Origin of the sequence: Mixta theicola (genome assembly GCF_002895925.1) — a bacterium.
Taxonomy (GTDB): Bacteria; Pseudomonadota; Gammaproteobacteria; order Enterobacterales; family Enterobacteriaceae; genus Mixta; species Mixta theicola.
The window spans coordinates 230,686-278,310 of sequence record NZ_NWUO01000006.1 but is presented as its reverse complement, the minus strand read 5'-3'; the positions used below and the strand labels follow the sequence as shown (position 1 = coordinate 278,310).

Sequence of the window (47,625 nt, the reverse complement as noted above, 5' to 3'; positions counted from 1 at the left end):
GGGTCTGCGGCATCGGGCCGTCAGTCGCAGCAACAACCAGGATAGCGCCGTCCATCTGAGCAGCACCGGTAATCATGTTTTTCACGTAGTCGGCGTGGCCCGGGCAGTCAACGTGCGCGTAGTGACGAGTCGGGGTTTCATATTCAACGTGAGAGGTGTTGATGGTGATACCACGAGCCTTCTCTTCCGGCGCGTTATCGATCTGATCGAACGCACGAGCCTGGCCACCGTAAGTTTTAGACAGAACGGTGGTGATAGCTGCGGTCAGAGTGGTTTTACCGTGGTCAACGTGGCCGATAGTACCAACGTTAACGTGCGTTTTGTTACGCTGAAATTGCTCTTTCGCCATGGCGATATTCCTTACGTTATGCCCTCATCCTTGATGAGGGCATCTGTTCACTATTCTAAAACCGTAGCTTATTTGCTACGAGATTCAATAACGGCCTGAGCGACGTTGTTCGGCGCTTCCGCGTACTTCAGGAACTCCATGGAGTAAGAAGCACGGCCCTGGGTCTGAGAACGCAGGTCAGTAGCATAACCAAACATTTCAGACAGCGGTACCTGAGCGCGAACGGTTTTACCGGTTGCGGTGTCATCCATACCTTCGATGATGCCGCGACGACGGTTCAGGTCACCGATTACGTCACCCATGTTTTCTTCCGGCGTTTCAACTTCAACCTTCATGATAGGCTCAAGCAGAACCGGCTTCGCTTTCTTAAAGCCGTCTTTAAACGCCAGAGATGCAGCCAGTTTAAACGCCAGTTCAGAGGAGTCCACATCATGGTAAGAACCGAAGTGCAGACGAACGCCCAGATCAACTACCGGATAACCAGCCAGCGGACCAGATTTCAGCTGCTCCTGGACACCTTTGTCAACCGCAGGGATGTATTCACCAGGAATCACACCGCCTTTGATGTCATTGACAAATTCGTAGCCTTTGCCGCCCGGCTCCAGCGGGTACAGGTCGATCACAACGTGACCATACTGACCACGACCACCAGACTGTTTCGCGTGTTTACCTTCGACATCCTTGATGGTGTCGCGGATAGTTTCACGGTAAGCAACCTGCGGTTTACCTACGTTAGCTTCAACGTTGAACTCACGTTTCATACGGTCAACGATGATATCGAGGTGCAGTTCGCCCATACCAGCGATGATGGTCTGGTTAGATTCTTCGTCAGTCCATACGCGGAATGACGGATCTTCTTTCGCCAGACGGCCCAGAGCCAGACCCATTTTTTCCTGGTCAGCTTTGGTTTTCGGTTCAACCGCGATAGAGATAACCGGCTCCGGGAACTCCATACGTTCCAGGATGATCGGGTTGTTCGGATCACACAGGGTATCACCGGTGATCACGTCTTTCAGACCGATCGCCGCAGCGATATCGCCCGCGCGAACTTCTTTGATCTCTTCACGTTTGTTGGCGTGCATCTGTACGATACGACCAAAACGCTCACGCTGTGATTTCACAGAGTTCAGTACGGTATCACCTGAGTTAACCACGCCTGAATAAACGCGGAAGAAGGTCAGGTTACCCACGAACGGGTCGTTCGCGATTTTGAACGCCAGAGCAGAGAACGGCTCTTTATCGTCAGAGTGACGCTCTGCCGGAGTATCTTTACCGTCGTCCAGGATACCTTTGATAGCCGGTACGTCGGTCGGTGCTGGCAGGAATTCAACAACCGCATCCAGCATCGCCTGAACACCTTTGTTCTTAAATGCAGAACCACAGGTAACCAGGATAATTTCGTTGTTCAGCACGCGCAGACGCAGTGCTTTTTTGATCTCTTCTTCAGTCAGCTCTTCGCCGCCGAGGTATTTCTCCATCAGCTCTTCGGAAGCTTCAGCTGCAGATTCGATCAGGTTCTGGTGCCATTCTTCAGCCAGGTCAACCATGTCAGCCGGGATCTCTTCATAAGTGAAGGTCACGCCAGCATCATCTTCGCTCCAGTTGATGGCTTTCATTTTGATCAGGTCAACAACGCCGGTGAATTTCTCTTCTGCGCCGATAGCCAGCTGCAGAGGAACCGGGTTTGCACCCAGACGGGTTTTGATCTGACCAACAACTTTCAGGAAGTTAGCGCCCATGCGGTCCATTTTGTTAACGAACGCGATGCGCGGAACTTTATATTTGTTAGCCTGACGCCATACGGTTTCAGACTGCGGCTGAACACCACCAACCGCACAGTAAACCATTACTGCACCATCAAGAACACGCATGGAACGCTCAACTTCGATGGTGAAGTCAACGTGTCCCGGGGTGTCGATGATATTGATGCGGTGCGGCTCAAACTGCTTGGCCATACCTGACCAGAACGCGGTGGTCGCAGCAGAAGTAATGGTAATACCACGTTCCTGCTCCTGTGCCATCCAGTCCATGGTTGCAGCGCCATCATGTACTTCACCGATTTTGTGGTTAACGCCGGTGTAGAACAGGATACGCTCGGTGGTAGTGGTCTTACCGGCGTCGATGTGAGCACTGATACCGATGTTACGGTAACGTGAAATGGGTGTTGTACGAGCCATTTGATTCCTCTGATTCTCGGACGTTCAAAATAAGTCATCCCCAGCGGGTTGGCTAATTGAGCGCCCGCTGGGTTAACAATAACTACGTGGTTATTACCAGCGGTAGTGAGCGAACGCCTTGTTGGCTTCGGCCATACGGTGAACGTCTTCACGTTTCTTCACTGCAGTACCTTTGTTCTCAGCAGCATCAGAAAGTTCGTTCGCCAGGCGCAGAGCCATCGATTTATCACCGCGTTTACGAGCAGCTTCTACGATCCAACGCATTGCCAGAGCATTACGACGGACCGGACGGACTTCAACCGGCACCTGATAAGTAGAACCACCAACGCGACGTGACTTAACTTCTACAGTCGGACGTACGTTGTCGAGGGCTACTTCGAAAGCTTCCAGTTCGGATTTACCAGAACGCTGAGCCAGGGTCTCCAGCGCGGTATATACGATTGCTTCAGCGGTAGATTTTTTACCGTCTACCATCAGGATATTTACAAATTTGGCCAGCAGCTCAGATCCGAATTTAGGATCTGGCAGGATTTTACGTTGACCAATGACGCGACGACGTGGCATGGAAATACTCCGTTGTTAATTCAGGATTGTCCAAAACTCTACGAGTTTATTTTGACATTTAATTTAAAACGTTTGGCCTTACTTAACGGAGAACCATTAAGCCTTTGGCTTCTTCACGCCATACTTGGAGCGAGCCTGCTTACGGTCTTTAACACCAGAGCAGTCAAGCGCGCCACGAACGGTGTGGTAACGCACACCTGGCAGGTCTTTAACACGACCGCCACGGATCAGGATTACGGAGTGTTCCTGCAGGTTGTGGCCTTCGCCACCGATGTAGGAGGTCACTTCGAAACCGTTGGTTAAACGAACACGGCATACTTTACGCAGCGCGGAGTTCGGTTTTTTCGGGGTAGTGGTGTACACACGAGTACAAACACCACGTTTCTGCGGGCAAGCTTCCAGCGCCGGCACGTTGCTTTTAGCAACTTTGCGTACGCGCGGTTTGCGAACCAGCTGATTAACTGTTGCCATTAAATAGCTCCTGGATTTAGCTTTTGCTTCGTAAACACGTAATAAATCGCCTCGTATTATACGAGGACGCAGAATTTTAGGGCTGAGCAGAAAAGGTGTCAAGAAATAACCAGGCGTCTGTTGCTCACCAGGGCATTTGTTGCTGCTGTTTTACCGTCAGCATGACGAAATCATTATAATCGATCACGGTGATTTTGGATGAAATTTGCGCAGTTAATCCGCGCGCGACGACATCCTCCTCCAGCGCCCACAGCCGCGCTGGAGACTGCAACAGCTGCGGTAACAGGCGATTGTTTTGCAGGCCGGCCAGTACGCCGTCCTGCATTAACAACAGATCGTCATCAGGCTGTAGCATACGTAGCAATAAATAATAATCACACTGAAACGGTGAACTCATCAGCGTATGCAGCATCGGCGCTCCTTAAAAAGTCAGGATATGGTCAACTTGCGCCAGACGCGCACGCAGCGCAGCGCTGTCCAGCACCTCGGCTGACAGCACACGCGGGCTGTCTGGCGTTAGCCCGCGCTCAGCAAGCGAATCCGCGCAGATATAACATTCCTCAACGTCATACAGCGGCAGTACGCCAAAGGTGGCGATATAGTTACGCGCCAGCACTTTTTCCGGCTGTTGTTTGTCGCTTAACTGCAGCACGCCGTCGCCAATAAAAAATAGTGAGACCTGCTCGCATAGGGCGGCAGTGGCCAGCGCTGCATCCAGTCCTTCCCGCCCGCTGCTGCTGCCGTGAGGCGCGCGGGTAAAAACAAAGGCTATCGATTTCATCAGAACTGCACCACTCTGTCGCTGGTAAGCACCGCTTCAGCTAAAGCGCCAAGTCCCGCCAGCTTAAATCCCGGCTGAAGGTTCGCCGAAGCCAGTCCCAGGCTGGCGGCCTCCTGCTCATCGGTAACGCCGCGCCTTAACGCCGCCGCCACGCAAATGTTCAGTATCACTCCCTGCTGCTGTAACGCCTGCCAGGCGCGCACGATATCAAATTCATCGCCAGCCGGGGCCGTCAGCTGATTCCCGTTGAGCACGCCCTCTCGATAAAAAAAGATGCTGTCCAGCTGATGGCCGGCCGCCAGCAGAGCGCGGGCGAAAAGCAGCGCGCTGCTCGCCTGCTGTGTACCGTAAGCCGGGCCCGTCACCAAAAGCGAGTAACGCATTAGCGTTCCTGCCCCTGCGTATCGCCGCTTTTAAACTGACGGATATAGAGATAAACCGTATGTTTGGAAATATTAAGGCGATCGGCGACCTGGTTAATCGCATCTTTAATATCAAAAATGCCTTTCTCGTGCAGATTGAGCACAATCTGGCGATTTTTCATGTTGTTAGCCACGTTCCGATCGGCGCTGACTTCTTCAATGGTGAACTCCAGCGTCTGCGTCACCAGATCCTCTACTGACGAAGCGAAGTTAACCTGTGAAGAGACATCCGGCGTTTCCGGCGGCATAAACGTCGACATGATTTGTGAGAAAGGAACGTCCAGATTCATATTGATGCACAGCAGGCCAATCACGCGTTGTTGACGATTACGAATGGCAATCGTCACCGACTTCATCAGCACCCCGCTTTTAGCGCGGGTGAAATAGGCACGAGAGACATTGCTGTCGGCCCCGGTCATATCATGCAGCATACGCAGCGCCAGGTCGGTAATCGGCGAGCCAACTTTACGACCGGTATGTTCACCGTTGGCGATACGCACCGCGGAACAATTTAAATCCTCCAGCGAGTGCAGCACGATTTCGCAATGCGAGCCAATCAGCATCGCGAGGCCATCGACGACAGCTTCGTAAGATTTCAGAATATCGTAGTCAGTTTGTTCGAACGGACGTTGTTCCAGTAAATCGACATCGGTCAGATCGCCTGGATTGAATGGATTAGACATGAAGACATTACCCTAATTGGCTGGAGCCTGTCTCAGCGCGGCCAGGGCAGACTCATCATACAAATTTGCGCAGCGCTAGTCTGGCAAATGTCTGCAGGTTATGCCAGATTTTTGTCCAGCCGGGGATAGCGTGTCATAGAAATAAAACCGCCGCGTTAACGCGGCGGTAGCAGGATTACTGTGCTTTTTTATCGTCGGCGACCGGAGCCTGCGCTTTAGCGTCAGCTTTCGGCGCCGGTTTGATGTCCAGTAATTCGACATCAAACACCAGCGTGGAGTTAGCCGGAATTCCCGGAACGCCATTTTTACCGTAGGCCAGCTGCGGTGGGATAACCAGCTTGATTTTTCCGCCTTTCTTCACATGCTTCAGACCTTCAGTCCAGCCTGGGATCACGCCGTCAAGACGGAAAGAGAGCGGCTCGCCACGGGTATAGGAGTTATCGAACTCCGTACCGTCAATCAGCGTGCCTTTATAGTTAACCACCACGGTATCGCTATCTTTCGGCGCGTCGCCGCTGCCCTCTTTTTCTACCAGGTAGAGTAAGCCGCTATCGGTTTTCTTCACGCCCTTCTGTTTAGCGAATTTCGCGGTGTAGGCATCCCCTTTCTCCGCGTTTTCTTTCGCATCTTTTTCCATCTTCGCCTGAGCGGCACCCTTCACGCGGCCTTCGAAAGACTGCAGGGTTTGTTCAATTTCCTGGTCGGATAATTTGCTCTTACCGGCGAAGGCATCCTGAACGCCAGCAATCAGCTGTGATTTATCCAGCTGAATGCCCAGCTTTTCCTGTTCTTTCAGCGAATTTTCCATGTAGCGGCCCAGCGATGCGCCCAGTGCATAGGCAGACTGCTGGTCTTCATTTTTGAAAGCCGCGTTTTTAGGAGCCTGAGGCGCAGCTTGTTCAGCCGGTGCGGAGTCTGCTGCCAATGCCAGCGGTGCATTGAGCGTGGCGGCCATCGTGGCGGCTAACAGCGTAATTTTAAACAGTGATTTCATCCATTATCTCCAAAACCGAAGCCTCTCGCCTCGGCGATCGTTGCAAGCCATCAGGCCTGTACTATAACTGTGCGGAACAACTTATCATGCCCGCCCGGCAAACTTAAGTGTACATCCGACCCTTTTTTGTGTCGGGAAGTTCCAATTGATATGACGATAAGTCTGTGCTTTTTCAACCATCGCGGGCAAAATCGGACAACGTAAAGTGAAGGCATGCGGTTTTATCTTAAACGGATAGCCAGCCGACATGCCAGGCACGGGCAACAGGGGAACAGGGGAACAGCGATGCAGCAACACACCTTTGAACAACAGCTGGAACGGCTGGAAAGCAAACTCGCCTTTCAGGAGCAGACCATCGAAGATCTGAACCAAACCGTCGTACAGCATGAAATGGAAATGGCTAAAATGCGTGAGCAAATACGCCTGCTGATAGATAAATTAAAAGCTGCGGCGCCCTCAATGGTAGCGCATCCATCGGAAGAAACACCGCCGCCGCATTATTAATCGCCCCCGCAATAATTAACGCTGCGACACATTATTTAACGTGTCGCAGCGCAATCCGTTCACAATAATTATTTTACGACGCTTTGCTTCCCGTTCCGCCGGACATTCTTTCACTGCTCTTTAAGCATTGATTAATAGCAACATGCCGCAAATTCATCCCCTCTTGCGGCGATGACAAATATAATAAAATCGAAACGGTTGATAAATATTGATAAAACAATGATTAAACACAAAAAACTCAGGCTATGCCATCTGACCGCCCGTCTCTCAAGGTAACACTTCAGAAAAAATACTTAATAAATCACCCAGGCTTTTCGACGCCAGCCGGAATCATTAGTCAGAATTAATGGAATGCAAAATTATCTATGGAATATTATCATCGTTGGCTTTTATCTGTCGCGGTAATCTTGCTGGTCGGCTGTAATCCCCTGGAAGAAAATACGTTACATGGCTATATTGAAGCAGATTATATTTATATTTCTTCAGCCACTTCCGGCACGCTAAAAACGTTAGCAGTAAATAAAGGACAGCAGATCGAAAAGAACGCGTTATTATTTGCTGTCGATAATGAAAAAGAGCAGCAGGAATATAACCTGGCGCTGGCGCAGCTGGCGCGCGAACAGCTCATCTTAAAAGATCTCTCTTCTGGTAAGCGTAAAGAGGAACTGGCTATTTTGCAGGCGCAGCGCAGGCAAGCGAGTGAAGCGCTGGCGCTGGCGGAGTCCAAAATGGCCAGGGAGCAAAAAAAGTATCAGCAGCAGATGCTGTCCGAGTTCGACTTTGAGCAGGTAAAAAGTGAACGTCAACAAAAAGCGTCTGCCGTTGATGAAATCGATCGGCGTATTGCTGCGGAATCGCTACCGGCACGTACGGCCCAATATGCTGCCCAACAGCATCTCATCGAGGCAGCCCAGGCCACCCTGGCAAAAGCGGCCTGGGCTAACCAGCAAACTTCTCGCTACGCTCCCGTTTCGGCGCAAGTTTTTGATATTTTTTATTATCCCGGCGAATGGGTGCCTGCCGGTAAAGCCGTAATGTCGCTATTACCGCCTGAAAATATCAAAATTCGTTTTTTCGTTTCTGCGTTGCATATGAGTCAGCTACGCTACGCGCAAACCATCAGCATTACGCCGCTGACAGGTCAGCCGCTGCTGGCGAAAATCAACTATATCTCGCCGCAGGCCGAATATACGCCTCCCCTGGTTTACAGCAGCCAGCGCCGGGAACAGATGGTTTTCCTTATTGAGGCCGTTCCACTGGATCCCCTGGCGGTTAGCACCCAGCTGCATCCCGGCATGGCAGTGACGGTGACGCTATGAGTAATGCCATCGAAGTGAGAAAGCTCAACAAACATTTCGGTAACCGTCAAATTGTCAAAGACCTGTCGCTGACCATTGAACAGGGAAAAATCTGCGGTTTTCTTGGGCCAAACGGCAGCGGCAAAACCACCAGCATTCGGATGCTTTGCGGATTACTCAGGCCCGACTCCGGCACCGGGCACTGTCTGGGCCACGATCTTATTGATAACTATCCGGCGATAAAGAAACAAACTGGCTATATGACCCAGCATTTCTCCTTATGGAAAAAGCTTACCGTTCGCGCCAACCTCACGTTTCTTGCCCGCCTGCATATGTTATCCGCTGCGGAAAAGCGCATCGACGCCGTGCTGGAACAGATGGGGCTAACGCAACGGCAATATCAGCTGGCAGGCAACCTCTCTGGCGGCTGGAAACAGCGCTTAGCGCTGGCAGCCGCGCTTCTGCATCAGCCCAGGCTTTTATTACTGGATGAGCCTACCGCCGGGGTCGATCCTAATGCGCGGCGCGAGTTCTGGCATATTCTGCATCAGCTGGCCGAGCAGGGAATCACGATTTTAGTCAGCACTCATTATATGGACGAGGCCGAGCGCTGCCATCAGCTGGCCTATTTGTGCTGGGGCACGCTGCTGGCAACCGGCGATATTCCCTCTATTATTGCCCGGCAAAATTTACAGACCTGGCAAGTACGCGGCGAAAACATTCACCGGCTGGAGAATACGCTGCGTAGTAAGCCGGGTATTCAATATCTCACCCGGCTGGGTAATGTTTTGCACGTCACTGGAAACCAGGGGGACGTGACAGAACAGACGCTACGTGCATACAGCAACCACTATCAGCTCACCTCGGTTGAAACCGGACTGGAAGATATTTTCTCTCACCTGTTAAATAAATATGAGCAACAAGGGGGTTAAATAATGCGCTCTTTTTCATTGTTGCGCTGGTGGGGAGTGGTTATTAAAGAGCTGGAAGAGTTGAAAAAGGATCCGCTCAGTATTTGCCTGATCGTTTTTATTCCCCTTATGCAAGTTATCATATTCGGCTACGCGCTAAATCCCGATCCTAAACGCCTGCCGATGGCCGTGGTGGATTATGATAAAAGCAGCTACAGCCGTAACGTCATTAACGCCCTGGTGCATACACATTATTTCGAACTTATCGACGAGATGGATGAAAGCCAGGCCAGGGAAGCCTTACAAAAAGGGGACGTACAGTTTGTGGTCTCCATTCCGGCTGGCTTTGCCCGTCATATCATCCGCGAAGAACGAGCGGATCTGCTGATTCAGGCCGATGCGACTAACCCGGCAATCATTGCCAATGCGCTGGCCGCCACGCAACCATTGCCTGAGCAAATTTTGCGTCAGTCAATGCCACAAGCGGCGCTGTACGACGTCGGCAATAATAATCCCATCAATATTATTATTCAGCGCGTTTATAACCCTGAAAGCAATATGGAATATAACATCATCTCTGGGCTATTTAGTTTGGTTATTACCCTGACGCTGGTATTACTGGCTGGCCTCTCGCTGGTCAGAGAAAAGGAAAACGGTACGATAGAAACCTTGCTGGCAACGCCGGTAACGGCGGTTGAGGTGATTAGCGGTAAGTTAACACCCTATTTTATTATTACCTCAGTACAGTCGGTGGTAATTATGCTCATCAGTCTGCATATTTTCCACGTCCCGATGCACGGCGATTATATTTCACTGATCCTGTCGATTCTGCTGTTTATTTGCTCCAGCCTGATGGTCGGCATCGCGCTATCAATATTTGCCACGAATCAACTCCAGTCGATGCAGCTGACCTTTTTCTATCTGCTGCCAACCATTTTGATTAGCGGTTTTATGTTTCCCTTTCAGGGAATGCCGACGTGGGCAAAAATGATGGGATCGCTGCTGCCTAATACTTTTTTCCTGCGCTTAATCCGGGGAATTATGCTGAAGGGAAACACTATTATTACGCTGTGGCAAAATGCGCTGTATCTGGTAATTATTATCATTACCCTGTGCGTTGCGGTGCGCTTTTTCTATAAAAACCGGCTTGGCTGATACGTTAAAAAGCCGTAAAACCTTAACCGGACCGGCCATAAAACGCACAAATAATAAGGGCAGAGAGCTAACCGCTCCCTGCCCCAACGTATGTTATGCGCGCGATTAGTGACAGCCGCAGCCGCCGGTACCACAGCCGCCTTTACCATGCTCATGACCGTGGTCATGGTCGTGGTCATGCTCGTGGTGGTGATCGTGCTCGCCGTGTACGTGGCCATGAGCCAGTTCTTCCGGCGTCGCTTCACGGATAGCAACCACTTCTACATGGAAGTTCAGGTTCTGGCCAGCCAGCATATGGTTACCATCAACCACAACGTGATCGTCTTCCACTTCGGTGATTTCTACCGGTACTGGACCCTGATCGGTTTCAGCCAGGAAACGCATGCCAACCTGCAGTTCATCGACGCCCATAAAAACGTCTTTAGGTACGCGCTGAACCAGATTGTCGTCATACTGGCCGTAAGCGTCATTGGCGGCAATATGCACGTCAAAGTTGTCGCCGACTTCATGATCTTCCAGTGCCTTTTCCAGACCAGAAATCAGGGAACCATGACCGTGCAGATAGTCCAACGGCGCGCTCACCGGAGACTCGTCGACCAACACACCGTCTTCTGTACGTACCTGGTAAGCCAGGCTGACCACCAGGTCTTTTGCTACTTTCATGATATCTCCTAACCGTTGAGAGCTTTGATCCCGACTCATTGGTCTATTTTTGCGTACAATAACACCAACCAGAAAGATCCAGATGCTGACCCTTTGCGCGCCATACAGGCAATACGCTCAGGCAATGTTAACGATGCCGATTGTAACGGAATTCAGTGCCGCTGTAAGGGTAAGCTTAAAAAAAGCTGCGCTGTTCCGCTAATCCGGATGAAAAACTCCAATGACTTGCTCCTGGCTGCGGATCCGATCGCGTACCTGCTTATCTGCCTCACGCATCTGATGACCGCATTTCACACACTCCACCACATCGACATTATTTTCACGCCACATCGCCAGCGTATCTTTCTCCTGGCAGTGCGGACAGGTTGCATCAGCAATAAAACGTTTACGCATTTTCTTTCCTGCAGTTTTCGGTCAAAGCGCTCAACGGCGTAAATTATTCAAACTCATCCCAGCTATCCATCTGCCGCTTCTCCTGTTGCATCTCGCGCTGGAAAATATCTTCCAGCTCGCGCCGCGCCTCACGCGCACGGGAAATTTGCGCATTGTCCGTATGGCCGGGCATGAGCTCGCGCAGCATACGCATATCCAGCCGCCGAAAATGCTGCTGCGCGCGGTGCGCCTGATGCGGATGCATTCCCAGCGACATTAACGCTTTACGTCCCAGTTCCAGCGCGCTGGAGAATGTCTCACGGGAGAATTGTGTCACGCCCGCCTGCAGCAGCTCATGTGCCTCCACACGTCCACGCGCACGCGCCAAAATTTGCAGGTGGGGGAAATGCTGCTGACAGAGATGAACGATGTTCATGGTATCTTCTGGATCGTTGCAGGTAATCACAATCGACTGCGCGCTGGCAGCGCCGGCGGCCCGCAGCAATTCCAGTTCCGTCGCATCCCCATAGTATACCTTATAACCATATTTGCGCATCAAACTGACGGCGCTGATGTCCCGTTCAAGCACCGTAATACGCTTTTTATTCGCCATCAGCAGACGCCCGATGACCTGGCCGAAACGGCCGAATCCCACCACAATGACCTGCGGCTGGTCATCATCCACCCAGGGTTTTTCCGTCTGTTCATCCCCATCGTTAAAGCGGCGCACCAGAATGCGGTCAACGCCCTGCATCAGCAACGGCGTCGTCATCATAGACAGGGTAACGGTCACCAGCAGCAGCGGCAGCTGATCGTCGTGAAACAGCCGCACTGCCGAGGCGGCGGAAAACAGCACGAAAGCGAATTCACCGCCCTGGCTCAGCACGCCGGCGAACTGTAAACGCTCCGAGCTACGCAGGCCATAAATCCGCGCCAGCAGATAAAGCACCAGTGTTTTTACCGCCACCAGCACCAGCACGCCGAGCAGCACCGTCAGAATATGCGTATAGAGCACGCCCAAATTCAGCGCCATGCCAACGGAAATAAAGAACAGCCCAAGCAGCAGGCCTTTAAACGGCTCGATGGCGATTTCCAGTTCGTGACGATATTCGCTTTCCGCCAGCAGAATGCCGGAGATAAAAGTGCCCAGCGCCATCGACAGGCCCAGCGCATCCATAAACAGCGCCGAACTTAGCACCAGCAGTAGCGAAGCGGCGGTAAACACTTCCCGCACGCCGGAAGCGGCGATATAGCGGAAAATCGGTCGCAGCAGCAGCCTGCCGCCAGTCAGCATGCCGGCAAAAGCCAGCACCTTCATCCCCACCTTCATCCAGTCGGCATGGCCGCTATCGGTGCCGGCCAGCAGCGGCACCAGCGCCAGCGCCGGGATTACTGCCAAATCCTGAAACAGCAATACCGAAAAGCCCAGCTGCCCCGCCTCGCTGCGATTCATCCCTTTATCGCGCATCAGCTGTAGGGCCATCGCCGTTGAGGACATCGCCAGGCCGATCCCGCCCACGATTGCCGCCTGCCATGAAAAATCGGTTAACAGCAGCAGCCCTGCCAGTACCGCAGCGCTAAAAATAACCTGGGCGGCGCCGACGCCAAAAATTGAGCGCCGTAGCGCCCACAGCTTCGCAGGATTCAGCTCCAGGCCAATCAGGAACATCAGGAACACCACGCCGATTTCCGAAAAGTGCAGGATCTCGTCAACGTCGCTGATAAAACCCAGTCCCCAGGGGCCGATAGCAATACCCGCCAGCAAATAGCCCAGCACCGCGCCAATTCCCAGCCGGGCGGCGATCGGCACCGCGACCACGGCAGCGAACAGATACACCACGCCAGCCGTCAGTAAAGTTTGCCCTTCCATTTATAAAACCCCAGCAGGCAAAGGAGAAGAAAGCCAGCTGCCATAGGCCTCGGCATAATTTTTCATGGTTTCCGGCGGTTGACGGCGCGCCCAGTAAATAATCAGCGGCGGCAGCCAGTACATATGGCACATCTGCGCCGTCAGCTCAAAGGGACGCATAATATCCGTCATCGGATAGCGGTTAAGGCCATCCTGATGATAGGCCGTCTCAGGTTCGCCGGTAGTAATCACGCTGCGCCAGTATTTCCCTGCCAGCGCATTACCGCCGATGCCGCTGGCAAAACCGCGCGACAGCACGCGATCCAGCCACTCTTTCAGCAGCGCCGGACAGCTCCAGGTATAAAGAGGATGCTGGAAAACAATCACCTGATGCTCCCGCAGCAGCTGCTGTTCATAATGAATATCAATAAAAAAATCGGGATAGTGCGCGTACAGGTCGTGTACGGTAACGTGCGATAATTGCTGTGCCGGCTGCAGTAAGATCCGATTCGCTATCGAGTCTTGCGATTCCGGATGGGCATACAGCAGCAAAACCTTAGGCAGCTGCGGCATCTCACTCCTCCAAATCGTCGTCATGATGCAGGATTTCCGCTACCATGCTCAACATAACGGAATCTACGATTCCTGACCGATTATGATGACAATAAATTAACATATTCTGACAATACGGCGCTTATGATTGTATTCTCTTCGTTACAGATCCGACGCGGTACCCGCGTGCTGCTGGACAATGCCACCGCCACCATCAACCCTGGACAAAAAGTGGGTCTGGTGGGCAAAAACGGCTGTGGCAAATCGACGCTGCTGTCGCTGTTAAAAAATGAACTCAGCGCCGATGCGGGCAGCGTCACCTTTCCCGGCAACTGGTCACTGGCCTGGGTTAACCAGGAAACGCCAGCGCTGCCGGTTGCCGCCATTGAGTATGTTATTGACGGCGATCGTGAATATCGACAACTCGAATCCGAATTACAGCGCGCCAATGAAAAAAATGACGGCAATGCGATAGCGCTGCTGCATGGCAAGCTGGATGTCATTCAGGCATGGAGCATACAGGCGCGAGCCGCCAGCCTGCTTCACGGTTTGGGCTTTAGCCAGCAACAGCTGCAGCGTCCGGTCAGCGACTTCTCCGGTGGCTGGCGCATGCGTCTCAATCTGGCACAGGCGCTGATTTGCCGTTCCGATCTGCTGCTGCTGGATGAACCCACCAACCACCTCGATTTAGATGCCGTTATCTGGCTGGAGCGCTGGTTAAAAAGCTACGACGGCACGCTGATCCTGATTTCACACGATCGTGATTTTCTCGATCCGGTAGTGGATAAAATTCTGCATATTGAGCAGCAAAGCCTGTTTGAATACACCGGCAACTACAGCTCTTTTGAACAGCAGCGTGCAACCAAACTTTCCCAGCAGCAGTCCCAGTACGAACATCAGCAGCGTAAAGTGACGCACCTGCAAAGCTATATCGATCGTTTCCGCGCCAAAGCCAGTAAAGCGAAACAGGCGCAGAGCCGCATTAAAATGCTGGAGCGCATGGAGCTGCTTACTCCGGCGCACGTCGATAATCCCTTCAGCTTCAGCTTCCGCGCGCCGGAAAACCTGCCAAATCCGCTATTGAATATGGAAAAGGTAACCGCTGGCTATGATGACCGCGTGATACTGGACTCGATCAAACTTAATCTGGTGCCCGGATCGCGGATTGGCCTGCTCGGCCGCAACGGCGCAGGGAAATCAACGCTGATTAAGCTACTGGCGGGCGAACTGGCGCCGCAAAAAGGGGAAATCGGCCTGGCGAAAGGGGTACAGCTGGGCTATTTCGCGCAGCATCAGCTGGAGTTTCTGCGAGCCGAAGAATCTCCGCTGCAGCATCTGGCGCGTCAGGCGCCGAAACTGCCTGAACAGCAGCTGCGCGACTATCTTGGCGGATTCGGTTTCCAGGGCGATAAAGTCAGCGAGCCGACCGAACGCTTCTCCGGCGGCGAAAAAGCGCGTCTGGTGCTGGCGCTGATCGTCTGGCAGCGTCCTAACCTGCTGCTGCTGGATGAGCCGACTAACCATCTCGATCTTGATATGCGCCAGGCATTAACCGAAGCGCTGATTGATTTTGAAGGCGCGCTGGTCGTGGTCTCGCACGATCGGCATTTGCTGCGCTCCACGACTGACGATCTTTACCTGGTACATGATGGCAAAGTGGAAGTGTTCGCTGGCGATCTGGATGATTACCAACAGTGGTTAAGCGATTTGCAAAAACGGCAGACGCAGGAGAGCGAACCAAAACCGGAAAACGGCAACAGCGCTCAGGCGCGTAAAGATCAGAAGCGCCGCGAAGCCGAACTGCGCACGCAAACGCAGCCGCTGCGTAAACAGATCGAAAAGCTGGAAAAAGAGATGGAGAAGTTTAATGCACAGCTGTCCGATGCGGAGGCAAAGCTGGCCGACTCGGCTATTTACGATGCAAGTCGTAAAGCCGATCTGACCGCCGCGTTACAGCAGCAGGCCACGGCAAAGTCCGCGCTGGAAGAGTGCGAAATGGCCTGGCTGGACGCCCAGGAACAGCTGGAAACCATGCTGGCCTGTTAGATATATTTACGGCCTTATTTCGCTGACGTTTTATCCGCGCAAAATAAGGCCGTGCTCTGTTGCTGGCGGTCAGCGCCTTTTAACATCTCCCGGCGGCCGTACGCTTTTTAAATAAAAAGAAGCGGTTCGCCGGGCATCATCTGGCTATGCCAAACCTTCCTCGCATCATTTTTTTCATAAACTACCAATAGTTATCAAACTTTTTACTTTCTGTTTCCTTGTGCAGGAAGTTTAATATTTTTACTATTGCGCCCTGCATATATTTGCTTATTTTTTGGACTCAGGGTAAACCGTGTCAGTGCATTCTATAAATCTGTTGAAAAAAAACCTGACGGCTTTTGGGCTGCTGATTTTTTTCATGCCCTTTGCCCACTTTTTATCGCCTACCTACCTCGTCGCGGACCGTATCGTTTACCTTTGCTATCTGCCCTACGGGCTGGCGATCGCCACCATCTATATTTTTGGCCGATCCGCCGTGGTTCCGCTTTACCTGACTTTTTTTATTACTTTTCAGCTCTGCTTCTCGATATTTTCACTGGCGATCGCGCTCACCTTCGCCTTTTTAACGCCATTGTTCGTCTGCTGCTGGCTGACACGGCGATGGATTGGCCGCCGCTGGCGCTATAACCTCAGCAATCAAGGGCTTGGCATCAGGCTGCTTCTGCTTAATACGCTGGCGCCCACGCTAACTATGCTGCTGCTGGCGGGCTTTGGACGCCAACTGCCCGCCATAGCGGAAATGCCCGGCAGCTATTTTGCCGGCAGGCTGGATATGTTCAGCGTACTCAGCCTGCAAAACCTGATCCTGTCCGCGGTGCTGTTTACCGTTCTGTTTTATTTTCCACTGCGTATGCTGGCCCAGCCGCGCAGTGGCTTTACTTTTTATCGGCTATGCTGCGCCAGGCTGGCTCTGCACGAAGACCGCCTGCACGCGTTTTTGTGGGGCGGCCTGCTGGCCGCGCTGATGCTGCTGCTTTGCTTTCCGGTTCGCCATATGTTGATTTCCAGCTATCTGGTACCGCTGGTTTTCGTCATCTTCACTTACGGCATTATGCGTTTTACGTCACGCGGCGTGCTCTGGCTCTGGGCGCTATGTTGTCTGCTGCTGATGCGCTTTAATCTTGATGTGCTGCCGGTAAATTCTATTTTTTCCGCCACCTTTTTATCCTCGGCGTTTATCGCGTTTACTATCAGCCTGCTGCATATCGCGGCGGGATACTGGAAAAGCCGCCGCCTGCAACAAATCGCGCTGACTCTTGCCGTGACCGATCCTATGGTGCAGCGCCTTAACCTGCGGGCGCTCCAGAAAAAGCTTAAACAGCACGCATCAGGCACTCTTTGCTATCTCTATCTGCATCAGCTGAAATTTTTAGGCTGTCATTATGGCCTGATGATGCATACCTACAGTAAGCGCTGCATTATTGATGAGATCGGCACACAGCTACAGGCAAACGAAGGGGTTTATCAAATCACCGGCGACGGCGTAATGCTGCTGCTGCAGGGTGAAGGCATCAGCGAACGTCTGGCGCAGCTACGCGTACGGCTAAAGCAGCAGCAAATTTTCTGGTACAACCAGCCGATTGATATTGATTATGCTTTTGCCGCTGGCAAATTCACCGCAGAAAACAGCAATCTTTATTGTCTCGCGGGGCAGCTCAGTTATCTGGCGGAACAGGCGCTAATGGTGGGCGGCGTAACGCTGCTGGATGATGATAATTCGCGCCTGATTGGTCAGGTTTCCGCCCGGGTTTTACTGCTGCGAGAAATCAAGCAGGCGCTGGCTCAGCGGGATATTGTCCTGTTTGCCCAGCCTGTCGTCTCCTGCAAAGAGGAGCGCCATTATTACGAGGTGCTGGCGCGGCTGCGTTCATCAGACGAAATCATTATGCCGGATCGGTTTATGCCGCTGATTGCGGAGTTTCGCCTTAGCGCCCAGTTCGATCGTCTGGTCGTGGAAAAAACCGTCGAGTTTATTCATCAGCGCCAACGCGCCAACAATCCGCCGCCGCGCCTTGCCATCAATCTGTTGCCGATGACGCTGACCGATCCGGGGATCGTGAATGACATTATCGCTCTCTTTCAGCGCTTTTCCGTCTTATCCGAAGCGGTTATTTTCGAAGTCACCGAAGAGCAGGGGCTGATTAACAACCCGCAGGCCAATGGCGCGATCGTTGCGCTGCGTCAGGCCGGTTTCCGCATTGCGATTGATGATTTTGGCACCGGCTTCGCTAATTACGAACGGGTGAAACACCTTAGCGCCGATATTATTAAAATTGACGGTCTGTTCGTTAAAAACAGCCTTAATGACAATATCGATCGCATTATTATTAAATCTATCTGCGCAATCGCGCGGGAAAAACGCGTATCCGTAGTGGCGGAATATGTGGAAACCGAGGCGCAAAAACAGCTGTTAACCGAGCTGGGCGTTGACTATATACAGGGCTGGCTGACCGGCCAGCCAGCCCCGCTGGTTTCAATAGCCTGACGGGCTCAGGAGGGTCGATAAAAAGGCTTATCGCCCAGAATAGTTGCGCGGTGCATTATGCGTCTGGCGGGAAGATAGTCGGCGTTCGCATAGTGCTGCGTGACCCGATTATCCCAGATGGCTACATCGTTAGCCCGCCAGCGCCAGCGAACCTGGAACTCCGGCTTGTTAATATGCGCAAATAGGAAGCCCAGCAGCGCATCGCTCTCTTTCGGCGCCAGATCGACAATACGCGTGGTAAACCCTTCGTTCACAAATAGTGCCTGTATGCCGCTTACCGGATGGGTGCGCACCACCGGATGTAACAGCGGCGGATGGTTCGCGGCCGCCTGACGCCAGCGCGCATGCTCTTCCGGCGTCGCACGGTGCTTATATTCAGGAAAGGATTTCGTAAAATCATGCTCGGCCTGCAGGCCGCTCAGCAGCGTGCGTAGCGGCGGGGAAAGCGCGGCGAAAGCCGCAGTGCCGCTGGCCCACAGCGTATCGCCGCCGTGCTCCGGCACCTGTTTTGCCGCCAGGATCGCCCCGGCCGGCGGCGTATCGATAAAGGTGACGTCAGTGTGCCAGTTATCGTTATCGGGCGGATTACCGTTATGCGTATCCAGCACGATAATCTCTTCCACGCCCTCCGCATGTGGATAAACCGGATGAATATGTAAATCACCGAAGCGGGCGGCAAGGGCGCGCTGCTGCACCGGCGTTAGCGGCCGATCGCGCAGGAACAGCACCTGATGGCGGATTAGCGCATGCCACAGCTGTTCAAACTGACCATCGCTTAGCGGACGGGAAAGATCGAGGTTATCAATTCTGGCGCCGATATAAGGTCCCAGCGCGGTAATGACCAGACGTTCGTTCATTGGGATTCTCCATGCCAGGGCGTTAACCGACGCTGTAGCGTCCGCAGGCCCAGTTCTAAACCAAATGCGATTAACGCAATCACCAAAATACCGGCCAGCACCACGTCCGTTGCCAGGAACTCCCCGGCAGACTGCACCATAAAACCCAGCCCGCGTGTAGCGGCAATCAGCTCCGCCGCCACCAGCGTTGACCAGCCGACACCTAAACCGATCCGCAGGCCGGTAAGAATTTCCGGCAGCGCGCCGGGCAAGATAACCAGACGTAACAGCTGCCAGCGGCTGGCGCCCAGCGACTGCGCCGCCCGCAGCCGCACCTGCTGCGCATTTCTTACGCCCTGCAGCGTTGACAGCGCTACCGGCGCAAAAATAGCGAGATAAATCAGCAGAATCTTTGAGGTTTCGCCAATGCCAAACCAGATCACCATCAGCGGCAGATAGGCCAGCGGCGGTACCGGTCGGTAAAGCTCAATCAACGGATCGAGGATGCCGCGAGCCGTAGCGCTTAGCCCCATAACGATGCCGGTCGGCACGCCGATCAGCACCGCAGCCAACAGCGCCAACAGAATTCGCCCAAGGCTGGCGGCCAGATGCTGCCAGAGCGTGGCATCCATAAAGCCCTGCGCGCTGGCAATAACCAGCAGCTGATGCAATACCTGCTGCGGCGGCGGTAAAAACAGCGGCGCAATCAGCTGCAGCGCGGTAACCAGCCACCACAGCGCCAGCAATACCGTTAGCGTCGCCAGGCTCAGCGTCAGCTGACGAGAAACCGGCCAACGCCAGCGCCAGCGCCGCACGCTCTGTTTATCCAGCGTTTGTATACTCATGAGAACGCCTCCCGCTGTTGGAATACCCGGCTCAGCACATATTCGCGCTGGGCGATAAAGGCGGGATCGGATTTGATAGCGCGGCAGGAAACGCCAGCGGCAAAGCGGCGACCAAAATCCAGCGTCAGCCGCTCGCTGATACGTCCGGGGCCCGGCGTCATTAAAACCAGCTCGCTGGCGAGGAATACCGCCTCTTCAATATCGTGGGTAATAAGCAAAATGCCCTTACCGCTGTCGCGCCACAGGCGTAGCAGCAGTTCCTGCATCTGCTCGCGGGTAAACGCATCCAGCGCGCCAAAAGGTTCATCCAGTAATAACAGCTGCGGATCGGCGGCCAGCGCGCGCGCAATGCCGACGCGCTGGCGCATACCGCCGGAAAGCTGCCAGATAAACCGTTTTTCCGCGCCTTCCAGCCCAACCTTTTTTAATAGCCTGCCTGCTTGCTCTCGCCGCGTTTTAACATCAACGCCCGCCAGCTGCAGGCCAAACGCCACGTTATCCACCACGTTGCGCCAGGGTAGTAATCCTTCGTGTTGAAAAACGACTCCGCGATCGGCGCCCGGCCCGGTTATTGGCTCTCCCGCCAGCGTAATGCCGCCCTCTTCTGTCGGCAGAAAACCGGCGATAAGGTTCAGCAGCGTGGTTTTCCCGCAGCCGGACGGCCCCAGCACCACCACCAGCTCACCCGCATCCAGCGTTAAGTTAATGTCCTGCAAAGCGAGATGCCCGTGGTAACGCGCACTGACATGAGTAAGAGAAAGCATGGTGAATTCCTCACGGCTGGGCCAAAGGATGGATAAAGCGGTCGGTGACATAGTCGCGATAATCCGCATCGACCTGCGCGACTTTGCCCTGCTGTTTCAGGAACCGGGCCGTATCGCCAATCGCTTTGTTTACCGGCCCTCCCAGCTGGGCGAGCTGCTGCTGCACGTTAAGATAGGTGTTGCCCTGAACCAGACCGGCAATCTGATCCACCGACACGCCGCTCAGCCGGGAAAGTTTGTTAAGATTTTCAGGCTGCTGCAGCCACTGTTGCGGATGAGAAAGATAAGCCTGCTGCGCCGCCAGCGCGCTGCGGGCAAACGCGGTCACAACGTCCGGATGCTGAGCGGCAAAGTCTTTGCGCACCACCCAGACATCCAGCGTCGGCGAGCCCCACTGGCCTACCTGAGCCGAATCAGTCAATACCTTGCCGGTTTTAGCCAGCTCATTTACGGCCGGTGCCCAGACGTAAGCGCCGTCAATATCGCCTCGCTGCCAGGCGGCGATGATGGCTGGCGGCTGAAGATTTATAATCTGTAGCTGACCGGGCTTAATGCCCCAGTGCTTCAGCGCGGCCAGCAGGCTGTAATGGGTGGTGGAGATAAACGGCACCGCGATACGCTTGCCGATAAGATCCTGTGGTGAAGTAATTTTTTTATTCACCACCAGCGCTTCCGAGCTGCCAAGCTGAGACGCCAGCAGGAAAACTTCAATCGGCAGCTTCTGGCTGGCGGCGACCGCCAGCGGACTGGAGCCGATATTGCCGATTTGTACGTCACCGGATGCCAGCGCACGAACGACACTGGAGCCACTGTCGAATTTACGCCAGTTAACCTGAGCGCCGCTTTGCTGAGCAAACGTGTTATCCGCCTGCGCAACTTTCGCCGGCTCCGCTGAGGTCTGCCAGGCCACCGTTACCTCAACTGCGTGCGCCTGTGTCGCCAGCAGCGATAACGTCGCTGCCAATGCCAAAAACCGCGTGAGCTTCACCATCTTGTATTCCGCCTGTTGTTATCATTGTGATGGCTCAGTTGTAGCCGAGAGGCGGGCACAGCATGAAGTAATTAAAAATTATGTTTAATCACCAAATTAACTTAGAAAAGTTATCGCTAACGTTATCTGAAAATTAAAAAAGGTGATTTTCCTGATGAAAAATGGACCTGAATCAGCCACTGTATAACGATGCTTTACCGGCCGTTCATTGGTGAGTTGTCAGAGGGTGTTCTATGTCGATTGAGAAAGTTGCCCGTTTCGCTGGCGTATCAACCGCGACCGTTTCACGCGTGCTGAACGGCTATAAGGGCGTTCGGCCTGCAACCCGTGAGCGGGTTTTAGCCGCTATCGCCGCCTGTCAATACCAGCCTAATCTGCTGGCGCGTCAGCTACGTACGTCCCAAAGCCGTATGTTGCTGGTGCTAGTTTCCAATATTATTAATCCCTTCTGCTCGCGCGTGGTACGCGGCATTGAGGCCGAAGCGGAGGCGCACGGCTACCATATTCTGCTGTGCAACTCCGATTCGCAAACCCAGCGCGAGTCCGCTTATCTGACGCTGCTGAGCGGCAAAGTGGTCGATGGCGTGATTACTATGGATGCGGCAAGCAATCTGCCCGAACTGCGCAAAATGATTGGCGACTCCCCGTGGATACAATGTGCCGAAGGCAATCCTGATATGACAGGTTCATCGGTCACGATTGATAATCAACAGGCTGCGCGCAAGGCGGTTCAACACCTGGCGCAGCGTGGACGGCGACGTATTGCGATGATTAACGGCGATCCGCGCTATTTCTATGCACAACAGCGTGAGTCAGGCTACCGCTCAGCATTAGCAGAACTAGATTTGCCGTGGTCCGGCGTGGAATACGCCAACGAAGTGGAGTGCGAGGCGGGTTTTGCGGCCATGAAGCGACTGCTGGAAGCGGAAGAGCCGCCCGACGCCGTATTTACCGTATCCGATGTGCTGGCGGTTGGGGCGATGCACTGCGCGCGTCAGCATCAGCTAACTATCCCGCAGGATCTTGCCGTGCTGGGCTTTGACGGCCTGCCGTGGAGCGCAATGCTTTCACCGCCGCTCAGCACGCTGGAACAGCCGATGCATCAGCTGGGTACACGCAGCGTACAGCTGCTGTTGCAGCGCATCAAAAATCCGCTGGCCCCACAGGTTCATGAACGGCTGCCCTGCCAGCTGGTGGCGCGTGCCTCCAGCTAATCAGTGCCAAATCAACAGCACGCAGGCGGCTGTCAGTACGCCCATCGACAGATTGAAGATTTTCCATGCGCGACGGCTGCGCAGCAGGCGGCCAATCAACGTGCCGAAGCCAAGCCAGAGAAAGCCGGCGACCAGGTTAACCAGCGCCATGCCAATGCTGATAGCCACAATTGAACCGCGATAGGCTTCGCCCGTCAGGCTAAAGCTGGCTACGGCACCCAGCGCCATTAGCCACGCTTTAGGATTAACCAGTTGCAGCATACCTCCCTGCCAGAATGGTATTGGCCGGGATGGCGCATCGCCCATCTCGATTTTTTCATAGGCCGCCGTCGCGATTTTCCATGCCAGCCACAATAGATAAAGGCTGCCAACAATTTTCATCAACAGGTGCAGAGCGGGATAAACCAGAATCAAACCGCCCACGCCAAACGCCACCAGCAACAGCATCAGCTGCATACCAAGCATAATCCCCACCATCAAGGGGAGCGATCGCAGGAAACCAAAATTGGCGCCGGTAGTGGTTAATAGCGTATTATTTGGGCCGGGCGTAACCGCCGCTACCCAAAGAAAACCAAGCATCGATAAAAACAGACTGAGTTCCATAAAATGGGTGCTCCCCACCCGGTAAAATGTTAACCCGCTTAAACTAACAGTACCTCTGAATGCGTACAAGCGTGAGACGATGAGCTTTGATCACCGCCAGGAATCCTTTATCCCACTGAAAGGGCTGCATAACCCGCATCTACAAACGGTGCTGCCGCGCCTGTTCCGCCGCCGGGTTTATTTGCGGCCTCACTGGCAGCGCCTCGATCTGCCCGACGGGGATTTTATCGATCTGGCCTGGAGCGAAGATCCCATGCAGGCGCGCCATAAGCCGCGCGCGGTGTTGTTTCACGGGCTGGAGGGGAGCTTTCACAGCCCTTATGCGCACGGCCTGCTGCAGGTCTGGCAACGGCGCGGCTGGCTGGGTGTGGTCATGCACTTTCGCGGCTGTAGCGGCGTGCCTAACCGAATGGGCCGTATTTATCACTCCGGAGAAACCGGCGACGCCAGCTATTTTTTACGCTGGCTGCAAACCACCCTCGGCCATGCGCCAACGGTTGCCGTCGGCGTGTCGCTGGGCGGTAATATGCTGGCCTGCTTACTGGGCCAGCAGGGCGATGACTGTCCGCTGGATGCCGCCGTTACGGTTTCTGCGCCGCTAATGCTGGAGCCGTGCAGCGCTAAACTTGAGCAGGGATTTTCCCGCGTCTATCAGCGTTATCTGTTAGGCCAGCTCAAGCTCAATGCCCAACGCAAGCTACAGGCCTGGCCCGGCACGCTGCCGGTAGACCTGCCGCAGCTTAAGGCGTTAAAACGCCTGCGTGATTTTGATGATGCCATCACCGCCCGCGCCCACGGCTTCGCCGATGCCGGCGATTATTATCGGCGAGCCAGCGCGATGCCGTTGCTGCCCGGCGTACGTAAACCGCTGTTAATTATTCACGCGCAGGACGATCCCTTTATGACCGATGAGGTGATCCCTGATATGGCGCGGTTACCTGCTAACATTGAATATCAACTGACGGAATATGGCGGCCACGTCGGCTTTGTTGGCGGCACTCTGCGCCATCCGCAAATGTGGCTGGAGCATCGTATTCCCCAATGGCTATCACCTTATCTGGATAACTAAGCTGTGATTATTCCCTGGCAAGACCTGACCCCGGAAACCCTGGATAACCTGATTGAAGCTTTCGTACTGCGCGAGGGCACGGACTATGGCGAGCAGGAGCGCTCTCTGGCGGAAAAGGTGGAAGATGTCCGGCGCCAGCTAAAAAGCGGCGAAGCCGTACTGGTTTGGTCAGAACTGCATGAAACGGTAAACATTATGCCGCGCGGACAGTTGCGCGGCTGACGGCTCTGTGCGGCCTGTCACATTAACGTTGTCTGACGGGCGCGCACGATGATGACACTTCAGCCCTAAACGTGATAACAATGCTCATCGCCCGATTTTACCCAGAGAATATTTATGTCAGCCAGACATCCGATTATCGCGGTGACCGGCTCCAGCGGAGCGGGAACCACGACCACCAGCCTTGCCTTTCGTAAGATTTTCCAACAGCTTAACCTGCACGCCGCCGAACTGGAGGGCGATAGTTTTCATCGCTACACGCGCCCGGAAATGGATATGGCGATCCGCAAAGCACGCGATCTGGGACGTCATATCAGCTACTTCGGACCGGAAGCCAACGACTTTGGCCTGCTTGAGCAAACCTTTGTTGAATATGGCGAAAATGGCCGAGGTCAGTCGCGTAAATATCTGCATACCTATGACGAAGCGGTGCCGTGGAATCAGGTGCCCGGCACCTTCACGCCGTGGCAGCCGCTGCCGGAGCCAACGGACGTTTTGTTTTATGAAGGGCTGCACGGCGGCGTGGTGACGCAGCAGCATAACGTGGCGGAAAAAGTGGATTTGCTGGTTGGCGTGGTGCCGATCGTGAATCTGGAGTGGATCCAGAAGCTGGTACGCGATACCAGCGAACGCGGCCATTCACGCGAGGCGGTGATGGATTCGGTAGTGCGCTCGATGGAAGATTACATTAACTATATTACGCCGCAGTTCTCACGCACCCATCTCAATTTCCAGCGCGTTCCCACGGTGGATACCTCGAATCCCTTTGCCGCGCGCGCGATTCCCTCGCTGGATGAAAGCTTTGTAGTGATTCATTTCCGCGGCCTGGAGGATATTGATTTTCCCTATCTTCTCGCGATGCTGCAGGGTTCATTTATTTCCCATATTAATACGCTGGTGGTGCCGGGTGGCAAAATGGGACTGGCGATGGAGCTGATTATGCTGCCGCTGGTGAAACGCCTGATCGAAGGCAAAAAAATCGAATAGTCAGGCGCTCTCGATACATTGATAGCTGTGGGTAATTTTTACCTCTGTCCCCAGCATCAGCGCAACGGGGCAATATTTTTCGACGGAAAGCGCCACGGCGCGCGCGACGGCTTTATCGCTCAGCCCTTTGCCGCTGACAATAAAGTGCAGGTTGATATGGGTAAACACGCGCGGCGTCTCAGCGTGACGCTCAGAGGTAAGCTTTACTTCACAATCGCTGACCTCATTTCGCCCTTTTTGCAGAATAGAGACCACGTCAACCGCGCTGCAGCCGCCCGCCGCCATCAGCACCATCTCCATCGGGCTGGGCGCTTTATCGCCCGAATTGCCGTCCATCAGGACCTGGTGCCCTGACGCCGACTCGCCTAAAAAGGACAGCCCTTCTATCCATTTAACTCGCGCCTGCATATTCTCTGACCTCTGATAAGTGAGCTATTCGCCCGCCTGGGCTTTCAACAGCTAAACGGCAATTGTCCGATTCAGCACAAGCTGAAGCGAGACAACAGGAGACAGTAAGATAAAGCTGTGCTACAAACAAAGCTGTAATATTTTCGTTCTATGAAACGAAAACGGGACGACTGCACGCCCTGGTGCCTCGCAGTTGCCCGCATAAATTTCCAGCAGGAAACGCTTGAAGATTTCAACGCCTGACAGGGAAAACTGCCCCCTGTATTTAGGGCACGATTACAACAGAGGATAATAGCGAATGGTTCTCGGCAAACCGCAAACAGACCCTACACTCGAATGGTTCCTGTCACATTGCCATATTCACAAATATCCATCAAAAAGCACATTGATTCACCAGGGTGAAAAGGCCGAGACGCTCTATTACATCGTAAAAGGTGCGGTTGCGGTACTGATCAAGGATGAAGAAGGCAAAGAGATGATTCTTTCCTATCTCAACCAGGGTGATTTCATTGGCGAGCTTGGCCTGTTTGAAGAAGGTCAGGAACGCAGTGCATGGGTACGAGCGAAAACCGCCTGTGAAGTGGCTGAAATTTCGTATAAAAAATTCCGTCAGCTGATTCAGGTGAATCCTGACATTCTGATGCGCCTTTCCTCCCAGATGGCGCGCCGCCTGCAGGTAACGTCAGAGAAAGTAGGCAATTTAGCTTTCCTTGATGTCACCGGCCGCATTGCGCAAACGCTGCTCAACCTTGCTAAACAGCCGGATGCGATGACTCACCCGGACGGGATGCAAATCAAGATCACCCGTCAGGAGATCGGTCAGATCGTTGGCTGCTCTCGCGAGACGGTGGGTCGTATTCTGAAAATGCTGGAAGATCAAAACCTGATCTCCGCGCACGGTAAAACGATTGTCGTTTACGGCACCCGTTAAGCTACCCTGAAGTCACGGCGTGGTGCCTCGCATCACGCCGTGTCTATTTTGGCGATGTGGTGATGTGGCGGCGAATTATTTACCATCCCGAAGTGAACTATGCGCTGCGTCAGACGCTGGTGCTCTGTTTACCGGTGGCCTTTGGCTGGCTGCTGGGGGATTTACAAAAAGGGTTACTCTTCTCGCTGGTTCCCGCCTGCTGCAATATTGCCGGACTGGATACACCGCACCGACGTTTCTTTAAGCGGCTGATTGTAGGCGGTTCGCTGTTTGCGCTCAGCAGTTTTCTTCTGCAATGGCTATCGCTACAGCAGGTGCCGCTGCCCGTTACGCTGTTCACTATGGCGCTATTGCTGGGCGTGACCGGCGAAATTGGTCCGCTTCATGCACGTCTGCTGCCCGCCTCATTAATTGCCGCAATTTTTACGCTCGGCCTGGTTGGGCATATGCCGATCTGGGGTCCGCCGCTGCTCTATATCGGCGGCACATTCTGGTACGGGCTGTTTAACTGGTTATGGTTCCGGCTGTGGAAAGAGCAGCCGATGCGGGAAACGCTCAGCCTGCTTTACCGGGAACTGGCCGATTACTGCGAAGCAAAATATACCCTGCTGACGCAGCTTACCGATCCGGAAACAGCGCTGCCGCCGCTGCTGGCACGTCAGCAAAAGGCGGTCGATCTGATTAATACCTGCTATCAGCAAATGCATATGCTGGCCGCCAACCGCGATCACAGCCACCGCCGTCTGACGCGCGCTTTTCAGGTGGCGCTCGATTTGCAGGAGCATATCGCCGTCAGCCTGCATCAGCCGGAAGAAGTACAAAAGCTGGTAGAGCAAAGCCATGCGGAAGCGGTGATACGCTGGAATGCCCAGACCATCGCCGCACGGCTGCGCGAACTGGCGGACGATATGCTTTATCACCGGCTGCCGTCACGTTTTACTATGGAAAAACCGCTGCTGGGGCTGGAGAAAATTGCACGCCAGCATCCGGAGAATCCGGTCGGCCACTTCTGTTATTACCATTTCAGCCGCATCGCCCGCGCGCTGCGTACCCAGCGCCCGTTATATCGTCGCGATCTCATGGCTGACCGTCAGCGTCGGCTGCCGCTGTTTTCCGCACTGCGCAGCTATTTGTCGTTTAAATCCGCCGCCCTGCGCACCGCGGCGCGCTTTGCGGTGATGCTGGTATTCGGCAGCGTACTGGCGCTGGCCTTTAACGTGCCTAAACCCTGGTGGATTTTAATGACGATTATGTTTGTCAGCCAGAACGGCTACAGCGCGACGCGCGTGCGTATTCAGCACCGGGCGCTCGGCACGCTGGCCGGGCTGATTATCGCCGCTGCGGCCCTGCGCTTTGCGGTGCCGGAATCGTTGGTGCTGTTGATCATGCTGGTGATTACTCTGGTCAGCTACCTGTTTATCCGTAAGTATTACGGCTGGGCGACCATCGGCTTTACCGTTACCGCCGTTTATTCACTGCAACTGCTATCGCTGAACGGCGCGCATTTTCTGCTGCCGCGCCTGATGGATACGCTGATGGGCTGCTGCATCGCCTTTGGCGGGATGGTCTGGCTGTGGCCGCAGTGGCAAAGCGGGCTGCTGCGCCAGAATGCGCACGATGCGCTGGAGGCGTATCAGGACGCTTTACGGATGCTACTGGGAAATGAGGCGTCGCCGCAAAAACTTGCCTGGCAGCGGGTGCGCGTTAATCAGGCGCATAACGCTCTGTTTAACTCACTCAGCCAGGCGATGCAGGAGCCTGCCTTTAATACCCGCTATCTGAATGATATGAAACTTTGGGTGACGCACAGCCAGTTTATTGTTGAGCATATTAACGCGATGACCATTCTGGCGCGTGAACACACCATGCTGACGCCCGCGTTGGCGCAAAGCTATCTGCAGTCGTGTGAAATTGCGCTGCAGCGCTGCCAGCAGCGGCTGGCGTATGACGGGCCAGGCCAGCAGGCTAATATTCTGGAAGGGAAAACAGGCAATCAGGAAGGGCCGACGACCATTATGGAGCGCCATGTAAAGCGCATCCTTGAGCACCTTTCAGTGATGCATACCATTTCATCGCTGGCGTGGAGCCAGCGGCCCCACCACGGCAAATGGCTGGTACGCCGCCTGCGTAAAGGATAAGCGCGCCGTTATATCAGGCGCGCCCTGCATTAGGCCGGGTTCAATACTTTATCGGCGGCTCTGGCCAGACGCGCCATGCCATCGCCAATATCCGCCAGCGGAATCACCAGCGAAGGCGCAAACCGCAGAACATCGGTGCCCGCGGTTAAAATCATAACGCCTTCGGCCGCGGCGGCAGTAAGAATATCGCGCGCTTTGCCCTTATGCTGCGGCTGAAGCTCCACCCCGATCAGCAACCCTTTGCCACGGATCTCGCTGAACAGATCCAGTTTGGCATTGATCGCTTCCAGCGCCTCAATAAAGCGCTGACGCCGCTGCTCAATACCGTCCAGCACCCACGGCGTATTAATCACATCCAGCGCCGCTTCCGCTACGGCGCAGGCCAGCGGATTGCCGCCGTAGGTAGTGCCATGTACGCCCGGCGCCATCGCCGAGGCAATTTCGTTGGTGGTCAACATCGCGCTAATGGGAAAGCCGCCGCCCAACGCTTTCGCCGTCGTCAGAATATCCGGCTGTATGCCGTAATGTTGATAGGCAAACAGTTTACCGCTGCGTCCCATTCCGCTCTGGACTTCATCCAGCACCAGCAGCGCCTGATGCCGATCGCACAGCTGGCGCAGCCCCTGCATAAATTCCGGCGTTGCGGGCATTACGCCGCCTTCGCCCTGAATCGGCTCGACCACGATGGCGCAGGTGTGATCGTCAATCACCGCCTTCACCGCATCCAGATCGTTAAAAGGAACGTGCACAATATCGGCCGGCTTAGGCCCAAAGCCATCAGAGTATTTCGGCTGTCCACCGACCGAAACGGTAAACAGCGTGCGGCCATGAAAAGCGTTATGGAAGGCGATAATTTTCGTTTTATAAGGGCTGTGGCGAGTGGAAGCATAATAACGCGCCAGTTTAAAGGCGGCCTCGTTGGCTTCGGCACCGGAATTTGCAAAGAAAACGCGTTCGGCGAAGGTGGCGTTAATCAGCTTGCTGGCAAGGCGCAGAGCGGGTTCGTTAGTGAAAACATTGCTGGTATGCCACAGCATTTCGCCCTGGGTTTTTAGCGCCTCTACCAGCGCCGGATGGCAGTGACCCAGCGCGGTTACGGCGATCCCGGCGGTAAAATCGATATATTCTTTACCCTGCTGATCCCAAACCCGGCTGCCTTTGCCTTTAACCGGCACAAACTGCGCCGGTGCATAAACAGGCAATATAACCTTATCAAAAGTGTCCCGCGTAACCGCCATTTTTTCCGCTGCCATTCGCTACCTCGTTTAATTTTACATTGGTGAACAGTGAAAAAATAATCATTAAATATGCATAATAAGTCAAACTAAATCGTGGCGGGCTGTGTTAAAACGCCCGGCTGGCGGCGCAGGAAATTAGCCAATAGCTGATGCCCCTGCTGGCTCAGAATGCTTTCCGGATGAAACTGCACGCCTTCTACATCCAGCGTCTTATGACGTAATCCCATAATTTCATCCGTCTGGCCGTCACGCAGGCTCCACGCGGTCACTTCCAGACATTCCGGCAGCGTCTCTTTCTCCACAATCAACGAGTGGTAGCGCGTCACGGTCAGCGGCTGCGCCAGCCCGGCAAATACGCCACGTTGCTGGTGGGCAATCGCGGAGGTTTTACCGTGCATAACCTGCCGGGCACGGATAACGCGCGCGCCGAAAACCTGCGCCAGCGCCTGATGCCCCAGGCAAACGCCAAGCAGCGGCAGCCGTCCGGCAAAAGCGCGGATAGCGTCCAGAGAGATACCCGACTCATCAGGCGTGCAGGGGCCAGGAGAGATCACCAGGTGCGTCAGCGGCAGCATCTGCATTTCCGCCAGCGTAATTTCATCGTTGCGGCGCACCAGCACTTCCGCGCCCAGCTCGCAGAAATACTGGTACAGGTTCCAGGTAAACGAGTCGTAATTATCAATAAGCAGCAGCATTTTCATTCCGGTCTGACCAAAACGCCGCTATTCTACGCGCTTACTTCGGCTCGCTCACTACGTTAGTAAAAATATCGGTTAACCCCTGAAGATCGCCGCGTACGCTCTCTTCATTCGCCCGCAGCCAGGCTTCACGTTCTGTCTTACTCCAGTCAATGTCATAGCCCGCATGAATAATCAACTGTTCAAAAAACAGACGCTGCGCGCGGCCATTACCATCGCGGAACGGATGCAGCATATTGATTTCGCAATAATAATGCGCCAGCCGCGCCACAAACTGCTCAACAGGGAGATCGGCCAGACCGTTTTCTTCCTCAAGCGCTTCCATCAGCGCGTTGCCCTCTTTTTCAATATATTCAAAGTGGCAAAACGGCGTATCGCCAAGGTAAAGATCAATTTTGCGGATTTCTCCGGCCCAGTCATACAGATCCTGAAACAGGGTGCGGTGGATAGCGCACAGCGAAGGAAAGCCCAGACTGGGCGGCCCCAGTTCAATGGTTGCCGCCCGCAGCGAAGTAAACGCCACCTCCGCTTTTTGCAGCTGGGCGGTATCATGTAAATCGAGACGGTTACGCAGCACATCATCGTTCTGCCAGTAGTAGGGATCGCGCCCGTTCATTACGTTAGCCGCCATATTGCCTCCATAATGCCTCTAAGCGCTGCTTAGCCTGCTCAGCATCCAGCGTCACTTCCGCAAAAGATAAGCCTTCCAGTTTACTACTGGCCAGAAAATTAGCGTTGCGCCGCTGTTGCCATAACGTGGCTTTCTGCTTTTCGGTCAGCTTTGTTGGCATACTGCCTCCGGTCAAAGAATGAGTGACCTAAGTATAAGCAGCAAATTGCCGCTCTGCAGGGAGGCTGGCGTGCCGCCGCAGATGCGACGGCAGAGAGATTACGGCAGGACTTTCGCGGAGAGGATAACTACCGGCTTGCTGGGAACGTTTTGATAAGGCCCGATATTTTTAGTCGGCACCTGAGAAATTTTGTCGGCCACATCCATGCCCTTCACTACCTTACCAAAGACGGCATAGCCGAAATCACGCTGGCCGTGATCCAGGAAAGCGTTGTCGGCAACGTTAATAAAGAACTGGCTGGTGGCGCTGTCTTTTTCGGCGGTACGCGCCATCGAGATGGTGCCACGCGTATTACGCAGGCCGTTATCCGCTTCGTTTTTAATCGGCGCGTTGGTGGGCTTCTGCTGCATATCCGTCATAAAGCCGCCGCCCTGAATCATAAAGCCGGGGATCACACGATGAAAAGTCGTATTGTTATAAAAACCGTTATTAACGTAATCGACAAAGTTTTTAACAGAGACCGGCGCTTTCTGATTATTCAGTTCGAGTTCAATATTACCGGCTGAAGTGGTCAGGAGGACGTGCGTATCGCCCTGCGCAGCGAAATTGGGGGCAGAAAAAGTGGACAGCGCCAAAAGTGCCGCGACCGCTGTCAAAGTACGTTTCACCATGAATAATTCCTTACTGAGGCCACAAAATCTAAACGAAATTGATTGTAAAGAGCCTGTCAGGCAAGAGCCAGCGTTTTACTTTTATTTACGTAATCAATCTACACAGGCAAACGTTAACGTCATACCCATAAATGGTGATTTGAGTCACATTATTGATGAAATGAAGAAGACTGGTTACATCGTTAGTTTGATCGTGGCTGAAATTTCTTTACACTTTCCGTCGACAACCCCTGCGCTATTCCAGCCAGGCCCTTTGGCTCAAGGTTTCCCAAATATGACAAATCGTAACCGCATTGGACTGACGTGGATCAGTTTCTTTTCCTATGCGCTCACCGGCGCACTGGTAATTGTCACCGGGATGGTTTTAGGCGATATCGCTAACTATTTCCAGCTTCCGGTCTCTGAGATGAGCAATACCTTTACTTTCCTCAACACCGGTATTCTGGCAGCGGTATTTTTGAACGCCTGGCTGATGGAAATCGTGCCGCTGAAACGCCAGCTGATTTTTGGCTTTGTGCTGATGGTGCTGGCGGTACTGGGCCTGATGACCAGCCATAGCCTGAGCGTTTTCTCGCTATGCATGTTCGTACTGGGCGTGGTAAGCGGTATTACTATGTCGATCGGCACCTTCCTGATTACCCATCTTTATGAAGGGCGTCAGCGCGGATCGCGTCTGCTTTTTACCGACTCCTTTTTCAGCATGGCCGGTACTATTTTCCCGGTTATCGCCGGTATGCTGTTGGCGCGTCACCTGCCCTGGTATTGGGTTTATGTCTGCATCGGCATTATCTATCTGGCGATCTTTGTGCTGACGCTGACCGTTGAATTCCCGGTATTAGGCAAGAAACAGCATAACGCACAGCCGGTAACCAAAGAAAAATGGGGCGTTGGCGTGCTGCTGCTTTCCATCGCGGCTCTGTGCTATATCCTCGGCCAGCTGGGCTTTATTTCATGGGTGCCGGAATACGCCACTAAAACTATGGGCATGGACATTAGCGCCGCCGGACAGCTGGTAGGCAACTTCTGGACCTCCTATATGATCGGCATGTGGGTGTTTAGCTTTGTGCTGCGCTTCTTTGATTTGCAACGTATCCTGATGGTGCTGGCTGCACTGGCAACGCTGTTGATGTACTGGTTTGTCAGCAGCAGCGAACCGGGCATGCTGAAGTGGATTATTATCGCCCTGGGTTTCTCCTCCAGCGCCATCTACACCACCATCATCACCCTTGGCTCGCAGCAAACCCGGGTTTCCTCGCCGAAGCTGGTGAATTTCATTCTGACCTGTGGCACCGTTGGCACCATGCTGACCTTTGTGGTCACCGGCCCGATTGTGGCGAAAGGCGGCGCGCATGCGGCGCTGTTTACCGCTAACGGCCTGTACGCCGTGGTGTTTGTCATGTGTCTGCTGCTGGGCTTTGTGACTAAGCATCGTCAGTACGGTCACGCCGACCATTAATCCTTACGGGCGGAGCTGGCGTTCCGCTCTTTAACTGTAAGGTGCCTGCACGGGAAGTGCAGGCCGATCGTAAAGACGCAAACAGCGTCATCCCTGACAGCTCGGCCCGCGCCTTCCCAGGCTGCGGGACGCTTTACTCTTCTGCGTGAGCGCCGGTTCGGTGGCGACAATCCCCTTTCCCTGGCGCAGGCCGTACCGGATTAAAACGGACGGCACCCACAACAACGCGCTAAGTAACAGATATTACACAGCTTCCTAAAAATTCTCATAATTCAGCTAAATACCTCCAAAGAGGTATATTAAGCCTCAATTGATGCACATCAATAAGCTTGCTAATAATCGCGCTATTGTGGCGCCAATTAGATCAATTTTGAGGCAAAAATGAGCATCGTCAAACTCGCCATCATTGGTAATGGCATGGTTGGCCACCGCTTCATTGAAGAACTGATCGATAAAGCCGAACCCGGCCAGTTCGAAATTACCGTCTTCTGTGAAGAACCCCGTGTGGCTTACGACCGCGTCCATCTCTCCGCATACTTTTCCCATCACACTGCTGAAGAACTCTCGCTGGTACGGGAAGGCTACTATGAAAAACATGGTGTCCGCGTGCTGCTCGGCGAACGTGCGATCACCCTAAACCGTCAGGAAAAGGTGATTCACTCCAGCAGCGGCCGCGCCGTTCAGTATGACAAACTGATTCTGGCGACCGGTTCTTATCCGTGGATCCCGCCGATTCAGGGATCCGATGGTCCTGACTGCTTCGTCTATCGCACCATTGAAGATCTGAACGCCATTGAAGAATGCGCGCGCCGCAGTAAAAGCGGTGCGGTCATCGGCGGCGGTCTGCTGGGCCTGGAAGCGGCCGGCGCGCTGAAAAATCTTGGCGTTGAGACGCACGTTATCGAATTTGCCCCGGTGCTGATGGCTGAGCAGCTTGATGCCCAGGGCGGCGGCCAGCTGCGCCAAAAAATAGAACATATGGGCGTGCGGGTTCACACCAGCAAAAATACCAAAAATATTGCCCACCATGCGCCAGGTAAAACGCTGGAATTTGCCGACGGCACCAGCCTGGACGTCGATTTTATCGTGTTCTCTACCGGTATCCGCGCCCAGGACAAACTGGCCCGCCAGAGCGATCTGCCGGTTGGCCCGCGCGGCGGCATCCAGATTAACGATTTTTGCCAGAGCGCCGATCCGGATATTTACGCCATTGGTGAATGTGCGGCCTGGAACGAGAAAATTTTTGGTCTGGTTGCGCCGGGCTACAAAATGGCGCAGGTCGTCAGCGATCATTTGCTGGGCCGTGAGAACCACTTCAGCGGCGCGGATATGAGCGCCAAACTGAAGCTGCTGGGCGTTGACGTTGGCGGCATCGGCGATGCGCATGGCCGCACGCCGGGCGCGCGCAGCTACGTTTATCTGAATGAGCGAAGCGGCGTCTATAAACGCCTGGTCGTCAGCCCGGATAATCAATACCTGCTGGGTGCGGTGCTGGTAGGCGATACCAGCGATTATGGCCAGCTGCAGCAGCTGGTGCTTAACCAGATCATACTGCCAGAACATCCCGACAGCCTGATCCTGCCTTCGCACGCCGGCGGTGAAAAACCGGCGCTGGGCGTGGAATCGCTACCGGACAGCGCGCAGATCTGCTCCTGCTTCGACGTCTCGAAAGGCGATATTATCCAGGCCGTGGCTAAAGGCTGCCATACCGTTGCTGCCATCAAAGCGGAAACGCGTGCCGGCACCGGCTGCGGCGGCTGTATCCCACTGGTTACCCAGGTGCTGAACGCAGAGCTGAGCCGTCAGGGCATTGAAGTTAACCATCACCTGTGCGAGCACTTCGCCTGGTCGCGTCAGGAGCTGTACCACTTGATTCGCGTGGAAGGCATTAAGAGCTTCGATGAACTGCTGAAAAAATATGGTAAAGGCTACGGCTGTGAAATCTGTAAGCCAACCGTCGGCTCTCTGCTCGCCTCCTGCTGGAACGACTATGTGCTGCAACCCCAGCATGCGCCGCTGCAGGACAGCAACGATAACTTCCTGGGCAATATCCAGAAAGATGGCACCTATTCGGTGATCCCACGCTCGCCAGGCGGCGAGATCAGCCCTGAAGGGCTGGTAGTAATTGGACAGGTTGCGCGGCAGTATAATCTTTACACTAAAATCACCGGTTCACAGCGTATCGGCCTGTTCGGCGCGCAGAAAGATGATTTACCGGCTATCTGGCGCCAGCTGATTGATGCCGGCTTCGAAACCGGCCACGCCTACGCGAAAGCGCTGCGCATGGCAAAAACCTGTATCGGCAGCACATGGTGCCGCTATGGCGTTGGCGACAGTCTTGGCTTCGGCATTGAGCTGGAAAACCGCTATAAAGGCATCCGTACCCCGCACAAAATGAAATTCGGCGTCTCCGGCTGTACGCGTGAATGCGCCGAAGCGCAGGGCAAAGATGTCGGCATTATCGCTACCGATAAAGGCTGGAACCTTTACGTGTGCGGTAACGGCGGGATGAAACCGCGACACGCCGATCTGCTGGCGGCCGATCTCGATAAAGAAACGCTGTTACGCTATCTCGACCGCTTTATGATGCTCTACATCCGCACCGCTGATAAGCTGCAGCGCACCTCAACCTGGCTGGAAAGCCTGGAAGGCGGCATCAATTACGTGCGCAGCATCGTTATTGACGACAAGTTAGGCCTGAACGCGCAGCTGGAAAGTGATATGGCCCAGCTACGCAGCCGCGTAATCTGCGAATGGCAAGCCACTCTCGATCGGCCTGAGGCGCAGAACCGCTTCGCCCACTTTATCAATAGTACCCAGCGCGATCCGCTGGTGCAGATGGTTGAAGAGCGCGGACAGCATCGCCCGGCGCGTCCCCACGAGCGTATCGCGATCAAACTGATTGAAGAGGAGGAACAGGCATGAGCCGCTGGCAAACCGTCTGTAATTTAGAAGCGATCCTGCCCGCTACCGGCGTCTGCGCTCTGGTCGCGGGTGAGCAGGTCGCAATTTTCCGCCCGCGTGCGGACGAAGAGCTGTACGCCATCAGCAATATCGATCCTTTTGCCGAGGCCAGCGTGCTGTCGCGTGGGCTCATTGCTGAGCATCAACAGGATTTGTGGGTCGCCAGCCCGCTGAAAAAACAGCGCTTCCGCCTGCGCGACGGTCTCTGCATGGAAGACGCCAGTCGTTCCGTACGCAGCTGGCCGGTGCGGGTGCGTGAAGGCCAGATCGAAGTCGCCTGTGGCTAAGGTTGATATTCACCGCAAACTCAGTTAACAATCGGTTTATTCCTGCCTGCGGCGCAGCCTGTGCGCCGCATCACCTGCGAATCATTACGATAAAAACCGGCAAACCGGGAGAACACCATGGATTACCTACCGCTATTTTGTCAGCTGCGTGGCAGAACCTGTCTGCTGGTTGGCGCGGGCGACGTCGCTGCCCGTAAAGCCCGGCTGTTACTGGATGCCGGAGCGCGGCTACGGGTTTGCGCGCTGGACTTCAGCACGCCGTTTTATGAGTGGCAGCAGGCTGGCGAAGTCGCCCTGCTGCATCAGCCTTTTTCCGCCGAGCTGCTTGATGAATGCTGGCTGGTCATCGCCGCGACCAGCGATGAACAGGTTAATCAGCAGGTTAGCGCAGCAGCGGAAGCGCGTCGTCTGTTTTGTAACGTTGTGGATGCGCCCGCGCAGGCCAGCGTGATTATGCCTTCCATTATCGATCGCTCTCCGCTGATGATTGCCGTTTCCTCCGGCGGACGCGCGCCGGTGCTGGCACGCCTGCTGCGTGAAAAACTGGAGGCGCTGCTGCCGCAGCATTTGGGCCAGCTGGCCGCGCTGGCTGGCACGCTGCGTCAGCGGGTAAAACAGCAGTACGCAACCGGCGCTGAGCGCCGCCGCTTCTGGGAAAAACTGTTTGTCAGCGATCGACTGGCGCAGTCGCTGGCGAATAATGATACGCCGCGGGCGTCAGCGTTAACCGATGAGCTGTTTAGCCAGCCGCTGGATAAACGTGGCGAACTGGTGCTGGTGGGGGCTGGTCCGGGCGATGCCGGGCTGTTAACGCTGAAGGGATTACAGCAAATCCAGCAGGCGGATATTGTCGTCTACGATCGGCTGGTTTCCGATGATGTGCTGCAGCTGGCGCGTCGCGATGCGGAAAAGATTTTTGTCGGCAAGCGCGCCGGTCACCACTGCGTACCGCAGGAAGAAATTAATCAGATTCTGCTGGAGCAAGCACAACGGGGTAAACGCGTGGTGCGGCTGAAAGGCGGCGATCCCTTTATCTTTGGACGCGGCGGCGAAGAACTGGAGGCGCTACAGGGCAGCAATATTCCCTTTTCCGTGGTGCCCGGCATTACCGCCGCCTCTGGCTGCTCCGCCTACAGCGGCATCCCATTAACTCATCGCGATTATGCCCACAGCGTGCGCTTTGTTACCGGCCACCGCAAACAGGATTATGAACTGGACTGGGCCAACCTGGCGGCGGAACAGCAAACGCTGGTGTTTTATATGGGTCTGGCGCAGGCGAGTGAAATCCAGCGTCAGCTGCAGGCGCATGGCATGGCGCCGACTATGCCGGTCGCGCTGGTCGAGAACGGCACCAGTACGCGTCAACGCGTGGTCAGCGGTGAACTGGCCCAGCTGGAAACGCTGGCGACCCAGGTTGTCAGCCCCAGCCTGATTATCGTTGGACAGGTCGTCGCGCTACGTGAAAAGCTGAACTGGTTCTCTTCTTAATAAAAAAGGGTTAGCCGGAAAGGCGCAAACTTAAAATGCCCCGGTTAACCCCTGTTTTTTAGCTACTTCTCTTCATATTAATGCCTGTCCGCTGGTATTGAGAAAAAAATCAAAACACCAGGATCGCCGTTATAAAATAACAGCAAACCTCTCCAACAAACGACTCATTAAGACATTTCCTTATCACTTAAGTAAGTAAAAAATCACATTTAATATTCACTATACGAAACAAATATGCGGTTTTATCATTCTATAGATATTTTGATAAACATCGTGACTTCCGTTAAATTGTTGTACCATTCCAGTTTAAATATCAGCGAAAATTATTTAATCGATAGAGCGCATGTAACCGTCATCATATAGTGCTCCCAATGCACCCGTTCATGCGGATGGAAATAAAGATTAATCAACCCCGTTAATTAATAACAGGATGATTGCTATCTCCATTGTGTTGAGCATTCTATATTGCGCACTAACACGCCTGCGTTTTTATCGATTACTCATCACCGTGCCGATTGAATGTAACAGTGAAAGCATGTAATCAAGGAAGATAAAATGAAATTACGGAACAAGAAAAAATTAATAGCGCTCCATATAGCGCTGGCGTTAGCGTCTGGCCCCGCGCTGGCGATCACGGTTACCATTAAAGATGGCGAAGTGCGCGATAAACTGGACGTCAGCATGGGACAGACGGCAATCGTTCAGGGGGCGATTACGGTTGATGATAAAGGCGAACATAATAATGGCTACGGTACCATATTTGTTAGCGGTAGTGATGCATCGATCGATCTGGGCAACGGCTCACGGGTGACCTCATCCAAAATAGTACCAGAAACGCAAAAAAGCAGCGTTATCGGCATTAAAACCCAGGGCCGTTTCACCGCCACCAACCTGACGGTCAACGGTGTTAACAACCAAAACGGCATTGATGCTAATAGCGGTAGCTCAATTAATCTGAAAGGTTTAACCAGCATTAATCTACAGGCGGGAAAAAATCTTAATGCCGGTCTGTTGTCCAATAATGCCTCTACGCTAAAAGCGGAAAACGTCAATATCATTGTCAACGCCGGAAAAGATGAGACTACAGGACACCGCTATTTAGCCAGTGGCATCACCAATGCAGCAGGCTCTGTAATGAATATTACCGGCAATAGTGATATAACGGTGACCTCTTCAGCCTCAAGAAAATATTTTACGGCTGGCATTGTTAATACCGACAGTCTGGAGAGCTCAACTATTGCTGAAGGCGCTGAGTTGACTATGAATAATGTCAATATCAGGGTTCAGGATAAAAACGCGCCAGGCGTCATAGGCATACTGAATGAACGGGGCTCGACATTTAAATCTAACGAAACCGCTATCTTCGTAGAGGCTACACATGAGTTTGGTTACGGCATCAGCCAGATGAATAATGCGGTCGGCGAAACGGGAGACACCATTATTCAAATTAAAGTCGCCGATGGGATAACAGGGCGCGGGATTTCTAATGCCAGCGGAAGCATCCTGAAAGTTAATGGCAGCCTTGATATTCAGTTTACCGACGATTCCTATAACTCCAGCCCGCTTTATTTTATCGATACCGGGGAGAATGCCAAAACCGAGCTTAATGGCAACACAACGCTGGGTTCGCTTCAAGCCAACTTGCCTGCAAATGTTTTCGCTATCCACTCTTCCGGCGAAACAACGCTGAATAACCACCGGCTTATTGCCTGGGGGAATATTTACGCAGCTGATAAAGGAAAAATTAACCTGACGCTAGCGGATAGCTCATATCTGTTGGGAGCCATTAATAAAACCGGCACGGGTGAAGTAGAGCTTGCCCTGAATGGCAATAACAGTCAGTGGCGGATTAACGGTGATAGCCACCTGAATAAACTGACGCTCAGTTCATCTTCAATAGAATTTCTGTCTGACGCATTTAAAACCTTGACCATTGATGGTGACTATCATGGGGACAATGGCAAGATTGTGATGAACGCACAGCTTGCTGGAGACGGTTCCGCATCAGACCGTATCATCGTGAAGGGAAATACTTCAGGCGATACGCTGTTAACCATTAAGAAAGTTGCCGGAAACGGCGCAGAGACCGATAACGGCATTCTGCTGGTCGAAGTTAATGGCACATCCAACGGTGTCTTTACGCAACAGGGAAGAACGACGGCGGGTCTGTATGATTATTTCTTAAGACAGCGAGATAAAAACTGGTATCTGGTTTCTTATCTGGAAGAAGAACCCACCCCGCCCGAAAACGAAAACGACGATAACGGTAACGGCGGCAACGACGATAACGGCGGCAATGACGATAACGGCAATGGCGGCAACGACGATAACGGCAATGGCGGCAACGACGGAGATAATGGCAACGGCAACAACGGCAGCAACGGCAGCAACGGCAGCAACGGCAGCAACGGCAGCAATACTGACAATTCGCGAGTCCGTGCCTACCGACCGGAAAGCGCCAGCTATATCGCTAACCTGGCCGCCGCAAATAAATTGTTTATCACCAGCATGCACGATCGTCAGTCAGGGCAACGAACTGCATCAGATAAAGCGCATACGTCATCTTTCTGGATGCGTCAGGGTGGAAGCCATAATCACTTTACCGATGCCAGCGGGCAGCTAAAAACAAAAAGTAACAGCTATATTTTGCAGATGGGCGGTAATATCGCGCAGTGGGAAAACAGCCAGGGCAGCGCGAATTTAGGCATGATGGCGGGCTATGGCAACAATCATAACAAAACACGTTCCACGCTCACAGGTTACCGCTCAAAAGCTCAGATTAACGGGCACAGCATGGGAATTTATGGTACCTGGTTTAACGACCAAAACCGTCAACAGGGCGCATGGCTGGATAGTTGGGTACAGTATAACTGGTTCGATGGTTATGTAACTGGTGAAGGCTTGCCCAGCGAGAAGTATCGGTTAAAAGGCTTTAGCGCGGCGCTGGAGGCGGGTTATATTCAGTCGGCAGGCCAGTATCAGGGCTTCAGTTTCTGGCTGGAGCCGCATGCCCAGGCTGTTTTTATGGATGTAAAAGACAAGGCCATGAATGAAATTTACGGCACCAGGGTCAAGGGCACGGGCAACGGTAATATTCTTACGCGTATTGGCATGCGCAGCTGGATGTCCAATACAACAGCAGCGGCGCAGGCGACGGCTTTCCGCCCCTGGCTGGAAGCGAACTGGCTTCATAACAGCCGCGCTTTCGGGGTAAAAATGAATAACGGCAGCAATCAGCAATCCGGAGCTAAAAACAATATAGAAATCAAAGTGGGAGTAACAGGACAACCCGTCCCGAATCTGCAGCTTAGCGGTGAAGTAAGCCAGCAGAGGGGTTCCGCCGGTTATCTTGAGACGTTTGGCACTCTACAGCTCAATTACGCTTTCTGATACGGAAATAAACTCACCACGGTCTTGCAAGGTACGCTTTGCAAGACCGTATTTTAGCGCCCTGCCCGCCAGTCAGACGCGGCAGGCAGCGCGTTTACTTACGGCTGCGCCACGAAACCTACCGCTTCATAGACTTTTTTCAGCGTTTCCTGCGCGCGCGCGCGTGCTTTTGCCGCGCCATCACGCATTACCTGCTCAAGAAAAGCTTCATCTTCACGATAGCGCTGATAGCGCACCTGCAGCTCGCTCAGCATACCGGAAACCGCTTCCGCTACCTCGCCCTTCAGATGACCATACATCTTGCCTGCAAATTCCTGCTCAAGCTGGCTGATGCTTTTGCCTGAAATGGCGGACAGAATATCCAGCAGGTTAGATACGCCCGCTTTGTTCTGCACGTCATAACGCACCACCGGCGGCTCGTCGGAGTCGGTTACCGCACGCTTGATCTTTTTCACTACCGCTTTCGGATCTTCCAGCAGGCCGATAACGTTATTGCGGTTATCGTCCGATTTGGACATCTTTTTCGTCGGCTCAAGCAGCGACATCACGCGTGCGCCAGATTTCGGAATAAACGGCTCCGGCACCTTAAACACGTCGCCATACAGCGCGTTGAAACGCTGGGCAATATCACGGCTCAGCTCCAGATGCTGTTTTTGATCTTCGCCAACCGGAACCTGATTGGTCTGATACAACAGAATATCCGCCGCCATCAGTACCGGATAATCAAACAGGCCAGCGTTGATGTTTTCCGCATAGCGGGCGGATTTATCTTTGAACTGGGTCATACGGCTCAGCTCACCGAAATAGGTATAACAGTTCAGCACCCAGCTTAGCTGAGTATGTTCCGGCACGTGTGACTGGACGAAAATGGTGCTTTTTTCGGGATCGATACCACAGGCGAGATAAAGCGCCAGCGTATCCAGCGTCGCTTTACGCAGCGCGGCCGGGTCCTGACGTACGGTGATGGCGTGCAAATCGACAATACAGTAAATGCAGTGATAATCGTCCTGCATCTGTACCCACTGACGCATCGCACCCATGTAGTTACCAATGGTCAGTTCGCCGGAGGGCTGTGCGCCGCTAAATACGATGGGTTTGCTCATGCTTTTAAATCCTGATAATTACCGCCCCAAAGCGGGCAAAAGGTCGTTGAAATCGTCCAGAACAAGGTTTGGTTCACTGGTCGCGATCGGCTCGCCATAGTTGTAGCCGTACGACATGCCCACGCAGGGACAACCCGCCGCCTGTGCCGCCTGAATATCATTGCGTGAATCGCCAACAAACAGCAGCTCCTGCGGCAGCAGACCAAACTTGCCTAACACTAAAAACAGCGGCGCCGGATGCGGCTTTTTCGCCGCCACGTCGTCACCGCCGATAACCAGCGAAAAATAGCGTTCGATGCCGAGCGCGCGCAGCAGCGGCGCAATAAAAGGCGTCGGCTTATTGGTCACCAGCGCCAGCGGCACTCCTGCGGCGCTCAGCTTTTCCAGCGTTTGCGCGACGTGCGGAAATAAGGTCGTACCCGGCTCCGCCGTTTCGGCATAAAAACGATCGAACAGCGCTCTGCCATCGCGCAGCTCATCCGCTTCAGGCTGACGCTGCAGCGCCCAGTTCAGCGCTCGCGCCACCATAATGTCGGCGCCGTTTCCTATCCAGGTGGTTACGCGCGGCACGCCTGCAGCAGACAGATTTAAGGCCACAAGCGCCCGATCCACTGCTTCGGCCAGCCCCGGCACGCTGTCAACCAGCGTGCCGTCAAGATCGAATGCCAATGCGCGAATATTAGTGAAAGGCGCCATGGCGGCTTTTCTCCAGTTCATTGCGCATATCGTTAATCACTTTTTTATAGTCCGACTGACCAAATATGGCCGACCCGGCGACAAACATATCCGCGCCCGCAGCGGCGATTTCGGCAATATTGTCCACCTTCACGCCGCCATCGACTTCAAGTCGAATATCGTAACCGCTTTCGTCAATACGCTTACGCGCCTCACGCAGCTTATCCAGCGTACCGGGAATAAAAGACTGACCGCCAAAGCCAGGATTGACCGACATTAGCAGAATAATATCCAGCTTATCCATCACGTAATCGAGATAGCTCAGCGGCGTGGCGGGATTAAAGACTAAACCTGCTTTGCAGCCATACTCTTTGATGAGCTGCAGGCTGCGGTCGATATGTTCGCTGGCTTCAGGGTGGAAGGTAATAAAGCTGGCGCCCGCTTCGGCAAACTGAGGGATCAGGCTATCGACCGGCTTTACCATCAGATGAACGTCAATCGGCGCGGTAATACCGTAATCGCGCAGCGCTTTTAACACCATCGGCCCCATAGTCAGGTTGGGAACATAATGGTTATCCATAACGTCGAAATGCACCACGTCTCCTCCCGCCGCCAGGGCTTTCGCCGTATCTTCGCCCAGGCGGGCAAAGTCTGCAGAGAGGATTGAAGGGGCCAGCAAAAATTGTTTCATCCGTATCTCCCACTGTATGCGCCAGTAAAAATACTGACAGATTGCGCTGGTTGCGGACGAAACCGGCTAGCGAAAAAGGGCCAGTAGCTCGTCCACTTTGGTACGACCGCTAATGCTTCTGCTGATAGAACGGCGCGCTTTAACCACATGCAGCACCGCATCCTGATACCACAGCCGGGTCAGCTCGGTATCATGGTTAGAAATCAGCACTGGAATTGCGCTTTCCTGCGCCAGCTTTACCGCCAGCTCAGCCAGATGCTGCTGCTCGCGCAGGCTAAAGCTGTTGGTATGATAGGCGGTAAAATTCGCCGTTGTCGAAAGCGGCGCGTAAGGCGGATCGCAGTAAACGACCGATCCCGCCTGCGCCTTACTCAGGGTAACATCGTACGATTCACAAACAAAAACGGCTTTTTGCGCGCGTTCGGCAAAACCGTATAGCTCCTCTTCCGGAAAATAGGGCTTACGGTAACGACCAAAAGGCACGTTAAATTCACCGCGCAGGTTGTAGCGGCACAGGCCGTTGTAACCGTGACGATTCAGATAAAGAAACAGCAGCGCCCGGCGATAAGTATCCTCGCTGGCATTAAATTCGCTGCGGTACGCGTAGTAAGCATCCGCCTCGTTGCTGCGCGGCGTAAAGAGCTGACGCGCATCGCTGACAAACTCGACGGTGCGTCCTTTTACAATGTTATACAGGCCGATCAGATCGTTATTAATATCGGCCAGCACATAGCGCGGATAATCGGTGTTAAGGAACACGGAGCCGGCGCCGACAAAAGGCTCGACTAAGCAGTCGCCTTGCGGCAAATGGCGGCGTATATCCTCCAGAAGAGGATATTTACCGCCGGCCCATTTCAGGAAAGCGCGATTTTTTTTCATGCCGTCGTTTTGGTTACTTCTGTTCATCTGGCTGTGGCTATAGCGACAGCATATCTGCGCTTACGAAACTGATTTACGACAAAAATGGCAACAGAGTTGCCATTTTTAACGCCGTTGCAACGGCTGAGATAATCCGCTGCCAGAGCGCACTATCACAGTAATACAGCGGAGATCGGCTTAGCGTTCCGCCTCTTTTTTCACCTGGCTAACCGGCTTAACCCAGGGATTTTTCGCCTGGACTTCCGCTGGCAGCGAGGCTACGGCACGTTTAGCTTCAGCTGGCGTGGCATAAGAACCGCTCACCAGAACATACCATGGCTGTCCGTTGCGTGTGGTCTGATAGACATGATAGTGGTTCAGGTTCTGTTTCTTCGCCCAGGCATTCAGCGTATCTGAACGCGAGGCGCTGCTCAGCTGTAGCGTATAGCTGCCGCCCGGCGCGCTTTGTTGCGCGACAGGTGCGGCATGGCTGGCACTGGCGGCAGGCTTACCACTCTGCTTTGCCACCGGCTGATGATTCTGTCTGGCTGGCGGCTGACTGGCGGCTGGTCGGTGTGTTGGCGCAGGCTTGCTGCTGCTCTGTCCAGACGGCGCAACGTGAGCGCTGCTGGTATCGGCGCCGCTCACCGTTGCTGGCGCGGTCGGCAGCGAACTGCCGCTCACTGCATTCTGCGCCGCAGAATCAACCTGCCCCTGTTGATTGGCCAGCGCGTTGTTAAGATCGCCCGGCAGCTCTACGCGCTGCTGGTTCTGCGGCGTCTCAATCGGAGCGGCCTGAGTCGGCGTTGAGGAAACCGGCGGAACGGAGATCGACTGCGGCGCCTCGTTTGCTGCGCCGTTGGTCGCTGCGGCTTCATTACCAGCCGCGCTACCGTTACCAGCCGCGCTACCGTTCTGCCCGCTCATGGTTGATGAGCCGGAAAGATCGATATTTTTTTCATTGCCGCCGGAGGTGGCTGCGCCGTTATCCGCCTGAGCGGATGGCTTTTTAGAATCAGACCCGTTTAATGCCGAACCAATGCCAATAACCAACAGCAAAAGTACCAGCACACCGATGCCCATCATCATACGCTGGCGTGATACCGGCGTTTTAGGCGCAGAAGACGTTTTGCGAGACCGCGTCGGACGGCGATCGCTGGTATCAGGTTTTAACTCGTCTTCCGGTTTAAACTCATCCATTCAACCTCCCCGTCTTACGGCAAGCGCCGCCAACATCCCGTTCGCGGCAGACATCACTATCAGGTCTTACGACAATCATTAATTGCGGCAAGCACAATATCATGCGCCACGCCGCTACGCACCTCGGCTTTGCCGATCGCCAGCGGCAGCACCAGACGCAGCTCTCCCGCCAGCACTTTTTTATCCCGCATCATATGCGGTAAATAGTCCTGCGCGGTCATTTCCTGCGGCCCCGTTACGGGCAGCCCGGCGCGGTCGAGCAAAGCGATAATACGATCGGTATCGGCAGAGCTGAACTGACCCAGCCTTTCAGCGGTACGCGCCGCCATAACCATCCCGGCAGCCACGGCCTCGCCGTGTAGCCAGTTACCGTATCCCATCTGCGCTTCAATAGCATGGCCATAGGTATGACCCAGATTCAGCAGCGCCCGCAGACCGGTTTCCCGCTCGTCGGCGGCGACCACGTCCGCTTTCAGCTCACAGCAGCGACGAATGCAAAAAGCCAGCGCGTCCCCATCCAGCGCCATTAGCGCATCCAGGTTCTGCTCCAGCCAGTTGAAAAAATTGCCGTCGAGGATAATGCCGTATTTGATCACTTCAGCCATGCCGGAAGCCAGCTCGCGTGGCGGCAGACTACGCAGACAGTCGAGATCGATAACCACTGAAGCAGGCTGATAGAACGCGCCTATCATATTTTTGCCCAGCGGATGATTGACGGCGGTTTTACCGCCAACGGAAGAGTCCACCTGCGATAACAGCGTGGTCGGCACCTGAATAAAGCGCACGCCGCGCTGATAGCTGGCGGCGGCGAAGCCGGTCAGGTCGCCAATAACG

The 47,625-nt window shown here is 54.0% G+C and carries 47 protein-coding genes (1 of these 47 only partly in view); 17 read left to right on the top strand and 30 right to left on the bottom strand.

The features are described 5' to 3' along the window. The 9 genes from COO59_RS10670 to fkpA all read right to left on the bottom strand — a co-directional run. The coding region (locus tag COO59_RS10670) for a GTP-binding protein (protein ID WP_205960863.1) at positions 1 to 349 on the bottom strand (349 nt) is incomplete at its 3' end. Positions 350 to 417: 68 nt separating this feature from the next. Beyond that, positions 418 to 2,526 (bottom strand): elongation factor G, encoded by a 2,109-nt coding sequence (gene fusA / locus COO59_RS10665; RefSeq protein WP_103059770.1) that lies wholly within the window; start codon positions 2,524 to 2,526, stop codon positions 418 to 420. 93 nt (positions 2,527 to 2,619) lie between these two features. Continuing rightward, positions 2,620 to 3,090 carry a 30S ribosomal protein S7 gene (gene rpsG / locus COO59_RS10660; RefSeq protein ID WP_103059769.1) on the bottom strand — a complete coding sequence of 157 codons (471 nt, stop codon included), beginning with the start codon at positions 3,088 to 3,090 and terminating at the stop codon, positions 2,620 to 2,622. Positions 3,091 to 3,186: 96 nt separating this feature from the next. After that, positions 3,187 to 3,561, bottom strand: a complete 375-nt coding sequence (gene rpsL, locus COO59_RS10655) for a 30S ribosomal protein S12 (RefSeq protein WP_003852912.1) — start codon at positions 3,559 to 3,561, stop codon at positions 3,187 to 3,189. A gap of 124 nt (positions 3,562 to 3,685) precedes the next feature. After that, positions 3,686 to 3,973 carry a sulfurtransferase complex subunit TusB gene (gene tusB / locus COO59_RS10650; RefSeq protein WP_103059768.1) on the bottom strand — a complete coding sequence of 96 codons (288 nt, stop codon included), beginning with the start codon at positions 3,971 to 3,973 and terminating at the stop codon, positions 3,686 to 3,688. 9 nt (positions 3,974 to 3,982) lie between these two features. Continuing rightward, positions 3,983 to 4,342 carry a sulfurtransferase complex subunit TusC gene (gene tusC, locus COO59_RS10645; protein WP_103059767.1) on the bottom strand — a complete coding sequence of 120 codons (360 nt, stop codon included), beginning with the start codon at positions 4,340 to 4,342 and terminating at the stop codon, positions 3,983 to 3,985. Then, complete coding sequence (gene tusD, locus COO59_RS10640; RefSeq protein WP_103059766.1) at positions 4,342 to 4,725, bottom strand: sulfurtransferase complex subunit TusD; 384 nt, start codon at positions 4,723 to 4,725, stop codon at positions 4,342 to 4,344. Before tusD ends, tusC begins: the two co-directional genes overlap by 1 nt. Continuing rightward, positions 4,725 to 5,447, bottom strand: a complete 723-nt coding sequence (locus COO59_RS10635) for a helix-turn-helix transcriptional regulator (RefSeq protein WP_103059765.1) — start codon at positions 5,445 to 5,447, stop codon at positions 4,725 to 4,727. Before COO59_RS10635 ends, tusD begins: the two co-directional genes overlap by 1 nt. 175 nt (positions 5,448 to 5,622) lie before the next feature. After that, positions 5,623 to 6,441: an FKBP-type peptidyl-prolyl cis-trans isomerase gene (gene fkpA / locus COO59_RS10630; protein WP_103059764.1), complete on the bottom strand. Its 819-nt coding sequence runs from the start codon at positions 6,439 to 6,441 to the stop codon at positions 5,623 to 5,625. Between the two features lie 285 nt (positions 6,442 to 6,726). On the opposite strand from fkpA, the gene COO59_RS10625 reads away from it, so the two are divergent. From COO59_RS10625 to COO59_RS10610, 4 genes are all read left to right on the top strand, one after another. Then, on the top strand, positions 6,727 to 6,945 hold the full coding sequence (locus tag COO59_RS10625) for a SlyX family protein (RefSeq protein WP_103059763.1): 219 nt from the start codon (positions 6,727 to 6,729) through the stop codon (positions 6,943 to 6,945). Between the two features lie 365 nt (positions 6,946 to 7,310). Then, entirely contained in the window at positions 7,311 to 8,264 is a 954-nt protein-coding gene (locus COO59_RS10620; RefSeq protein WP_103059762.1) for an HlyD family secretion protein, read from the top strand. Continuing rightward, the gene (locus COO59_RS10615; protein WP_103059761.1) at positions 8,261 to 9,175 is read left to right on the top strand and encodes an ABC transporter ATP-binding protein; all 915 of its coding nucleotides are present in this window, start codon (positions 8,261 to 8,263) and stop codon (positions 9,173 to 9,175) included. The genes COO59_RS10620 and COO59_RS10615 overlap by 4 nt, the downstream gene beginning before the upstream one ends. A gap of 3 nt (positions 9,176 to 9,178) precedes the next feature. Further along, a complete protein-coding gene (locus tag COO59_RS10610) occupies positions 9,179 to 10,309 on the top strand; it encodes an ABC transporter permease (protein ID WP_103059760.1) in 1,131 nt (376 codons plus the stop codon). 105 nt (positions 10,310 to 10,414) lie between these two features. On the opposite strand, the gene slyD is transcribed toward COO59_RS10610, so the two are convergent. The 4 genes from slyD to kefG all read right to left on the bottom strand — a co-directional run bounded on the left by slyD (position 10,415) and on the right by kefG (position 13,766). Then, entirely contained in the window at positions 10,415 to 10,972 is a 558-nt protein-coding gene (gene slyD / locus COO59_RS10605; protein ID WP_103059759.1) for a peptidylprolyl isomerase, read from the bottom strand. A 198-nt stretch (positions 10,973 to 11,170) separates the two neighbouring features. After that, entirely contained in the window at positions 11,171 to 11,365 is a 195-nt protein-coding gene (locus COO59_RS10600; RefSeq protein ID WP_103059758.1) for a YheV family putative zinc ribbon protein, read from the bottom strand. Between the two features lie 43 nt (positions 11,366 to 11,408). Further along, positions 11,409 to 13,214: a glutathione-regulated potassium-efflux system protein KefB gene (gene kefB / locus COO59_RS10595; RefSeq protein WP_103059757.1), complete on the bottom strand. Its 1,806-nt coding sequence runs from the start codon at positions 13,212 to 13,214 to the stop codon at positions 11,409 to 11,411. After that, positions 13,215 to 13,766 (bottom strand): glutathione-regulated potassium-efflux system ancillary protein KefG, encoded by a 552-nt coding sequence (gene kefG, locus COO59_RS10590; protein WP_103059756.1) that lies wholly within the window; start codon positions 13,764 to 13,766, stop codon positions 13,215 to 13,217. Between the two features lie 123 nt (positions 13,767 to 13,889). Here kefG and COO59_RS10585 point away from each other — a divergent pair, with 123 nt between their 5' ends. Next, positions 13,890 to 15,791, top strand: coding sequence for an ABC transporter ATP-binding protein (locus COO59_RS10585; RefSeq protein ID WP_103059755.1), 1,902 nt, complete (start codon positions 13,890 to 13,892; stop codon positions 15,789 to 15,791). A 292-nt stretch (positions 15,792 to 16,083) separates the two neighbouring features. Next, a complete protein-coding gene (locus COO59_RS10580) occupies positions 16,084 to 18,276 on the top strand; it encodes a sensor domain-containing phosphodiesterase (RefSeq protein WP_103059754.1) in 2,193 nt (730 codons plus the stop codon). 5 nt (positions 18,277 to 18,281) lie between these two features. Here COO59_RS10580 and tauD read toward each other — a convergent pair whose 3' ends face one another. From tauD to tauA, 4 genes are read right to left on the bottom strand one after another with little or no spacing between them, the layout of a single operon-like run. Then, complete coding sequence (tauD, locus tag COO59_RS10575) at positions 18,282 to 19,133, bottom strand: taurine dioxygenase (RefSeq protein ID WP_103059753.1); 852 nt, start codon at positions 19,131 to 19,133, stop codon at positions 18,282 to 18,284. Continuing rightward, positions 19,130 to 19,957 carry a taurine ABC transporter permease TauC gene (gene tauC, locus COO59_RS10570; RefSeq protein ID WP_103059752.1) on the bottom strand — a complete coding sequence of 276 codons (828 nt, stop codon included), beginning with the start codon at positions 19,955 to 19,957 and terminating at the stop codon, positions 19,130 to 19,132. Before tauC ends, tauD begins: the two co-directional genes overlap by 4 nt. Further along, positions 19,954 to 20,721, bottom strand: coding sequence for a taurine ABC transporter ATP-binding subunit (tauB, locus tag COO59_RS10565; RefSeq protein ID WP_103059751.1), 768 nt, complete (start codon positions 20,719 to 20,721; stop codon positions 19,954 to 19,956). The genes tauC and tauB overlap by 4 nt, the downstream gene beginning before the upstream one ends. Before the next feature lie 10 nt (positions 20,722 to 20,731). Further along, entirely contained in the window at positions 20,732 to 21,712 is a 981-nt protein-coding gene (gene tauA / locus COO59_RS10560; protein WP_103059750.1) for a taurine ABC transporter substrate-binding protein, read from the bottom strand. A gap of 233 nt (positions 21,713 to 21,945) precedes the next feature. Here tauA and COO59_RS10555 point away from each other — a divergent pair, with 233 nt between their 5' ends. Beyond that, complete coding sequence (locus COO59_RS10555) at positions 21,946 to 22,926, top strand: LacI family DNA-binding transcriptional regulator (RefSeq protein WP_103059749.1); 981 nt, start codon at positions 21,946 to 21,948, stop codon at positions 22,924 to 22,926. On the opposite strand, the gene COO59_RS10550 is transcribed toward COO59_RS10555, so the two are convergent. Next, positions 22,927 to 23,529 (bottom strand): LysE family translocator, encoded by a 603-nt coding sequence (locus tag COO59_RS10550; protein ID WP_103059748.1) that lies wholly within the window; start codon positions 23,527 to 23,529, stop codon positions 22,927 to 22,929. It lies immediately after the preceding gene. A gap of 79 nt (positions 23,530 to 23,608) precedes the next feature. Here COO59_RS10550 and COO59_RS10545 point away from each other — a divergent pair, with 79 nt between their 5' ends. From COO59_RS10545 to COO59_RS10535, 3 genes are all read left to right on the top strand, one after another. Beyond that, a complete protein-coding gene (locus COO59_RS10545) occupies positions 23,609 to 24,598 on the top strand; it encodes a hydrolase (RefSeq protein WP_103059747.1) in 990 nt (329 codons plus the stop codon). Positions 24,599 to 24,601: 3 nt separating this feature from the next. Then, a complete protein-coding gene (locus COO59_RS10540; protein WP_103059746.1) occupies positions 24,602 to 24,820 on the top strand; it encodes a YheU family protein in 219 nt (72 codons plus the stop codon). A gap of 114 nt (positions 24,821 to 24,934) precedes the next feature. Beyond that, on the top strand, positions 24,935 to 25,804 hold the full coding sequence (locus COO59_RS10535; protein WP_103059745.1) for a phosphoribulokinase: 870 nt from the start codon (positions 24,935 to 24,937) through the stop codon (positions 25,802 to 25,804). Here the strand turns inward: COO59_RS10535 and COO59_RS10530 are convergent, their stop codons facing one another. Then, a complete protein-coding gene (locus tag COO59_RS10530) occupies positions 25,805 to 26,212 on the bottom strand; it encodes an OsmC family protein (RefSeq protein WP_103059744.1) in 408 nt (135 codons plus the stop codon). Positions 26,213 to 26,510: 298 nt separating this feature from the next. Between COO59_RS10530 and crp the strand changes: the two genes are divergently transcribed. Both crp and COO59_RS10520 read left to right on the top strand, forming a co-directional pair. Continuing rightward, positions 26,511 to 27,143, top strand: coding sequence for a cAMP-activated global transcriptional regulator CRP (crp, locus tag COO59_RS10525; protein ID WP_017803012.1), 633 nt, complete (start codon positions 26,511 to 26,513; stop codon positions 27,141 to 27,143). A gap of 62 nt (positions 27,144 to 27,205) precedes the next feature. Beyond that, positions 27,206 to 29,281 (top strand): YccS/YhfK family putative transporter, encoded by a 2,076-nt coding sequence (locus tag COO59_RS10520; protein WP_103059743.1) that lies wholly within the window; start codon positions 27,206 to 27,208, stop codon positions 29,279 to 29,281. A 29-nt stretch (positions 29,282 to 29,310) separates the two neighbouring features. Here the strand turns inward: COO59_RS10520 and argD are convergent, their stop codons facing one another. The 5 genes from argD to ppiA all read right to left on the bottom strand — a co-directional run bounded on the left by argD (position 29,311) and on the right by ppiA (position 32,679). Continuing rightward, positions 29,311 to 30,534 (bottom strand): bifunctional acetylornithine/succinyldiaminopimelate transaminase, encoded by a 1,224-nt coding sequence (gene argD, locus COO59_RS10515; RefSeq protein WP_103059742.1) that lies wholly within the window; start codon positions 30,532 to 30,534, stop codon positions 29,311 to 29,313. 71 nt (positions 30,535 to 30,605) lie between these two features. Beyond that, a complete protein-coding gene (locus COO59_RS10510) occupies positions 30,606 to 31,214 on the bottom strand; it encodes an aminodeoxychorismate synthase component II (RefSeq protein WP_103059741.1) in 609 nt (202 codons plus the stop codon). Between the two features lie 40 nt (positions 31,215 to 31,254). Next, positions 31,255 to 31,848, bottom strand: a complete 594-nt coding sequence (locus tag COO59_RS10505; RefSeq protein ID WP_103059740.1) for a putative adenosine monophosphate-protein transferase Fic — start codon at positions 31,846 to 31,848, stop codon at positions 31,255 to 31,257. Next, positions 31,838 to 32,008: a YhfG family protein gene (locus tag COO59_RS10500; RefSeq protein ID WP_103059739.1), complete on the bottom strand. Its 171-nt coding sequence runs from the start codon at positions 32,006 to 32,008 to the stop codon at positions 31,838 to 31,840. The genes COO59_RS10505 and COO59_RS10500 overlap by 11 nt, the downstream gene beginning before the upstream one ends. 98 nt (positions 32,009 to 32,106) lie before the next feature. After that, the gene (gene ppiA / locus COO59_RS10495) at positions 32,107 to 32,679 is read right to left on the bottom strand and encodes a peptidylprolyl isomerase A (protein WP_103059738.1); all 573 of its coding nucleotides are present in this window, start codon (positions 32,677 to 32,679) and stop codon (positions 32,107 to 32,109) included. A 274-nt stretch (positions 32,680 to 32,953) separates the two neighbouring features. Here ppiA and tsgA point away from each other — a divergent pair, with 274 nt between their 5' ends. The 5 genes from tsgA (at position 32,954) to COO59_RS10470 (ending at position 42,264) form a co-directional block, all read left to right on the top strand. After that, entirely contained in the window at positions 32,954 to 34,135 is a 1,182-nt protein-coding gene (gene tsgA / locus COO59_RS10490) for an MFS transporter TsgA (RefSeq protein WP_103059737.1), read from the top strand. Positions 34,136 to 34,516: 381 nt separating this feature from the next. Next, positions 34,517 to 37,060 carry a nitrite reductase large subunit NirB gene (gene nirB, locus COO59_RS10485; RefSeq protein WP_103059736.1) on the top strand — a complete coding sequence of 848 codons (2,544 nt, stop codon included), beginning with the start codon at positions 34,517 to 34,519 and terminating at the stop codon, positions 37,058 to 37,060. After that, on the top strand, positions 37,057 to 37,386 hold the full coding sequence (nirD, locus tag COO59_RS10480) for a nitrite reductase small subunit NirD (protein ID WP_103059735.1): 330 nt from the start codon (positions 37,057 to 37,059) through the stop codon (positions 37,384 to 37,386). Before nirB ends, nirD begins: the two co-directional genes overlap by 4 nt. Before the next feature lie 117 nt (positions 37,387 to 37,503). Continuing rightward, positions 37,504 to 38,874 carry a siroheme synthase CysG gene (gene cysG / locus COO59_RS10475; RefSeq protein WP_103059734.1) on the top strand — a complete coding sequence of 457 codons (1,371 nt, stop codon included), beginning with the start codon at positions 37,504 to 37,506 and terminating at the stop codon, positions 38,872 to 38,874. Positions 38,875 to 39,429: 555 nt separating this feature from the next. Beyond that, positions 39,430 to 42,264: an autotransporter outer membrane beta-barrel domain-containing protein gene (locus COO59_RS10470; protein WP_103059733.1), complete on the top strand. Its 2,835-nt coding sequence runs from the start codon at positions 39,430 to 39,432 to the stop codon at positions 42,262 to 42,264. Positions 42,265 to 42,362: 98 nt separating this feature from the next. On the opposite strand, the gene trpS is transcribed toward COO59_RS10470, so the two are convergent. The 6 genes from trpS to aroB form a co-directional block, all read right to left on the bottom strand. Next, positions 42,363 to 43,367: a tryptophan--tRNA ligase gene (gene trpS / locus COO59_RS10465; protein ID WP_103059732.1), complete on the bottom strand. Its 1,005-nt coding sequence runs from the start codon at positions 43,365 to 43,367 to the stop codon at positions 42,363 to 42,365. An 18-nt stretch (positions 43,368 to 43,385) separates the two neighbouring features. Then, positions 43,386 to 44,063 (bottom strand): phosphoglycolate phosphatase, encoded by a 678-nt coding sequence (locus COO59_RS10460; RefSeq protein WP_103059731.1) that lies wholly within the window; start codon positions 44,061 to 44,063, stop codon positions 43,386 to 43,388. Further along, positions 44,047 to 44,733 (bottom strand): ribulose-phosphate 3-epimerase, encoded by a 687-nt coding sequence (gene rpe / locus COO59_RS10455; protein WP_103059730.1) that lies wholly within the window; start codon positions 44,731 to 44,733, stop codon positions 44,047 to 44,049. Before rpe ends, COO59_RS10460 begins: the two co-directional genes overlap by 17 nt. 66 nt (positions 44,734 to 44,799) lie before the next feature. Next, positions 44,800 to 45,612, bottom strand: a complete 813-nt coding sequence (gene dam / locus COO59_RS10450) for an adenine-specific DNA-methyltransferase (RefSeq protein WP_103059729.1) — start codon at positions 45,610 to 45,612, stop codon at positions 44,800 to 44,802. 177 nt (positions 45,613 to 45,789) lie between these two features. Further along, complete coding sequence (locus COO59_RS10445) at positions 45,790 to 46,791, bottom strand: SPOR domain-containing protein (RefSeq protein WP_103059728.1); 1,002 nt, start codon at positions 46,789 to 46,791, stop codon at positions 45,790 to 45,792. Positions 46,792 to 46,850: 59 nt separating this feature from the next. Next, positions 46,851 to 47,625, bottom strand: the 3' portion of a protein-coding gene (gene aroB / locus COO59_RS10440; RefSeq protein WP_103059727.1) for a 3-dehydroquinate synthase. The gene runs 314 nt beyond the window's last position; 775 of the gene's 1,089 nt are visible here — the last part of the coding sequence; the start codon falls outside the window, past its right edge; its stop codon occupies positions 46,851 to 46,853.

Excerpts from the sequence above, each read along its gene's own strand:
- COO59_RS10610 (WP_103059760.1), top strand. The coding sequence starts at position 9,179 with ATGCGCTCTTTTTCATTGTTGCGCTGGTGGGGAGTGGTTATTAAAGAG.
- COO59_RS10535 (WP_103059745.1), top strand. The coding sequence starts at position 24,935 with ATGTCAGCCAGACATCCGATTATCGCGGTGACCGGCTCCAGCGGAGCG.
- COO59_RS10600 (WP_103059758.1), bottom strand. The coding sequence starts at position 11,365 with ATGCGTAAACGTTTTATTGCTGATGCAACCTGTCCGCACTGCCAGGAG.
- dam (WP_103059729.1), bottom strand. The coding sequence starts at position 45,612 with ATGAAAAAAAATCGCGCTTTCCTGAAATGGGCCGGCGGTAAATATCCT.
- tauA (WP_103059750.1), bottom strand. The coding sequence starts at position 21,712 with ATGGTGAAGCTCACGCGGTTTTTGGCATTGGCAGCGACGTTATCGCTG.
- tauC (WP_103059752.1), bottom strand. The coding sequence starts at position 19,957 with ATGAGTATACAAACGCTGGATAAACAGAGCGTGCGGCGCTGGCGCTGG.
- tauB (WP_103059751.1), bottom strand. The coding sequence starts at position 20,721 with ATGCTTTCTCTTACTCATGTCAGTGCGCGTTACCACGGGCATCTCGCT.
- COO59_RS10445 (WP_103059728.1), bottom strand. The coding sequence starts at position 46,791 with ATGGATGAGTTTAAACCGGAAGACGAGTTAAAACCTGATACCAGCGAT.
- cysG (WP_103059734.1), top strand. The coding sequence starts at position 37,504 with ATGGATTACCTACCGCTATTTTGTCAGCTGCGTGGCAGAACCTGTCTG.
- tusB (WP_103059768.1), bottom strand. The coding sequence starts at position 3,973 with ATGCTGCATACGCTGATGAGTTCACCGTTTCAGTGTGATTATTATTTA.
- COO59_RS10625 (WP_103059763.1), top strand. The coding sequence starts at position 6,727 with ATGCAGCAACACACCTTTGAACAACAGCTGGAACGGCTGGAAAGCAAA.
- fusA (WP_103059770.1), bottom strand. The coding sequence starts at position 2,526 with ATGGCTCGTACAACACCCATTTCACGTTACCGTAACATCGGTATCAGT.
- COO59_RS10520 (WP_103059743.1), top strand. The coding sequence starts at position 27,206 with ATGTGGCGGCGAATTATTTACCATCCCGAAGTGAACTATGCGCTGCGT.
- COO59_RS10585 (WP_103059755.1), top strand. The coding sequence starts at position 13,890 with ATGATTGTATTCTCTTCGTTACAGATCCGACGCGGTACCCGCGTGCTG.
- tusD (WP_103059766.1), bottom strand. The coding sequence starts at position 4,725 with ATGCGTTACTCGCTTTTGGTGACGGGCCCGGCTTACGGTACACAGCAG.
- COO59_RS10615 (WP_103059761.1), top strand. The coding sequence starts at position 8,261 with ATGAGTAATGCCATCGAAGTGAGAAAGCTCAACAAACATTTCGGTAAC.
- COO59_RS10550 (WP_103059748.1), bottom strand. The coding sequence starts at position 23,529 with ATGGAACTCAGTCTGTTTTTATCGATGCTTGGTTTTCTTTGGGTAGCG.
- kefB (WP_103059757.1), bottom strand. The coding sequence starts at position 13,214 with ATGGAAGGGCAAACTTTACTGACGGCTGGCGTGGTGTATCTGTTCGCT.
- tusC (WP_103059767.1), bottom strand. The coding sequence starts at position 4,342 with ATGAAATCGATAGCCTTTGTTTTTACCCGCGCGCCTCACGGCAGCAGC.
- argD (WP_103059742.1), bottom strand. The coding sequence starts at position 30,534 with ATGGCAGCGGAAAAAATGGCGGTTACGCGGGACACTTTTGATAAGGTT.
- rpsG (WP_103059769.1), bottom strand. The coding sequence starts at position 3,090 with ATGCCACGTCGTCGCGTCATTGGTCAACGTAAAATCCTGCCAGATCCT.
- slyD (WP_103059759.1), bottom strand. The coding sequence starts at position 10,972 with ATGAAAGTAGCAAAAGACCTGGTGGTCAGCCTGGCTTACCAGGTACGT.
- tsgA (WP_103059737.1), top strand. The coding sequence starts at position 32,954 with ATGACAAATCGTAACCGCATTGGACTGACGTGGATCAGTTTCTTTTCC.
- crp (WP_017803012.1), top strand. The coding sequence starts at position 26,511 with ATGGTTCTCGGCAAACCGCAAACAGACCCTACACTCGAATGGTTCCTG.
- COO59_RS10555 (WP_103059749.1), top strand. The coding sequence starts at position 21,946 with ATGTCGATTGAGAAAGTTGCCCGTTTCGCTGGCGTATCAACCGCGACC.
- COO59_RS10505 (WP_103059740.1), bottom strand. The coding sequence starts at position 31,848 with ATGGCGGCTAACGTAATGAACGGGCGCGATCCCTACTACTGGCAGAAC.
- nirB (WP_103059736.1), top strand. The coding sequence starts at position 34,517 with ATGAGCATCGTCAAACTCGCCATCATTGGTAATGGCATGGTTGGCCAC.
- COO59_RS10545 (WP_103059747.1), top strand. The coding sequence starts at position 23,609 with ATGAGCTTTGATCACCGCCAGGAATCCTTTATCCCACTGAAAGGGCTG.
- COO59_RS10500 (WP_103059739.1), bottom strand. The coding sequence starts at position 32,008 with ATGCCAACAAAGCTGACCGAAAAGCAGAAAGCCACGTTATGGCAACAG.
- kefG (WP_103059756.1), bottom strand. The coding sequence starts at position 13,766 with ATGCCGCAGCTGCCTAAGGTTTTGCTGCTGTATGCCCATCCGGAATCG.
- tauD (WP_103059753.1), bottom strand. The coding sequence starts at position 19,133 with ATGAACGAACGTCTGGTCATTACCGCGCTGGGACCTTATATCGGCGCC.
- COO59_RS10510 (WP_103059741.1), bottom strand. The coding sequence starts at position 31,214 with ATGCTGCTGCTTATTGATAATTACGACTCGTTTACCTGGAACCTGTAC.
- rpsL (WP_003852912.1), bottom strand. The coding sequence starts at position 3,561 with ATGGCAACAGTTAATCAGCTGGTTCGCAAACCGCGCGTACGCAAAGTT.
- ppiA (WP_103059738.1), bottom strand. The coding sequence starts at position 32,679 with ATGGTGAAACGTACTTTGACAGCGGTCGCGGCACTTTTGGCGCTGTCC.
- COO59_RS10530 (WP_103059744.1), bottom strand. The coding sequence starts at position 26,212 with ATGCAGGCGCGAGTTAAATGGATAGAAGGGCTGTCCTTTTTAGGCGAG.
- COO59_RS10620 (WP_103059762.1), top strand. The coding sequence starts at position 7,311 with ATGGAATATTATCATCGTTGGCTTTTATCTGTCGCGGTAATCTTGCTG.
- fkpA (WP_103059764.1), bottom strand. The coding sequence starts at position 6,441 with ATGAAATCACTGTTTAAAATTACGCTGTTAGCCGCCACGATGGCCGCC.
- rpe (WP_103059730.1), bottom strand. The coding sequence starts at position 44,733 with ATGAAACAATTTTTGCTGGCCCCTTCAATCCTCTCTGCAGACTTTGCC.
- nirD (WP_103059735.1), top strand. The coding sequence starts at position 37,057 with ATGAGCCGCTGGCAAACCGTCTGTAATTTAGAAGCGATCCTGCCCGCT.
- COO59_RS10470 (WP_103059733.1), top strand. The coding sequence starts at position 39,430 with ATGAAATTACGGAACAAGAAAAAATTAATAGCGCTCCATATAGCGCTG.
- trpS (WP_103059732.1), bottom strand. The coding sequence starts at position 43,367 with ATGAGCAAACCCATCGTATTTAGCGGCGCACAGCCCTCCGGCGAACTG.
- COO59_RS10460 (WP_103059731.1), bottom strand. The coding sequence starts at position 44,063 with ATGGCGCCTTTCACTAATATTCGCGCATTGGCATTCGATCTTGACGGC.
- COO59_RS10635 (WP_103059765.1), bottom strand. The coding sequence starts at position 5,447 with ATGTCTAATCCATTCAATCCAGGCGATCTGACCGATGTCGATTTACTG.